General features: G+C 52.5%; 52 protein-coding genes (1 of these 52 only partly in view). 36 read left to right on the top strand and 16 right to left on the bottom strand.

The genetic code is table 11. The features are described from left to right. Nucleotides 1-12 precede the first annotated feature (12 nt). The 10 genes from CUZ56_RS09750 (at nucleotide 13) to CUZ56_RS09790 (ending at nucleotide 9,992) form a co-directional block, all read left to right on the top strand. On the top strand, nucleotides 13-417 hold the full coding sequence (locus tag CUZ56_RS09750) for a DUF350 domain-containing protein (protein WP_204250873.1): 405 nt from the start codon (nucleotides 13-15) through the stop codon (nucleotides 415-417). A 40-nt stretch (nucleotides 418-457) separates the two neighbouring features. Beyond that, nucleotides 458-1,498: an SPFH domain-containing protein gene (locus tag CUZ56_RS09755; protein ID WP_204250874.1), complete on the top strand. Its 1,041-nt coding sequence runs from the start codon at nucleotides 458-460 to the stop codon at nucleotides 1,496-1,498. A 37-nt stretch (nucleotides 1,499-1,535) separates the two neighbouring features. After that, entirely contained in the window at nucleotides 1,536-3,080 is a 1,545-nt protein-coding gene (locus tag CUZ56_RS09760) for a DUF4178 domain-containing protein (protein WP_126980204.1), read from the top strand. A gap of 21 nt (nucleotides 3,081-3,101) precedes the next feature. Next, nucleotides 3,102-3,245 carry a hypothetical protein gene (locus tag CUZ56_RS15780; protein ID WP_162615317.1) on the top strand — a complete coding sequence of 48 codons (144 nt, stop codon included), beginning with the start codon at nucleotides 3,102-3,104 and terminating at the stop codon, nucleotides 3,243-3,245. After that, nucleotides 3,245-3,616 (top strand): adenosylmethionine decarboxylase, encoded by a 372-nt coding sequence (gene speD / locus CUZ56_RS09765; protein ID WP_239442366.1) that lies wholly within the window; start codon nucleotides 3,245-3,247, stop codon nucleotides 3,614-3,616. Before CUZ56_RS15780 ends, speD begins: the two co-directional genes overlap by 1 nt. Nucleotides 3,617-3,806: 190 nt before the next feature. Further along, entirely contained in the window at nucleotides 3,807-4,934 is a 1,128-nt protein-coding gene (locus CUZ56_RS09770) for an MlaE family ABC transporter permease (RefSeq protein ID WP_404948034.1), read from the top strand. Next, entirely contained in the window at nucleotides 4,931-5,818 is an 888-nt protein-coding gene (locus CUZ56_RS09775; protein WP_126980206.1) for an ABC transporter ATP-binding protein, read from the top strand. Before CUZ56_RS09770 ends, CUZ56_RS09775 begins: the two co-directional genes overlap by 4 nt. Next, complete coding sequence (locus CUZ56_RS09780) at nucleotides 5,818-6,771, top strand: MlaD family protein (RefSeq protein ID WP_126980207.1); 954 nt, start codon at nucleotides 5,818-5,820, stop codon at nucleotides 6,769-6,771. Before CUZ56_RS09775 ends, CUZ56_RS09780 begins: the two co-directional genes overlap by 1 nt. Further along, complete coding sequence (locus tag CUZ56_RS09785) at nucleotides 6,768-7,397, top strand: ABC-type transport auxiliary lipoprotein family protein (protein WP_126980208.1); 630 nt, start codon at nucleotides 6,768-6,770, stop codon at nucleotides 7,395-7,397. Before CUZ56_RS09780 ends, CUZ56_RS09785 begins: the two co-directional genes overlap by 4 nt. 111 nt (nucleotides 7,398-7,508) lie before the next feature. Next, nucleotides 7,509-9,992, top strand: coding sequence for a CHASE2 domain-containing protein (locus tag CUZ56_RS09790; protein WP_126980209.1), 2,484 nt, complete (start codon nucleotides 7,509-7,511; stop codon nucleotides 9,990-9,992). 116 nt (nucleotides 9,993-10,108) lie between these two features. Here the strand turns inward: CUZ56_RS09790 and CUZ56_RS09795 are convergent, their stop codons facing one another. Continuing rightward, complete coding sequence (locus tag CUZ56_RS09795) at nucleotides 10,109-11,023, bottom strand: SapC family protein (RefSeq protein WP_126980210.1); 915 nt, start codon at nucleotides 11,021-11,023, stop codon at nucleotides 10,109-10,111. Between the two features lie 533 nt (nucleotides 11,024-11,556). Here CUZ56_RS09795 and CUZ56_RS09800 point away from each other — a divergent pair. The 3 genes from CUZ56_RS09800 to CUZ56_RS09810 all read left to right on the top strand — a co-directional run bounded on the left by CUZ56_RS09800 (nucleotide 11,557) and on the right by CUZ56_RS09810 (nucleotide 12,813). Beyond that, entirely contained in the window at nucleotides 11,557-11,859 is a 303-nt protein-coding gene (locus CUZ56_RS09800) for a DUF883 family protein (protein ID WP_126980211.1), read from the top strand. A gap of 87 nt (nucleotides 11,860-11,946) precedes the next feature. After that, on the top strand, nucleotides 11,947-12,354 hold the full coding sequence (locus CUZ56_RS09805) for a phage holin family protein (protein WP_126980212.1): 408 nt from the start codon (nucleotides 11,947-11,949) through the stop codon (nucleotides 12,352-12,354). A gap of 69 nt (nucleotides 12,355-12,423) precedes the next feature. After that, nucleotides 12,424-12,813, top strand: a complete 390-nt coding sequence (locus CUZ56_RS09810) for a hypothetical protein (protein ID WP_126980213.1) — start codon at nucleotides 12,424-12,426, stop codon at nucleotides 12,811-12,813. Between the two features lie 50 nt (nucleotides 12,814-12,863). Here the strand turns inward: CUZ56_RS09810 and moaC are convergent, their stop codons facing one another. Further along, on the bottom strand, nucleotides 12,864-13,394 hold the full coding sequence (gene moaC, locus CUZ56_RS09815; RefSeq protein WP_126980214.1) for a cyclic pyranopterin monophosphate synthase MoaC: 531 nt from the start codon (nucleotides 13,392-13,394) through the stop codon (nucleotides 12,864-12,866). Between the two features lie 122 nt (nucleotides 13,395-13,516). Between moaC and CUZ56_RS09820 the strand changes: the two genes are divergently transcribed. The 7 genes from CUZ56_RS09820 to CUZ56_RS09850 all read left to right on the top strand — a co-directional run bounded on the left by CUZ56_RS09820 (nucleotide 13,517) and on the right by CUZ56_RS09850 (nucleotide 19,821). Then, entirely contained in the window at nucleotides 13,517-15,058 is a 1,542-nt protein-coding gene (locus CUZ56_RS09820; protein WP_126980215.1) for a M48 family metalloprotease, read from the top strand. 391 nt (nucleotides 15,059-15,449) lie between these two features. Further along, the gene (locus CUZ56_RS09825) at nucleotides 15,450-16,313 is read left to right on the top strand and encodes an ABC transporter ATP-binding protein (RefSeq protein ID WP_126980216.1); all 864 of its coding nucleotides are present in this window, start codon (nucleotides 15,450-15,452) and stop codon (nucleotides 16,311-16,313) included. Beyond that, the gene (gene mlaE, locus CUZ56_RS09830) at nucleotides 16,310-17,116 is read left to right on the top strand and encodes a lipid asymmetry maintenance ABC transporter permease subunit MlaE (RefSeq protein WP_126980217.1); all 807 of its coding nucleotides are present in this window, start codon (nucleotides 16,310-16,312) and stop codon (nucleotides 17,114-17,116) included. The genes CUZ56_RS09825 and mlaE overlap by 4 nt, the downstream gene beginning before the upstream one ends. Nucleotides 17,117-17,144: 28 nt before the next feature. Beyond that, entirely contained in the window at nucleotides 17,145-18,050 is a 906-nt protein-coding gene (mlaD, locus tag CUZ56_RS15785) for an outer membrane lipid asymmetry maintenance protein MlaD (protein ID WP_162615318.1), read from the top strand. Nucleotides 18,051-18,071: 21 nt separating this feature from the next. Then, a complete protein-coding gene (locus CUZ56_RS09840; protein ID WP_126980218.1) occupies nucleotides 18,072-18,788 on the top strand; it encodes an MlaA family lipoprotein in 717 nt (238 codons plus the stop codon). Between the two features lie 57 nt (nucleotides 18,789-18,845). Further along, nucleotides 18,846-19,481 (top strand): MlaC/ttg2D family ABC transporter substrate-binding protein, encoded by a 636-nt coding sequence (locus tag CUZ56_RS09845; RefSeq protein WP_126980219.1) that lies wholly within the window; start codon nucleotides 18,846-18,848, stop codon nucleotides 19,479-19,481. 40 nt (nucleotides 19,482-19,521) lie between these two features. After that, the gene (locus CUZ56_RS09850; protein ID WP_126980220.1) at nucleotides 19,522-19,821 is read left to right on the top strand and encodes an STAS domain-containing protein; all 300 of its coding nucleotides are present in this window, start codon (nucleotides 19,522-19,524) and stop codon (nucleotides 19,819-19,821) included. 79 nt (nucleotides 19,822-19,900) lie between these two features. Here CUZ56_RS09850 and CUZ56_RS09855 read toward each other — a convergent pair whose 3' ends face one another. Together CUZ56_RS09855 and CUZ56_RS09860 are read right to left on the bottom strand one after the other, a co-directional pair. Continuing rightward, complete coding sequence (locus CUZ56_RS09855) at nucleotides 19,901-20,170, bottom strand: HPr family phosphocarrier protein (protein ID WP_126980221.1); 270 nt, start codon at nucleotides 20,168-20,170, stop codon at nucleotides 19,901-19,903. A gap of 42 nt (nucleotides 20,171-20,212) precedes the next feature. Beyond that, the gene (locus CUZ56_RS09860) at nucleotides 20,213-20,653 is read right to left on the bottom strand and encodes a PTS sugar transporter subunit IIA (protein WP_126980222.1); all 441 of its coding nucleotides are present in this window, start codon (nucleotides 20,651-20,653) and stop codon (nucleotides 20,213-20,215) included. Nucleotides 20,654-20,768: 115 nt separating this feature from the next. Between CUZ56_RS09860 and CUZ56_RS09865 the strand changes: the two genes are divergently transcribed. The 11 genes from CUZ56_RS09865 (at nucleotide 20,769) to CUZ56_RS09915 (ending at nucleotide 34,868) form a co-directional block, all read left to right on the top strand. Then, complete coding sequence (locus CUZ56_RS09865) at nucleotides 20,769-21,275, top strand: TlpA family protein disulfide reductase (protein WP_126980223.1); 507 nt, start codon at nucleotides 20,769-20,771, stop codon at nucleotides 21,273-21,275. Nucleotides 21,276-21,409: 134 nt separating this feature from the next. Further along, the gene (locus CUZ56_RS09870; protein ID WP_126980224.1) at nucleotides 21,410-21,922 is read left to right on the top strand and encodes a GNAT family N-acetyltransferase; all 513 of its coding nucleotides are present in this window, start codon (nucleotides 21,410-21,412) and stop codon (nucleotides 21,920-21,922) included. 256 nt (nucleotides 21,923-22,178) lie between these two features. Next, complete coding sequence (locus tag CUZ56_RS09875) at nucleotides 22,179-23,405, top strand: efflux RND transporter periplasmic adaptor subunit (protein WP_126980225.1); 1,227 nt, start codon at nucleotides 22,179-22,181, stop codon at nucleotides 23,403-23,405. Nucleotides 23,406-23,431: 26 nt separating this feature from the next. Then, entirely contained in the window at nucleotides 23,432-26,482 is a 3,051-nt protein-coding gene (locus CUZ56_RS09880) for an efflux RND transporter permease subunit (RefSeq protein WP_275427138.1), read from the top strand. Nucleotides 26,483-26,944: 462 nt separating this feature from the next. Then, nucleotides 26,945-28,555 (top strand): ABC transporter substrate-binding protein, encoded by a 1,611-nt coding sequence (locus CUZ56_RS09885; RefSeq protein ID WP_126980227.1) that lies wholly within the window; start codon nucleotides 26,945-26,947, stop codon nucleotides 28,553-28,555. 203 nt (nucleotides 28,556-28,758) lie between these two features. Beyond that, nucleotides 28,759-29,736: an ABC transporter permease gene (locus CUZ56_RS09890; protein WP_126980228.1), complete on the top strand. Its 978-nt coding sequence runs from the start codon at nucleotides 28,759-28,761 to the stop codon at nucleotides 29,734-29,736. Further along, nucleotides 29,733-30,668 carry an ABC transporter permease gene (locus CUZ56_RS09895; protein ID WP_126980229.1) on the top strand — a complete coding sequence of 312 codons (936 nt, stop codon included), beginning with the start codon at nucleotides 29,733-29,735 and terminating at the stop codon, nucleotides 30,666-30,668. Before CUZ56_RS09890 ends, CUZ56_RS09895 begins: the two co-directional genes overlap by 4 nt. Before the next feature lie 5 nt (nucleotides 30,669-30,673). Then, nucleotides 30,674-31,717, top strand: a complete 1,044-nt coding sequence (locus CUZ56_RS09900) for an ABC transporter ATP-binding protein (RefSeq protein WP_126980230.1) — start codon at nucleotides 30,674-30,676, stop codon at nucleotides 31,715-31,717. Further along, nucleotides 31,714-32,751, top strand: a complete 1,038-nt coding sequence (locus CUZ56_RS09905; RefSeq protein WP_126980231.1) for an ABC transporter ATP-binding protein — start codon at nucleotides 31,714-31,716, stop codon at nucleotides 32,749-32,751. Before CUZ56_RS09900 ends, CUZ56_RS09905 begins: the two co-directional genes overlap by 4 nt. Nucleotides 32,752-32,763: 12 nt before the next feature. Beyond that, nucleotides 32,764-33,651: an N-formylglutamate amidohydrolase gene (locus tag CUZ56_RS09910; RefSeq protein ID WP_126980232.1), complete on the top strand. Its 888-nt coding sequence runs from the start codon at nucleotides 32,764-32,766 to the stop codon at nucleotides 33,649-33,651. Further along, nucleotides 33,648-34,868: a M20 aminoacylase family protein gene (locus tag CUZ56_RS09915; protein WP_126980233.1), complete on the top strand. Its 1,221-nt coding sequence runs from the start codon at nucleotides 33,648-33,650 to the stop codon at nucleotides 34,866-34,868. Before CUZ56_RS09910 ends, CUZ56_RS09915 begins: the two co-directional genes overlap by 4 nt. Here the strand turns inward: CUZ56_RS09915 and CUZ56_RS09920 are convergent. The 10 genes from CUZ56_RS09920 to ruvB form a co-directional block, all read right to left on the bottom strand. Next, the gene (locus CUZ56_RS09920) at nucleotides 34,865-35,110 is read right to left on the bottom strand and encodes a hypothetical protein (protein ID WP_126980234.1); all 246 of its coding nucleotides are present in this window, start codon (nucleotides 35,108-35,110) and stop codon (nucleotides 34,865-34,867) included. The genes CUZ56_RS09915 and CUZ56_RS09920 overlap by 4 nt on opposite strands. Before the next feature lie 111 nt (nucleotides 35,111-35,221). Continuing rightward, complete coding sequence (locus CUZ56_RS09925) at nucleotides 35,222-37,075, bottom strand: amidohydrolase (protein ID WP_126980235.1); 1,854 nt, start codon at nucleotides 37,073-37,075, stop codon at nucleotides 35,222-35,224. A gap of 95 nt (nucleotides 37,076-37,170) precedes the next feature. After that, a complete protein-coding gene (locus CUZ56_RS09930) occupies nucleotides 37,171-38,781 on the bottom strand; it encodes an MFS transporter (protein ID WP_126980236.1) in 1,611 nt (536 codons plus the stop codon). Nucleotides 38,782-39,040: 259 nt separating this feature from the next. Beyond that, entirely contained in the window at nucleotides 39,041-39,727 is a 687-nt protein-coding gene (locus CUZ56_RS09935) for a hydrolase (protein ID WP_126980340.1), read from the bottom strand. A gap of 382 nt (nucleotides 39,728-40,109) precedes the next feature. Next, nucleotides 40,110-41,990: a potassium transporter Kup gene (locus tag CUZ56_RS09940; protein WP_126980237.1), complete on the bottom strand. Its 1,881-nt coding sequence runs from the start codon at nucleotides 41,988-41,990 to the stop codon at nucleotides 40,110-40,112. A gap of 350 nt (nucleotides 41,991-42,340) precedes the next feature. Continuing rightward, a complete protein-coding gene (gshA, locus tag CUZ56_RS09945; protein ID WP_126980238.1) occupies nucleotides 42,341-43,633 on the bottom strand; it encodes a glutamate--cysteine ligase in 1,293 nt (430 codons plus the stop codon). 125 nt (nucleotides 43,634-43,758) lie between these two features. Next, a complete protein-coding gene (locus CUZ56_RS09950; RefSeq protein ID WP_239442391.1) occupies nucleotides 43,759-45,192 on the bottom strand; it encodes a TrkH family potassium uptake protein in 1,434 nt (477 codons plus the stop codon). A gap of 40 nt (nucleotides 45,193-45,232) precedes the next feature. Continuing rightward, nucleotides 45,233-46,822: a Trk system potassium transporter TrkA gene (gene trkA, locus CUZ56_RS09955; RefSeq protein ID WP_126980240.1), complete on the bottom strand. Its 1,590-nt coding sequence runs from the start codon at nucleotides 46,820-46,822 to the stop codon at nucleotides 45,233-45,235. Nucleotides 46,823-46,865: 43 nt separating this feature from the next. Beyond that, complete coding sequence (locus tag CUZ56_RS09960) at nucleotides 46,866-48,149, bottom strand: glutamate-5-semialdehyde dehydrogenase (RefSeq protein WP_404948035.1); 1,284 nt, start codon at nucleotides 48,147-48,149, stop codon at nucleotides 46,866-46,868. Nucleotides 48,150-48,610: 461 nt separating this feature from the next. Continuing rightward, on the bottom strand, nucleotides 48,611-49,675 hold the full coding sequence (gene ruvB, locus CUZ56_RS09965) for a Holliday junction branch migration DNA helicase RuvB (protein ID WP_126980341.1): 1,065 nt from the start codon (nucleotides 49,673-49,675) through the stop codon (nucleotides 48,611-48,613). 138 nt (nucleotides 49,676-49,813) lie between these two features. Here ruvB and CUZ56_RS09970 point away from each other — a divergent pair, with 138 nt between their 5' ends. Both CUZ56_RS09970 and CUZ56_RS09975 read left to right on the top strand, forming a co-directional pair. Further along, nucleotides 49,814-50,119: a hypothetical protein gene (locus tag CUZ56_RS09970; RefSeq protein WP_204250875.1), complete on the top strand. Its 306-nt coding sequence runs from the start codon at nucleotides 49,814-49,816 to the stop codon at nucleotides 50,117-50,119. Nucleotides 50,120-50,178: 59 nt separating this feature from the next. Further along, on the top strand, nucleotides 50,179-50,520 hold the full coding sequence (locus CUZ56_RS09975; RefSeq protein WP_126980242.1) for an immunity 51 family protein: 342 nt from the start codon (nucleotides 50,179-50,181) through the stop codon (nucleotides 50,518-50,520). A gap of 12 nt (nucleotides 50,521-50,532) precedes the next feature. Here the strand turns inward: CUZ56_RS09975 and CUZ56_RS09980 are convergent, their stop codons facing one another. After that, complete coding sequence (locus CUZ56_RS09980; protein WP_126980243.1) at nucleotides 50,533-51,129, bottom strand: hypothetical protein; 597 nt, start codon at nucleotides 51,127-51,129, stop codon at nucleotides 50,533-50,535. Between the two features lie 611 nt (nucleotides 51,130-51,740). Between CUZ56_RS09980 and CUZ56_RS09985 the strand changes: the two genes are divergently transcribed. The 3 genes from CUZ56_RS09985 (at nucleotide 51,741) to CUZ56_RS09995 (ending at nucleotide 56,761) form a co-directional block, all read left to right on the top strand. Further along, nucleotides 51,741-54,608, top strand: a complete 2,868-nt coding sequence (locus CUZ56_RS09985; RefSeq protein WP_126980244.1) for a ribonucleoside-diphosphate reductase subunit alpha — start codon at nucleotides 51,741-51,743, stop codon at nucleotides 54,606-54,608. Nucleotides 54,609-54,805: 197 nt separating this feature from the next. Continuing rightward, a complete protein-coding gene (locus tag CUZ56_RS09990) occupies nucleotides 54,806-55,948 on the top strand; it encodes a ribonucleotide-diphosphate reductase subunit beta (protein WP_126980245.1) in 1,143 nt (380 codons plus the stop codon). Between the two features lie 153 nt (nucleotides 55,949-56,101). Next, nucleotides 56,102-56,761 (top strand): histone H1-like DNA-binding protein, encoded by a 660-nt coding sequence (locus CUZ56_RS09995; RefSeq protein WP_126980246.1) that lies wholly within the window; start codon nucleotides 56,102-56,104, stop codon nucleotides 56,759-56,761. Nucleotides 56,762-56,879: 118 nt separating this feature from the next. On the opposite strand, the gene CUZ56_RS10000 is transcribed toward CUZ56_RS09995, so the two are convergent. After that, nucleotides 56,880-57,671, bottom strand: partial view of a carbohydrate kinase family protein gene (locus tag CUZ56_RS10000; RefSeq protein ID WP_126980247.1) — the 3' portion only. The gene runs 126 nt beyond the window's last position; 792 of the gene's 918 nt are visible here — the last part of the coding sequence; the start codon falls outside the window, past its right edge; the stop codon is at nucleotides 56,880-56,882.

Here is a 57,671-nt window from a genome sequence, read left to right on the forward strand (position 1 = left end):
AAGAGAGAGTTTATGAGTATCACCATTACGCTTAGCCAGTTTTCGTTATATTTATCGTATATCGGTGCCGGTATTTTGATGATGGCGGTGTTTATCTTCATATATGTCCATATGACGCCGGTCAAGGAGTTGACGCTGATTAAAGAAGGCTGTGTTGCTGCGGCGCTCTCATTTGGCGGCGCGCTGGTCGGGTTCTCTCTGACGCTGGCCTCCAGCATCGCGCACGCAGACAACCTGCTGACGTTCATGGTCTGGGGGGCGTGTTCTGCGGTGGTGCAGTTGCTGGTGTTTTTTGTGATTGCACGCCTGATTCCCAATGCCAGGATGGAACTGGAAGATAACAATGTGGCCGTGGGTACGCTGTTTTGCGTGATATCGCTGGGTATTGGCATTATCAATGCCGCATGCCTGAGCTGAAACGACATTTTTAATTTGAGGATTTGAGAAGGAGTCTGGTATGGGACTGATGAGTTTTATCAAGAAGCAGTTTATTGATGTCATCCAGTGGCCTGATCCGCAGGATGAAATTCTGGTGTGGCGCTTTCCCATGCAGGATGAGGAAATTCAGACTGGCGCGCAACTGACAGTGCGTGAGTCGCAGATGGCGCTGTTTGTCGATGAAGGTAAGGTGGCTGATACATTTGGCCCGGGCATGTACAAGCTCAATACGCAGACGCTGCCGATTCTGACGTATCTGAAAAACTGGGACAAGTTTTTTGAATCACCGTTTAAATCGGATGTGTATTTCTTCAATACCAAACTGCAGCTTGGCCGTAAATGGGGCACACCCCAGCCGATCACCATCCGCGACAAGGAGTTTGGTATTGTCAGTGTGCGTGCTTTCGGCATGTACTCGTACCGCATTACCAACCCGGCCCATTTCTTCAAAGAGATCTCCGGGGTTTGCAGCGAGTACGATGGCAAAACCCTGGAAGGGCAACTGCGCAACCTGGTCATGACGACGCTGAGCAGCCTGTTTGGCGGCTCGGAGATTCCGTTCATTGATATGGCAGCCAACCAGATGGCGCTGTCGCAGAAAATGGCCGAAGCCATGGCACCGGCGTTTGAGTGCTACGGTCTGGAGCTGGATACGTTTGCGGTGGAAAGCATCACGCTGCCCGAAGCGCTGCAAAAAGCCATGGATGAGCGCATTTCCATGGGGATTATTGGCGACATGGGCAAGTACACGCAGTACCAGACCGCTTCCAGTATCCCGCTGGCGGCACAAAATGAAGGTGGCATTGCCGGTATCGGCGCCGGATTGGCTGCCGGTATGAATATGGGCCAGGTCATGTCTACCGCCATGGCGCAGAACATGGCCGCAGGCGCGCAGGCCGCACCGGCTGCCGCAAACCCGGCAGAGCCGGCCGTTGCTCCACGGCAGGAGTCGCCTGATGCCAAGCTGGCCAAGCTGAAAGAGATGCTGGACAAGGGGCTGATCACGCAGCAGGATTATGACGCGACCAAAACGGAAATTCTGAAAAAGCTGGTGGGATGATATCGAGAAAAAATATAAATTAGGCTGATTGGTTGGTATGGCTTTGAACGCGGTTTTTTCTTTAAGTTGCCCCAGTTGCGGTGCAACGGTTCCTGTGTATTCGGCAACATCTGCGCTGGTGGTCTGCGAGTATTGCCACAGTACGCTGATCCGTTCGGGCGATGGTGCGGTCGACTCTGGGAAAAAATCGGCGCTGATTGAGAACTTTTCTCCTCTGCAGCTTTATACCAGCGGTACATTTCAGGGCAAAGCGTTTACCATCATCGGGCAACTGCAGGTTCAGTACAGCCGCGGCTTCTGGAATGAGTGGTATGTGCTTTATGATGACAGCTCATATGGCTGGCTGGCTGATTTCAGTGGTCAGTATGTCATGACCCGCATTGCCAAGCCGCTGAATAAACCGCCGGCGTTCAAAGATATTGTGGCAGGCGTTACGCAGGTGCAGTATGCCCAGTATAGCTTTGTGGCTTCTGACGTGCGGAACGCCACCAGCGTCAAGGCCAATGCGCGGGGTGAGTTGCCGTTTGTACTCAAAGAAGACGAGCTTGTGCTGGGCGCGGATTTCCGGCACCGGCAACTGTTCATGACGCTGGATTACAGCCAGGACCCCAAAACACCTCTGGTATACCATGGCAAAGCGGTCACATTGGAAAACCTGCGCTGTCAGAATCTGCGCTCCAATGAGCAGATCCAGGAAACGGCCGGAAAACTCCGGGGGCAGCGCACGGCATTCAAATGCCCCAGTTGCGGCGCCTCTTTAGACTGGTATCCGGGGGTGGCGCAAAATATCATCTGCCCCAGTTGCCACAGCGACATCAACCTGGATGAGAACAAGGCGCAGGTGATGCAGACCTATGAAATGCGCCAGGCTCAAATTGCACAGGCCCCGCTGAAACTGGGCGAGGTGGCGCAGATCAACGGCGTCCAATGGACGCTGATCGGCATGACCAAAATTCAGGAGTTGCTGCCTGATGAAACCCTGGAATACATCCAGGGCCGGCGCAAACATGTACCGATTGAAAGTGCCGACTGGATGGAATATCTGCTTTACCATCCGCAAAAAGGGTTCCAGTGGCTGGTGCAAAGTGAGGGCAAATGGGACATATCCCATGCGCCGGATAGCTGGCCTGAGTTTAACGAGCGGTTAGAGCCGCTGTCAGCAGGAAAACGGCTGACCAAGCTGTACAATTACGGCGGTGAAGTAGCCTATGCGGCAGGTGCTTTCTACTGGCATATTCAGCCTGGTGACATTACTTATTACCAGGATTACCGCTATGACAAAGGCAAGCTGTGCGCGGAGCGGACCCGTGAAGAGTTGAACTGGAGTGTTTCACGGCCTGTCAGTGCAGCAGAGTTGGCGAAGTGGTTTGGCCGCCCGGACCTGGAGCAGGTAGCGCTGGCCCGCGGGGCTGGGGTTTCGGGTGGACATACTGCCAGTGTGATGATGATCATTTTCATCGTGTTGAACATACCGGCTTTTATGCGCAGCCTGAGTTCGGGCGGGCTGATTGGCGTCATCATGGTGACGGTTGTCGTGTATCTCTTGCTGGGGTCTCCTTTTTCAGAAGCGGAAGATGATTAACTGCAAAAAGATGGTGGCGATATGAAAGATTTTTTTATCTGGTATTGCATTACGGTGGTTTTGATTGGCACGGGTATCAACTACTGGGTATCCGGCCCGGATCGCAGTTGGACTTCGGGCAGCTCCTACAGCAGTGGCCGTAGCGGCAGCATCTGGCATAAATAATGATGGGAGCAACCTTTCCTGCTGTTGGTGAGCATGGGCTGCTCGACCTTTACGGTATTGATGCAGAGTTGGCTTGCGATGAGGGGCTGATCCGGCAGTATTTGCTGGAGGCGGCCCGTTTAGCAGGGGCGACGGTATTGCAGAGCAATTTTCACCATTTTGGACAAAACCTGGGGATCACGGGTGTGTTACTGCTCAGCGAGTCCCATATCAGTATCCATACCTGGCCTGAGCACCAGTTTGCTGCGATTGATATCTTTATGTGCGGTGCACACCAGATCCACTGTGCCGTGGATTATCTCAAGCAGGCTTTTGGACCGCAGAACTTTGTTTTTAATCTGCACCAAAGAGGCAAGCCACCGGTCGCATGATCGAATGCCGGACCCTATGGGGTGCAGAAACAGAAGGCTTTTTGTCATCAGGACGGAATGCTGCGAATCTGCGCCTTTCACGTGTTTTCAGCAGGTCATGTAAACTACAGCAGATAAAATGTATGCCCAAACCCGGCAGAAGAAATTGAACACTCCTCTGTAATTCTGACGTAACCCATTACAAATGACCTTGGCCTCTCATTCTTTGCAATTAAACCCGCCGTCTCTGAAGGTTGAGGGACAGGCCTGCGTGCTTGAGGGGGACTGGGTGGTTGCCGCGTTGCAAAACCGCAGGCAGGTCAACCAGTTACGGCAGCAGTTGCTGCAAAAAAAAGCGCCTCAAACCCAATGGGATTTGACCGGAATCCGGCTGGACCATATTGGTGCCCAGTTGTTATGGCAGTGCTGGAGCGGACAGTTGCCCGAGAAAATTCAACTGGAGCCGGGGCAGGCGGATTTGTTTAAGCGGCTGGAGGCTTTTACCGTATCCCAAAGCGATGAGCTGGCAGCACCTGCTCCGCGTAACGGCATACTGGCGAATCTGGGGTATGCATTCTTTCGGCTGATGGAGCACCTGCTGGTGTTTATGCAGTTGTTAGGCCAGTGGGTTCTGGATACCGGGCGGGTTATCAAAAATCCGGCCAAGGCGCCATGGAAGGATTTGTCCGCACAGGTTTTGCGCATGGGCGCGCAGGCGCTGCCGATTACAGGGCTGGTCGGTTTGCTGATTGGTGTGGTGTTTGTGTATTTGCTCTCAAACTTGTTGCGTACTTTTGGCGCCCAAGAATATATTGTGAATTTCATCGGGCTGACCGCTATGCGTGAAATCGGGCCGTTGCTGGCAGCCATTCTGGTGGCGGGGCGCTCCGGCTCTACCATCACAGCCCAGATCGGGGTGATGCGCCTGCGCGAAGAGCTGGATGCCATGCATGTGTTGGGGATTCCGGCGACATATCGTCTGGTTTGGCCCCGGGTTGTGGCATTGGCATTTTCGATGCCGCTGGTTTCGATGTGGACTTCGCTGATGATGATTTTTGGCGGGATGGTGGTTGCCGGAATGTCGATGGATATTTCATACCAGTATTTCCTGCAAAGCCTGCCTGAAGCGGTGTCCATGGGAAACATCTGGATGAATCTGGGCAAGAGCGTTGTGTTTGGCATACTAGTGGCGCTGATCGGCTGCCACTATGGGCTGCGGGTGAAATCAGATACCGAAAGTCTGGGCAATGGCACCACGGCCTCCGTGGTGACTTCCATCACCGCAGTGATTCTGGCGGATGCCGTGTTTGCGATTCTGTGCAGGAATGTGCCGATATGACAGAAGCCCAGCAAAACATCCATGCTGCAGCACCTGCATCATCCTCTTCAGGGCAGGATGATGATGTGGTGATTGAGGTGAAAGACCTGAAAACCCAGTTTGGCACCGCTGTGATTCACGAGCATGTGAATTTGATTGTCCGGCGCAAGCAGATCGTGGCGCTGGTGGGGGGCTCGGGTTCGGGGAAAACGACGCTGCTTAAACAAATGCTTGGGCTGTTGCACCCGAGCGCTGGAAGCGTGATGATTCAGGGCAACCCGCCGGATGCGCCGGAATTGCGGCGTGTGGCGGCAGCACGGATTGGCATGCTGTTTCAGCAGGGGGCGTTGTTTTCAACTTTTTCGGTGATTGAAAACATTGCATTTCCGCTGCTGGAGCATGGCGCGGTATCGCGTGAAGCGGCATTGCAAAGTGCGGCAGTCAAACTGCAGATGGTCGGGCTTAAAATGACGGATGCCTGGAAACGGCCTTCAGACCTGTCCGGGGGCATGATCAAGCGGGTGGCATTGGCCCGGGCGCTGATCATGGATCCGCCGCTGTTGCTGCTGGATGAGCCGACCGCCGGGCTGGACCCGGAAGCTTCTGAGGATTTTGTGGCGCTGCTGGCGTCAATGCACAGGGAAATGGCGTTGACCGTGGTCATGGTGACGCATGACCTGGATACTATTTTTGAAGTGGCAACACACGTGGCGGTGCTGGCAGAAAAAAAAGTATTGATTATGGATGCACCTGAAAAAGTGGTTCAGCTTAAGCATCCTTTTATTGACCACTTTTTTAATGGCGCACGTGGCAAACGTGCGCAGGGGGCACTGACAGATCGAAGTGATTTGTCCGTGCAGGCCCGGCAAGAGCCAGTGGCGAAGTCAGAACAAGGAGATTTTTAATGGAAAGCAAGGCGCATGCAACCATAGCTGGCGCGTTTGTGGTGATCATGATTGCCATGGTGATCTGTGTTGTGCTTTGGTTTTCAAAGGACAAGACGGTGCGTGTTCCGTATGACATCGTGACCACCAGTTCTGTCAACGGCATTGCACCACAGGCCAGTGTTCAGTTGCAGGGGATCAATGTCGGGGTGGTTGAGTCGGTTGAGTTTCTTGCGGACCAACCGGATAAAGTGCGTATTCGGATGCAGATTGATGAACAGGCGCCGATTACCCGCTCAACATATGCTGTATTCAATTACCGGGGGGTGACAGGGCTGGTATATATTGAGTTGATGAATGACTTGAAATCGCCAACGGATCAGCGCGGCCAGCCGCTTTATACAGATGAGACCTCCGGGGTGCCGCAGATTCCGCTGCAGGCCAATACACTGCAAAGTTTTGCGGAAACAGCACAGGGAGTGCTGACCCAGGCAGAAGACACATTAAAGAATCTGAACAGTTGGTTATCAAAAGACAATGAACAGACACTGTTCAGTGCGGTCGAGAGTATTGGGCAGGCGGCAGACCAGGTTTCACAATTGAGCCGGACGCTGGATACCAAGATGGACCGGGTGATGACCGACGCGAGCAGCACGCTGAGCGAGGTCAGAAGTCTGGCACATAATGCCGATAAAATGGTTTCCGGACTGGTGGCGCCAGGCGGGGCTATTGAAAACATTGTGGCTGGAACACAGGCGTTGGCAGGCGCGGCAGATCATTTGAATGCTGTGACATTGCCGCGCATTGACCAGGCGGCCCGCAGTGCTGACCGGATGTTTTCGTCTTTGAAGCGGTTTTTACAGCGGCTTGACGGACAGCCGCAGTCTTTGATTTTTGGCTATGGGCAGCCCCGGCCGGGCCCTGGAGAAGCAGGGTTTGAATCACCTTACTCATCACAAAGAGGAAATCCATGAGCCGTTATTTCTTGAATCTGTCTCGAGTGTTTTTCCTGCTGGCAATGGCTGCCATTGTGGGAGCGTGTGCACCCATTGGTCCCCGGGGGCCGGAGCCGGTTCAGTATGATCTGGGGGTGTGGACGCCTGCGTCTGTGGCGGCTACGCCTCCTTCTGCTCAGCAGGATGTGATTGTGATTCCGGAGATTGATGCCCGCGGCGTGATTGACGGGCAACGGATTGTGTATCGTTTTGCACAGGCGCAGTCGTATGAACCCAGGGTCTATAACGAGTCCCGGTGGGCACAGCCCCCGGCGGAAATGCTGCGGATCAGATTGCAGCAGCAGTTGGGGCTGCATTATCCGGTGGTTCTGTATGGAGAGTGGTCCGGTAAAGAAGGCTGGATACTGCTGCTGACGCTAGAGGATTTTTCACAGCACTTTACCAGTGAGCAGCATAGTGCCGGGGTGGTTCAGTTGCGTGCGACATTGCTGCGCAATGGGGAAGTTCTGGAGCAAAAGCTTTTTCATGTGGAGCAGGTTGCCGGCTCGGCAAATGCCGCCGGTGCGGTGCAGGCGCTGGCACAGGCCTCAGACGTTGTGGTGCAGCAGGTGTCACAATGGGTTGAAAGCCGGATTCGAAAATGAAGGTGACGTGTACGGAATCAGATCGGTACAGCGAAACCGGGTACTCTGCTCCTTTTTAAAGGAAAGTGTGTTTTGGCATACATCATGATGGCCTTAAAGGATTGATGCGGTATGTTGTGGCAGATGCAGCAGTACTGGCGCAGGCAGCGGGCTCGCCGTCATTGGATGATCTTTGTGGCTGGGCTGCTGGTGCTGACCATAGGTTTATCTTTGATGAACGGGCTGGGTCGGGTGGATCGCCTTTTAGCCGATCTGAGTGCGCGGCTGGATGGTCGCAGAGTGTCGTCCGATATTGTGATTGTTGCCATTGATGACGACAGCATTGCAGAATTTGCGAAATCTGCCGGATTGGGGTTTGGCCGCTGGCCGTGGCCAAGGCAAACACATGCGGTGTTGCTGAGCCGTTTGCATGAGGCTGGCGCCAAAGTTGTCGGGCTGGATATTTTTATGCCGGAAGAGGAGCGCATGGACCCTCTGGCAGATACCGTACTTGCGTCTTCCATCCGGCAAAATAATCCGGTTGTGCTGCCGATATCCACATACCAGCCTGCCGGAGGTGATGGCTGGATAGAGGTTTTGAAGCCTGCCGGAGAGTTGGCTGATAGTGCTGAGCAACTGGCGCATATTAACTTAATCCCGGACCCTGATGGCATTGCCCGCAGTATTAATCTGCGTGAAGGGCGGGATGGTGCTGCGGGTGGTATCTGGAACCATATGGCATTGGCGATGTGGGAACTGGGGCAGCAGAAAAAAGGTCAGCAATATCTGATTCCAGGTGTCAGGGCGTCGCGGAATGTTATTGATGCAATCAAAAAACTTGAAAGTGAAGGGCCTGACGGACATGTGATTGGCCGGGAGTGGCTGCAGGATTACCACATGCTGATTCCTTATGCAGGCCCTCCGGGCAGTTATCAGCGGTATTCGTATATTGATGTGTATGAGGGCAAAGTCGGGGCAGAACAGTTAAGTGGCAAATACGTTCTGGTGGGTGGAACGGCGCTGGGACTGGGGGATACATTTGCAACGCCCATGTCCAGCACCGATGCGCTGATGCCGGGGGTGGAGATCATTGCCAATGTGCTGGATGGTTTGTTGCAGAATGTGCACCGGTATCCGGCTCCGCTGTGGGGCAATATCATTTTTAATCTGATTCCTGTTTTGCTGGCAATCCCGTTGTTTTATCTGGGGCAGCCTCGCACGGTGCTGAGTGGTATCGTATTGCTGATGCTGCTGGACCTGATCTGCATGTGGTTGTTGCGGCGATTTGCTTCTGTTCAGGTGTTGCCCGCCGCCTCTCTGGTTTGTCTGATGTTGGCGTATCCGCTATGGAGCTGGCGCAGGCTGGAACTGGCGATGCAGCAGATCATGGCGGAATTTTCCCGTATGCGCAGGGAAAATGGATTTTTCCGCGATCCACAACATGTTTACGGAGACCGTCTGGAGAGGAATTTACAGGCTTTTGAAAGTGCGGCATGGCAACTGAGGGAGTTGCAGCAGATGGTTCGCCAAAGCCTGGATGAGCTGCCGTATGTCATGTTGGTTACCGATGCCAGCGGGCAGGTGATTTTGTCAAATACAGAAGCCCGCAGGCTGTTTCGAGTGAATCCGCCACTACCGACCATGGCGTTTGAGCCGGCATTGGGAGGAGAGGAGTTTTTTGGAGATACGGAGGTGCAGGCGCATCATTTATCGGCATTGTTGTCGTCTCATTTCCTCAGAAGCCTGTTGCAGCAGTATGAGCAAAGCGCATATGCAAAAGCGTTAATTGACTTTATGGCAGAGGATTCCTCTGTACTTCAGGCCGGATGGGTTGAGGTGAACGATGGCAAGACGGGAGCACCTTATCTGTTGAAAATAGTGCCCCGGGTGATGACCATTGAACGCTCGCAGGGATGGCTTGTGACGCTGGTGAACCTGTCTGGTGGACAGCGCTCTGAAATACAAAGGGATCAGGTGCTGCGCTACCTGCAGGAAAATGTGTGTGAGCAGTTAATTGGTTTAGAGAAAAATACGGAATCGCACCGTTGTGAAAAGTGGGTACGGCAGAGCCTTGCGGATTTGGTCATGCAGGTGCGGGGGTTTTTGGATTTTGAGTACGCCCAGACATCGATTTATATCAGCGAGAAACTGGATTTATCAGAGTTGCTGCTGCACGAGCTTGCCCGCGTTTGTGCGGAACAGGATCTGCCATGGGATCTGTCTCAAATACCGCTGACGGAAAGCCTGATGATGAAAGGGGACCCGCAGATTTTGAGCAAAGCGTTGCATACGGTTGTTTCATTGCTGGTTCGCATCAGCGGGGGCGGGAAAATGCCCGTGATCAAAGTCAAGCAGCGGCAGGATTTTGGGGCAGCGCAGAAAATGGTGCGGCATAAACAGGTCTATCTGATATTCCCAGTGACAGATATTTCCGCTTATGAGCAGAAAAAGCATATTTTTAAGCAGCCGGTACCACAAGAGACTTTACCTGCTGAAATTGAGCCCGAGACGCTGCAGTGGTGGGCGGTGAATGTGACCATGACGCGTCATGCCGGCACCGTCAGGGTGGAGCAAACGGAGCGCTCAATCGGGGTGATGATTGAGTTTATGGTCTGACCGTATTTGTGGTTCAGGGCCGATGACCGATGTAAACACCCAAGGCTGTGGCGGTGCTAGGCCCCATGTGCGCATGGGGTGAGAAACGGTACATGCATCACCACAGCAAAATGCGCTTAAATCTGCGTATCCGGTGATGTAAATGGCGGCATTGCGCCTCTTTTCTTGCGCAGTGCCCGCAGATCACGGGACATTCTTCTTTCATGCAATGCAATCAGCAGCCCCCATTTTTTCTGGGAGTTCCAGTGGTGTTCAATCAGGCTGAGGTAGCCCAGTTCTTTCCATCGCTCTATCACGGTAGGAGACAACTGGTTGAACTTGGTGCGACTGATGGTGCTGAATCCGCTCACGGTCAGCGTGGTGTTGTCATCAAAGTGGATTTTGATGGACTTTTCACTCAGCAGTTTATTGGCCCGCATGGCCGCTAAGAAGGAAGAGGTCGCCACCTGGTCGCGCTTCAGGGTAGACTGCAACGCGATAATTTGTGTGACAACCGGTGTTACCGAACCATCCTGCTCGAACAACGGGGTTGCATCCGGGTTGTTTTGCATCGGTACCAGCAAAGGTGTCGATGTGTCGATTGCCAACAGCGTTTTGTTATGAGACATAGAGTCCTGATCTTCCGGGATCGGGACGCTGTCAGAAAATACGCCTTCAGTCCGCTGTTCCTGTAACACGATCGAGCCAAACGGGTAAAGCCGGATGTAGTTGGGTTGATAAAGGCCGGTACGCCATACGTCTTTGTGGCTCAGCGCCAGATTGATGTGGGGCAGAAGGCCAAGCACAACATAAGGGTGCTGCTTGTCATCATCCATAAAAACAATCGGCAGATGAGCACTGATCTGGGCAAACTCTGATACGCCAATCGGAGCAGAATTCACATTGCGATAGAAGGCGTATTGTGTATCCGGTCGCAGCAGTCCATAACGCCAGTAACGGTCATAAGTTAAAGGCTCAAACTTCTGCAGCAGTCTGGTCGGGCCTAATCTGCTGGCGTTGCTCGCATCAGGTAAAGAGGACGTTGTGGCCATAATTTGCTGTCAGTAAATTATTGTAGTGATCGGTTCTATGGATAAAGTAAACTCATCCCTGAAATTTTTATTTAGACAACGTTACAGTGTAAATCAGAATCTCCGGGAAAATATATTCTGGACCCTTTATATATCCGCGAAAACAACATTTATCACAAAAACGTGAAAAAATTCCATTTTAAAATGGCTTAAAAACGGATATTTATAATGTATATCATAAATTGTATGTATAGGCAATAAAGGTGGAGTGCGGGACGTTTTATGTAAATAAACGCGGGCAATAGCCGATATTGGGCAGGATTGGGTAATTGACAGGCAGTCCCGGGAATATTGAAAGTGAAAATCAACGATTTTTAAATCCGTATCGTGAGCTGAATATTTCAGCATCCGATAAAACGTGTAGAAACTTTTGATACGCCCTGTTATCTAAAAAACTGCTAACGCGTTATGGGGTGTGTACATGGTCAATGCAAGTCCGGTACACTATGGTTGTTGACCGATGGGTCTATACAGAATTCAACAGGAGATAGGTAATGGGTACTGAAAATACGGCTAAAGTCGCTGAAGAGCTGCAGAACTTGGCGCAAGATTTAAAAGAAGTGCTGGAAGAAGAAGCACTGGCTGGCAATGCCAAAGTCAAGGTATTGCGTGCGCGTGTAGAAAACCAGTTGCATGATATTCGTGAATCTGCTGTTGATGCAGCCAGAGAAGCGGCATACCGTGCTAAACGTGCAGCACGTGCTGCCGATGAGTATGCACATGAAGAGCCCTGGCGCATTGTTGGTGCGGCTGTGGCTGTGGGGATGGCAATCGGATTTTTGCTCGGACGCCGTTAAAAACCTGAGCAGATGCATTGCAAAGGCAGTAGATGTGAATACTGACTTTGTGCTGCATCGCGGTTTGAGAAAGTAAAAGCACAAGCCATGAGTTTATTGTCTCTTTTGGGCGTTGACCGGTGGATCGATTCATGGTCTGAGCGTATGCGTGAGGCCATGGCGGAAGGCACCAGTGGGCTTGAGGCAAGGGCGTTGCTGGCCAAGCTGGAGTGGCAGGAGGAAAAGCGCCGGTTACAACAACTGACGATTTTGTTTTTGCTGTGTACCGGGCTGACTGTGGGTATATTAATGGGCATATCCATGGCCGTCATTGTGACCTTTTGGGATACGCCGTCCCGAGTGATGGTGGCCTGGGGGGTCGTGCTGTTTTGGATCGTTGTCTGGGTGGTTATGCTTGTTTTACTGCTGCAGGTCGCCCGAAAATCCCGTCAGGCATTCGAATTGACTCGAAAAGAGCTGTCGCAGGACTGGGAGGCATTGAAAGAGCGTCTTTGATAGGGCCAGAGGCGCTGCTTTCTGGTGCTGTACTGATCCGGTGAACGAGGCTTACGGCGAACTGAAATCATGGCAAAAAAGAAAGTAACTCAGCATCGAATGGTTCCTCCGGAATTTGTGCATGTGCCGCACGAAAAAACGGCGCTTGCCGCCCGGATTGCGGCCCAGCGTACGCGCCTGATGGCCAGTGCGCCACGGCAGCATGAAGATGCGGATACTTTGCCTGCACAGACATTGGCAGCGGAATCCCCCAATGTTTTTCCGCGAAGCAAAACCATGCGCGCCTTAATAAAGAATCCCTCTTTGGCTGCCTGTGCCGGGCTTGCCGTCTTGTTGTTGCCTTTGTTGTTACGCCGCGGCGGCTATAAGAGGGTATGGCGTTGGGCCGGTGTGATTTCTCCCCTGGTTTTAAACTGGCTGGAGAAAAAGCACCAGAAAAAACACCCTCCTGCACCGTAACGAATGATAAGTCCGTGGTTTGCGGTGCTGCCATAGCGCACTGTACGCGGCTATTTATTCGGTATTTCAGATGCAGGGGTCTGGTAGTGGCCGGACTTACCTCCCTTTTTTTCCAGTAAAGCCACATCGCACATGCTCATGGCGCGATCAATTGCTTTGCACATGTCGTAAATGGTCAGCAGCCCAACCTGTACGGCTGTGAGTGCTTCCATTTCAACACCGGTTTGCCCGATTGTTTCTGTGGTGGCGATGCAGCGCACTGCTGCATGCTGTGTACTGTTAAATTGGGCAAACGTTTCAAATTCAACCGTGACACGGGTCAGCGCAATGGGATGGCATAAAGGAATGAGGTCTGCTGTTTTTTTGGCTCCCATGATGGCGGCAATGCGCGCAATACCCAGAACATCTCCTTTACGCGCCTGGCCACTGAGAATGGTATCCAGCGTAGCCGGTTGCATCAGGATGTAGCCATGTGCCGTGGCGCTGCGGTGCGTGGGTTGTTTGGCACCCACGTCAACCATATGGGCCTGGCCCTGATGATCAAAATGGGTCAGTTGTTTTGGGGTATTGGAATGTGTCATAAGCCATATCGAAAAATGGAATTTCGGGTACGATAGAGACTCTAACGTATTTTCATTGTGCTTGAGCAACCAGGTTTTTGGGTTGTGCCAGTGCTTATTTTAATTGCATCATAGGTTTGTCTATGCGTTTTGCTGTATGGTTGACCGCGTTGTCATTTGCCTTCAGTGCTGTGAGTTATGCGCAGGTCCCTGATTTGGTTCCTGTCCCGATGAGCGGCTCAGGAGGTATGTTGCCTTCTTTAGGGGGGGCTGATACTGGGCTGAGTTGGGTGGAGGAGCGCCAAATCGGCGATGAGATTGCTTACCAGATTCAGCAAGACCCTGTATATGAACGCGACCCCTTGCTGCATGAATATGTCAATGATATCTGGCAGAGGCTGCTCAATGCATCGCTGCGCGATGGAGAGTTGAGTAAAGACCTGCATCAGCGTATGGCATGGAAGATGTTTCTGATACGGGACCCCACAGTCAATGCCTTTGCGTTGCCTGGAGCTTATATTGGCGTCAATCTTGGCTTGGTCTCCATTGTCAATACGCGCGATGAACTGGCTTCTGTGCTGGCGCACGAATCGGTGCATATTTTTCAGCGGCATATTGCGCGGCTGTATGCAGAAAGTAAAAACTTCTCTTTGATTTCCATTGCGTCATTGATCATTGGGGCTGCTGCCGCCAGTGCCAACCCTTCTGTGGGCAGTGCCATTCTGATGGGAGGGCAGGCCGCTGCAATACAGGGGCAGATCAACTTTACGCGCACAATGGAATATGAGGCTGACCGTATCGGGTATAAGGTTCTGGTGGATGCGGGCTTTCGTCCCCAGGGGATGGCAGAAATGTTTCAAAAACTGGCCGACGCAGCGCGGTACAGTGACACCACAAGCTATCCCTATCTGCGCACACACCCGTTAACCAACGAACGTATTGCCGAAGCGCAGGTACGTGCAGGTATTGACCTGCATACCGCTTCCAGGCCGATGGATTACCAGCAGGCGCTGATGGGCGCACGGGCCAAAGTATTGGCGCGCAGCCAGCCCGATGCGTTGCGCCAACTGTTGCAAACGGGTATGGGCGCGCCTATTGCCGGGCGTGAAGCGGATTCACGCGCCGGGGATTTATATGCAGGTGCACTTGCGGCTGTCAAGTTACGGCAGTTTGAGCAGGCAAACCAGTTGCAGCAGCAATTGGTGGACCAGGTTCAGGGGCAACCCGTGGCGGAACGGATTGCCCAGTTGCTGGGGGCGGAAATTGCATTGGCTGAAAATAATCCTGCGCAGGCCTTGCAATGGCTGGGAGACGAACCCACCACGGTTGCCGTGCTGGCGCGGCCGGAGCGGTTGCTGCGGGCACAAACAGCGCTGGCATCAGGGCAGCCGGTACAGGCCATTGACTCATTGCAGCCCTGGGTATTTAAGCAGACAGATGATGATGTGGCCTGGACGCTGTTGTCTACCGCATACAGCATGAACCGTCAGCCGACGTTGGCGTTGCGGGCTGAGGGCGAGTCGCGCATGGTGGTGGGTGATTTTGGCGGTGCCATAGACCGTTTTAAAGTCGCATTAAGCCAGGGGCGGCAGAACAATGCCACGATTTATGATCTGGAGTTGATTCAGGCCAGGTTAAGAGCGGCGGAACAGGCCCAGAAAGATCGTATGGAGCAGATGAGGTAATTCGCCGCATAGCCCGGTGGCGAGATTATTCTGCTGTTTGCGGATAATGCCTGCTCAGCGCCGGTCAATGGGCTGGGAATAGAAAAGGCTTTTTAAGCTGTAAACAGGCTGTTCCTGCTTTATGCTCATGGTTATTGATTTGCCGCCCTCTATAATTCCTGTGGAAATTCCGGTTTGACCAATGTATTGACAACGATCTGTGTGTAAACCAGGTCAGATGCAGTGTTATTCGTTGCGACTCAATGGGTATCTGCCATATGGGAAAACAAGGAATTCGGAATTTGTAGGATAATCGTCATTTACATACAGTCTTGTAGGTTTATCGAAAGACTGTCAGGAGAAGTGTTCTCTTTCAAAGCGTACAGATCATAAAGGTATTCAGTAATTTAAGATGACTCCACCAGGTGCACAGGAAATTTTTCGTCAGGAAAAAAACCAGCAAACAGAAAGTCCGGCCTTATTGGCGGAGTTTCGTGATGTTTGTTTTGGTTATGGTGGACAGCATCGGGTGCTTGATCACCTCAATTTTAAAATTCCCAAAGGCAAGGTCACGGCGCTGATGGGGGTTTCGGGCGGTGGCAAAACCACCGTACTGCGTTTGCTGACAGGCCAGTACCGCGCCAGCAGTGGCGAGGTGTTGTTTGACGGACAAAATGTCAGCGCGCTGAATATGGATGGTTTGTATGCCATCCGGCGCCGCATGGGCATGTTGTTCCAGTTCGGCGCCTTGTTCAGCGATCTGGATGTATTCGAGAATGTGGCGTTTCCGCTGCGCAAGCACACCAACCTGACCGAGCCGATGATCCGTGATCTGGTCCTGATGAAGCTCGATGCAGTAGGGCTGCGAGGTGCGCGTGATCTGATGACCAATGAAATCTCTGGCGGTATGGCCCGGCGTGTGGCATTGGCCAGAGCGATTGCGCTGGACCCGGACCTGGTGATGTATGATGAGCCGTTTGCCGGGCTGGACCCTATTTCGCTGGGTGTTTCTGCACGGCTGATCCGGGATTTGAACCGCGTGCTGGGGGTGACTAGCCTGGTGGTTTCGCATGATTTGGCGGAGACTTTTGACATTGCTGATCACGTTATCTTTTTGGCCAATGGCATTGCGATTGCCGAGGGCAGTCCACAGGAGCTCCGGGCGTCACAGGATCCAATGGTGAAACAATTTGTCAATGCTGAGGCTGACGGGCCGGTGCACTTTCATTATCCTGCCATGGATGCGGCGCAGGATTATTTGCAGGAGGCCGAATGAGCGATAAAAAGAACGCATCGCCGTGGCTGAGTCCCGGTGAACTGGGATACCGCGTGCGCCAGCTACTGGATGTATTCGGCACTTCCACCCGGCTTTTACTGCGTTTGCTGGTGCTGTTGGGGAGCATGTTCTCCCAGTTTCGTGCATTGGTGAAACAGTTGTTTATTTTGGGAAACCGGTCGCTGTCGATCATTGTGCTGTGCGGTCTGTTCGTCGGGTTTGTGCTGGCACTGCAGATGTATAACATCCTGCAGCAGTTTGGTGCAGCAGATGTAGTGGGCATGATCACAGGGTTCGCGTTGCTCAGGGAGCTAGGGCCTGCGCTGACCGCAATTCTGTTTGCCGGGCGTGCCGGAACTTCATTGACGGCGGAAATCGGATTGATGAAGTCAAATGATGAGTTAACAGCCATGGAAATGATGGCGGTCGATCCGGTGCGGGATGTGCTGGCGCCGCGTTTTTGGGCCGGGGTGATTGCTGTGCCTTTGCTGTCGGCGATTTTTATTGCCATCGGGATCATTGGTGCTTACCTGGTGTGTGTGCCGATGATCGGCCTGGATGGCGGCTCATTCTGGTCGCTGATGCAAAACAGCATTGATATTTTTCACGATATTGGTAATGGATTGTTGAAAAGTCTGATTTTTGGCGTGGCGGTCACCTTCATTGCATTGTGGCAGGGGTTTAACTGCCAGCCAACGCCTGAAGGCGTATCACGTGCAACAACCCGAACGGTTGTGGTCGCGTCATTTACAACACTGGCTTTGGATGTGGTGCTGACCATATTCATGTTCATGGCCTCGTAATAGAAAGTGGATCTCAGGATAAACAATTATGCAACGTTCAAAATACGACATCTGGGTAGGTCTGTTTGTCATGCTGGGCATTTTGTCCATCGTGTTTTTGGCGCTGAAGGTTGGCAATCTGGTCAATTTTTCGTTTGATAAAACGTACGCAGTCAACGCCCAGTTTTCCAATATTGGTGGTGTTAAATCAGGCTCTCCCGTTAAAAGTGCAGGGGTGGTTGTGGGCCGTGTCCGCAGTGTTGTTTATGACAATGAGATCGACCAGGCAGTTGCCAATATAGAGTTACAGTCCCGTTATGAATTTCCTGTTGACAGCACGTTGAGGATTCTGACCTCAGGGTTGCTCGGCGAAGAGTACATCAGCATTGTTCCCGGTATTGAAGAAACGACGCTTGAACATGCGACACAGCAGGCACAAAGCACTCAGGGCGGCGCGCCGCTGCTTGTGACGCGGACCCAGGCTTCTGTTTCATTGGGCGAGATGGTTTCGCAGATCATTCCGGGTGCGGATGGTAGCCAGCCGCTGACAGGTAAAATCTATACGATCAATGCGCGGTTTACGGATATTGGTTCGCTGAAGGCAGGAGCAACGGTCAAGAGCTCCGGGGTGATTGTCGGACACGTCCGCTCTATCCGCTTTGATGACCACATGTTCCAGGCGGTAGCCACATTGGATTTGCAGTCGCAGTATGCATTTCCAAGTGACAGCTCATTAAAAATCATGTCTTCCGGGCTGATTGGCAGCCAGTATGTAGCGGTTTCTCCAGGGATCGAGGATGAAACGCTTGAAGAGGCTACTGCTAAAGCGCAGGCACAGAACAATGGGCAGCCATTGATGGTGACGCAGACGCAGTCCGCCATTGTGCTGGAAGACCTGATTGGGCAGTTCCTTTACAATACAGCGGCAGACAAAGGTACTGCCAGCGCTGACTGATCCTTATAAAACGGTGATGGGATGAAAAAACAAATTGTCGTCTTAACGACTGTAGCTTTGAGTTTTTGGGCTGCCGGGTGTGCCAGCAGCGATCCGAAAGATCCGCTGGAGCCATGGAACCGGGCGGTCTATTCGTTTAATGACGGTGTGGACCAGGCTATTTTAAAACCGGTGGCAACCGGGTATAAGGCGGTCACGCCGGAATTTGCACGCCAGCATGTCAGTAATTTTTTCAATAACGCCTCAGATGCCTGGGGTACTCTGAATGCGGCCTTGCAGCTTAAGCCGGAAAAATTTCTGACCGGTGTGTTCCGTCTGGGGGTTAATACCATTTTTGGTTTTGGCGGCCTGGTTGATGTTGCAACAGGCATGGGGCTGGACAGTCCGCAGGAGGATTTCGGGCAGACCCTGGGGTACTGGGGGGTTGGTCCTGGCCCTTACATTGTGTGGCCGATTCTGGGTTCATCCAATGTGCGAGATTCCGTCGGGATGGTTGCGGACTGGTATGGCTCTCCCATCACCTATATTCAGGACGATGGAACACGCTATGGCGTGACGGCACTGCATGGCATTAACCTGCGCGCGGAGCTGATTGGTGCCGATGATGTGCTGGAAGGGGCCGCGCTGGATAAGTATCTGTTTGTCCGTGATGGTTACATGCAGCGGCGGCAAAACCTGATTTATGATGGTAATCCGCCCATGGATCTGGACTTTGATATTGATGATGACGATTTATAAATGTGTGTTGTGAAAACAATGGACACTTTTAACGGGATATTTATAAGGAATTTGCATATGAAATGGTTGAAATCCCTACTTGTTGCAACAGGGCTGATTTTCGCAGGCATGACAGTCGCTTTGGCACAGGGTGCAAATGCGGCTGAAGCACCCAATGTGCTGATTGAGCGTGTTTCCAACGAAGTGCTGGATCTGTTGAAAAAAGATCAGGCGCTGCGCTCTGGCAATATTGAGCGTGTTATGGAAGTGGTGGATGAAAAAGTCATGCCCCATGTGAATTTTGCGCGCATGACGGCGTTGGCCGTTGGGCCCGCATGGCGCGAAGCCACACCAGAGCAACGCCAGCAATTACAGGATGAGTTTGAGTTGCTGTTGGTACGGACTTATTCCGGGGCGTTGGATCAGGTCAGCCAGAACCAGTCAATTGCCATGCGGCCATACCGGGCTGCGGCCACGGATACCGACGTTACGGTCAATACCGAAGTTCGCGGGCAGGGTAACCCGGTGGAGTTGTCATACCGGATGCGGCTGGAGAATGACCAGTGGAAGGTGTACAACGTGAATGTGGCCGGTGTATGGATGGTGGAGAGCTACCGCAGCCAGTTCCAGCCCCAGCTCAGCTCTGGCGGTATTGATGGCCTGATCAAAGTGCTGCAAGAGCGCAATCGGCAAAATGCCGGTGGTGGCAAATAACAACGTATATCAACGTATATATATGGCAACATCGGGTTCAATGTCTGCACTGAAACTGCCGGAACGCATGGTGTTTGAGAATGCGGTGGAATGCAGCGCGTTGCTCAAAAAGGCAATCGCCGAGGTCTGTCAGGCGAATCGTGCCACGGGTAATACGGTGGCTGTGATTGATGCCAGCGCCGTGGGGTCTTTTGATTCTTCTGCGCTGGCAGTGCTGTTGCAGTGCCGGCGTGATGCCGATGCGTTAAAGTGCACCATTGCCATTCAAAACATGCCCTCTCAACTGAGGGAGCTCACCCACCTGTATGGTGTGGCTGAGCTTCTGCCGGATGCCGCCTGATCATTGGTTTCTCTGAATAAATAACAGGAATACACAGGGCTGAAAGACAGATGCCAGCGTGCCAATGGCATGCCAGGCTTTATTCGCCCTCACCGAACTTGTCATTGATCAGGTCGACAAGCGCCTGCATGGCCTGTGCCTCGTCCGGCCCGTCCGTTTCGAGCAGAACTTCGCTGCCAATACCCGCAGCCAGCATCATGACGCCCATGATGCTTTTGCCGTTGACACGGCGGCTGTTGCGCGTCAACCAGACATCACTTTGAAACTGCCCGGCAGCTTTTGTCAATTTGGCTGATGCACGCGCATGTAGCCCCAGTTTATTGGAAATGGTAATGGTTTGTTCGAGCATGTAGGGGCAGGGAATCGTTATTGTTTAATTAGTTTGAAGAGATCATGGTAACTGGGGCGACACATGAATGATACCGCGCGCGCCTCCTGTGACGACCAGATCGGTCAGTTTTTCCAGTTGTTCATGGCGATAAGTCAGTGCGCGCATCAGCATGGGGACATTGGTACCGCAAACCAGTCTGATGGCTTTGGAAAAACCTTGCGTATGTGCCAGCGTGTCCATCAGCCTTTTCCCGATATTAAAAGGGGTTGCGCCAACAATATCGGTCAGAACCAGGATCTGGTTGGTATGCAGGCGGCGTGCCAGTTTGAGGCCATGTGTGAGGCCGCTTTCCAGAGATGTTTCAGGCGTAACATCGTAAGCCTGGATCAATGGCTCGCATTCGGGAAAGACATGCAGGGCACAGGTTTTCAGTGCGGAGGCCAAGGGCGCATGCGCAATCAGCAAAATACCCGTATGAAAAGGACTCGTTTCTGGCGCCATAGGTCAAGGAGTATGCGAGCAAAAATAAAAATTGATTTGTTATTATAAATTGGATTACATGAAAAATTTGGTGATAATAATGTCAATGCTTGGCAAATGATTGAAAAATAAAGATATGGCTGCTCAACGTACAACCCTTGGCTTTACCCGCATTTTGCTGGTGGTTGCGGCGTTATTCATTGCTTTCTGGGCTTACCGGATGCTTACTGACAAGCCTGCATCTCAGACAACGTTTCGCCTGGTGGATGGCAGTTCGGTCAATCTGAACCATTTTTCGGGGCAGGTGGTGGTGCTTAATTTCTGGGCGACCAGTTGTGGCCCCTGTTTGCGGGAAATGCCGCATCTGGCCAGAACCTATGAGCGATACAGCCCGCGCGGGCTGGAGATGATTGCGGTTGCCGTATATGGGGACTCGCCTCAGAAAGTGGTGAACTATGCTCGTTCCCAGGCATTGCCGTTCAAGGTGGCCTACGACTCTACCGGCAGTGTTGCCAAGGACTGGGGCGGTATCCGGTATACGCCCACCACAATTGTGATTGACCGGCAGGGCCGTGTGGTTGAGCGCTTTACCAGTACGGTGGACATGGCTCAATTTAACCGCCTGATTGAAGGGCTGCTATAAAGCAGAAAACAAGATGGGCTGAAAAGCCCCGTTTTGCACAAAAATACCTTGAAATTCCCTTCTTTTGAGATTTGACGGTACGCTGTTAAACTGTACATTCTTCAATATATTGTCTGGATAGTCACAAAACGGATATGGATTCAGAGTCGTTACCTGCGTCATTACCTGATATTGTTCTTCGTCCCTTGTCTACGGAGCGGGATATCAGTTTAGCGCGGGAAATTTTCCAAGAGTACGCACTGTCGCTTGGGTTTGACCTCAGCTTTCAGGATTTTGAAAACGAACTTGCCACATTGCCGGGAGATTATGCCGAGCCTGATGGTCTGGTTTTACTGGCCTTTGTGGATGAGCATCTGGCCGGGTGTGGTGCCTTTCGCCCGCAGAGGGATTGCGATTATGCCAATGCCTGTGAAATGAAGCGGCTGTATGTCCGCCCGTCTTTTCGTGGTTTTGGCGTTGGACGCCAGTTAACGGAAGCCTTGCTGGAGTGCGCGAAAAACACCGGTTATACGACGATGTTGCTTGATACCATGGACCAGATGGATCTGGCACGTGAACTGTACAGGTCTTTGGGATTCGAGGAAATCCCCCCTTATTACTTTAACCCCATGCCCGGGACTCACTATCTGAAAGCCGAGCTGGTTTAGTTTTTTCTCGGCAGAATTAAACAGATTTATCTGATGCCTGTCATAAAGGGTTTGTGCATGGGAAGCTTTTTTGGTTGATAATCATGCCAAGAAGCCATAGGCGTTATATTCAGGGCATTATCCTTTTGCCCGGGGCTTAACAGGCATATGGCAAATGAGAATCATGTGCCTGATGATGTATCAAAAATGGAGTATGCTGTTTTCAGTATCTTTTCGGGCGCTGTGGCCTGATAGGACTTGATCAGCCGGAAAAGCTATGGCTACCTCCAAACTGTTTATCCCTGCTTTCATCGCATTGGCAGCAGTCGCTGCCGGTGCCTATTTCGGGTTCAAATCGTCCTCTTCTTCAGATTCGACGCCTCCCGCTCCCACCGTTCCGGTGACAACGGCATACGCCAGGCAGGATAATATGCCGGTGCGGGTGCGCTCCATCGGTTCGGTCGTATCCCTGCACAGTGTGGAAGTGCGCACGCAGGTGGACGGAATTTTGATTGCGCAGGACGTGAAGGAGGGGCAGACGGTTAAGCAGGGCGATCTGGTTGCCCGCATTGATGACCGCAGCATCCGGGCGGTACTGGTGCAGCAGCGTGCAGAGCTGGCCAACCGGCAGGCGCAACTGGATGTGGCGCTGCTGGATTTGAAGCGCTATGAAGAACTGCAGGCACAAAAAGCCATTTCAGGCCAGATACTGGATCAGCAGAAGGCGCTGGTGCAGCAGTTGCGTCAGGCCTTGCAAACACAAAAAGCCGTTATTGACGAACAGGAGGTCATGCTCTCCTACACGCGAATTCAATCGCCAATTACCGGCATGGTGGGTATCTTAAATACCCATCAGGGGAATTATGTGCGCGCAGGCGATACGCAGAGCCTGTTTTCCATTGTGCAGATTGATCCGATAGGCGTCGAAATTGCCTTACCGCAAAATCTGCTTTCGCAGCTTCTGCCTTTGACCCGAACCAATTCACTCACCAGCATTCCGGTTACAGCGTATGACAGTACGGGGCAGCAGTTACTGGCCCAGGGGCATTTGTCTTTGATTGATAACCGTGTTGCTACTGCAACCGGGACGATTAGGGTCAGGGCAGAGTTTGAAAACGGTAACCGTGCGTTATGGCCTGGCCAGACGGTGCTGACCTCTATCCAGCTCAGACAGATTGAAAATGCCATTGTGATTCCCCAAACGGCGATTCGGCAGGGCAACCGGTATACCTATGTCTGGCAGATTCGCGATGATCATGCTGCGCCGGTAACGGTTGAAGTTGTACATACAGATGAAAACCTGGTTGCAGTGACCGGGCTGGAAGTGGGGGCTGAAGTGGTGACCGACGGCGCGTCAAGGTTGCAAGAGGGGGCGCTGGTCCGGCGCACCAATGCAGAAGAGCCGGCGGTGGTTCCTGACAATGAGCCACCCCCGGTATCTGCTGACCCCGATCCTGTTGCTGAATCTTTACCTCCTGTGCAGGCCGAACCTGACCGCCTATGAAACAGCGTAGCGTTTACCTCTGGTGCATGACTCATCCCATTGGCACCGTGCTGCTGACGGCTGCGCTGGTGTTGCTGGGGGTGCTGGGGTATTTGCAACTGCCTGTGGCGTCCTTGCCGGAAACGGATTTCCCTACCATTCGCATCAGCGCCAGCCTGCCCGGTGCATCGCCTGAAACCATGGCCTCTTCGGTTGCCACGCCGCTGGAGGTTCAGCTCAGCAATGTGCCGGGCGTCACGGAAATGATTTCTACCAGCTCAACAGGCTCGGTCTCGCTGACGCTGCAGTTCACGCTTGATAAAGACATTAACGTTGCTGTGCAGGAAGTGCAGGCGGCCATCAATACCGCCTCGCGCCGGCTTCCGGATGATATGCCCAGCGCGCCGACATGGCGCAAAATCAACCCGGCCGATGCGCCGGTACTGATGTTGAGCGTGACATCGGACAGCATGTCCATCACGGAACTGAGCGATCTGACAGAGACGATTTTGTCGCGGCAGTTAACCCAGATTGATGGTGTGGGAGAGGTGGCCATATGGGGCCTGCGGCGCCCGGCGATACGCATTCAGGCGCGCCCTGAGGTATTGGCTGCCGCAGGGGTGACTTTGGCTGATATCCGCGCTGTGGTGCAACAGGCCAGCGTGAATCAACCAAAGGGTACCATCTACGGGAGCACGCAGTCCTCTTTGCTGGAAATCAATGACCAGTTGTTAAAGCCGCAGGATTACGAAAATCTGATCATCACGTGGAAGAACAATGCGCCGATTTATCTGAAAGATCTGGCGACGGTCAGCATCGGGCCGGAAAATGAATTCACCGCTTCGTGGCCGGACGGGGTGCCGGGTGTTGGGGTGGTGATCCGCCGGCAACCGGGGGCCAATATCATTGATACGGTGAACCGCATTCAGGAGGCGCTGCCGCAGTTGCAGGCCATGCTGCCTTCGTCAATGAAAGTGAGCGTGCTCAATGACCGCACCCGCACCATCCGTGCTTCATTGCACGAGGTACAACTGACGCTTGCGGTGACCATTGCCCTGGTGATTGGCGTGATGGCGCTGTTTTTGCGGCAGATGGCTGCAACAGTGATTGTTACCATTGTGCTGTGCGTCACACTGATTGCCACGTGTGCTGTGATGTATATCTGTGGCTTTACTTTGAACAACCTGACGCTGGTGGCGATTGTGATTTCTGTCGGGTTTATTGTGGACGATGCCATTATTGTCATTGAAAATATCCACCGCTATCTTGAAGCCGGCAACAGCAAATTTGATGCGGCACTGAAAGGCATCAAAGAAATCGGATTCACCGTGTTTTCCATCAGCATTTCGCTGGCGGCCGCATTTATTCCGCTGCTGTTTATGGGCGGAATCGTCGGTAAACTGTTCCGCGAGTTTGCCGTGACGGCAACGGCGGCTATTCTGATCTCTGTTCTGGTCTGCCTGACGCTGGCACCGACGCTGGGCAGCCTGTTCATGAAAAAGCTGGATGAGCAACATCACAAGCAACAGGAGCGCGGATTTTTCAGCCGGCTGATTGGCGTTTACGACCACGGCTTGAATTGGGTGCTGGAGCATCAGCGCACAACACTGGTTGTTTTCTTTCTGACTTTATTCATCAGTGTGCTGGGGTTTGTTTTCATTCCCAAGGGGTTTTTTCCTCTGCAGGATACCGGGTTCATGTTCGGCTCGACCCGGGCCGCTTCCGATATTTCGTATGAAGACATGGTGGCTAAGCACCGGCAGATAGAAAACATCTTAAAAGCCGACCCGGATATTGCCGGCTTTAATAACACGGTGGGCAGTAACTCTTCCGTGGGCAGCGGAAGTTTGATGATTGTGCTGAAGGACCAGGACGAGCGCAAAGCCTCCATCCACGAGGTGATTGACCGTCTGCGAAGTGAGTTTGTAAAGATACCGGGAATTGAGGTGTTCTTGCGCGCATCGCAGGATATCAATGTGGGTGCAGGAACAAGGCGGGCACAGTACCTGTATACCATCCGTACGCAAAACAGCGCCGATCTGGCCTATTGGGCGCAGGCGCTGACCGACCGCTTGAAGCAGGACCCCATGTTTTTGGATATCTCCAATGACCTGGAGTGGGATGCACACGTGATCAACATGACCATTGACCGCGAAATGGCTGCGCAGTATGGCTTTTCTGCGCAGGATATTGATAATGCGTTATACGATGCATTCGGACAGCGCCAGATCAATGAAATTCAGACCCAGACCAATCAATATCAGGTGGTGCTGGAGCTGGATGCCGAGCGGCGTGGCAGTGCTGAAAGTCTGGCTTATTTTTATCTGCGCTCGCCCTTGACGGGTGAGATGGTGCCGCTGCGTACATTTGTGAACATGGGGCAGCCTTCTTTGGGGCCGGTGTCCATCAGCCATTTAAGCATGCAGCCCGCAGCCAATATCTCATTCAATCTGCCGCAGGGAACGCCGCTGGGCGTAGCGGTTACCCGCCTGCAAGGCATTGCAAACGAATTGAATATGCCTGCCAATGTGCTGGGGTCGTTCCAGGGTACTGCGCAGGTGTTTCAGGATTCGCTGGCCTCACAACCGCTGCTGATCCTGGCGGCCATTCTGGCGGTGTATATTATTCTGGGGGTGCTGTATGAAAGCTTTGTTCACCCGCTGACGATTCTTTCTACCCTGCCGTCGGCCGGGATTGGTGCGGTGCTGTTCTTGTGGTTATGGAAGCTGGACTTTTCCATCATGGCGCTGATCGGTGTGATTCTGCTGATCGGTATTGTCAAAAAGAACGGGATTTTGCTGATTGACTTTGCTTTGCATGCCATGCGGGAGCAGGGGCTTTCTGCAAAGGATGCGATTCATAAAGCGTGTCTGATTCGCTTCCGGCCGATCATGATGACAACCATTGCTGCGATGCTGGGTGCAATACCTTTGATCTTGGCTTTTGGCGCAGGTTCAGAACTGCGTCAGCCATTGGGGATTGCGATTGCAGGCGGGTTGCTGATCAGCCAGATGCTGACGCTGTTTACAACGCCTATCGTTTTCCTGGCTCTGGACCGCCTGTTCAACCACCATCACAAACCGCAGGCAACACATTGATCCGTATATTTTTTGGGGTCATCGGGCGGTAGAAAACACTTCGCCTGCGCTGTGTTCTGTAGCGGCATTTCCCCAAATAAATGCATTTACCAGAACTGTTCTGGTGCATGAATTGTCCATAATGGCCTGCTGGATTTGTCAATGCACCAAATTTGCGTGTGATAACATGACCGTTCCAGTACGCATTGGATGCATGTACTTGCTTAAGTATGTTGCTGCAAAACAATTCCAACTTGCATGATGCGACTGGCCGCTGTTGTAAGAATTTCATGCCGTTGTGTGATGGTTCGGGGGTATCACCCGGCCTTACCGGTTTTGTGTATTGGGCCGGTACAGTTTCACGCTGAGGGACAAAGAGCAGAAAAATCAGTTTGTCTGCTTTGAAGGTATTTGTCTGGGCGCAAAAATTGCATACACACGAATTATCTTCATTCAAACGAACGCACGATGAGGAGTTTATTCATGAATTTCAGTTTGACAACAGACAGGCAGGGCCTGCAAAGGCTGCTGTGTGCCGGTGTTTTTTCTTTGCTGCTGCTGGCCGGCAGCATGGCGGCGTCAGCGCGGGATCTGGTGATTGCGATACGCTCTGAGCCGACCTCCATGGACCCGCAGTACCATGCACTGACATCCAATATCCAGTTTTCTCAGACCCTGTTTGAGCCGCTGATTTGCAATGACAATGACCTGCAGTTGAAACCCTGCCTGGCCGAGTCCTGGACATCGGATGGCAATGTCTGGACCATCAAGCTGCGCCCGGATGTCAAATTCTCTGATGGCTCTCCATTAACGGCAGACGATGTGGTGTTTACATTCAAGCGTGTGCCCTTGGTGCCTAACAGCCCATCATCTTATGTGATTTATACGCAGCAGATCACCAGTGTTGAAGCCGTTGATCCGCTGACGGTGCGCATTACAACAGAAAAGCCGTATCCGCTGCTGCCCAACAATCTGGCGAGCCTGCAGATCATGTCGGCCAAGGCTGCATCAGGAGCCGCACCTGAAGGTAAAACGACAACACAGTTAAATGCAGGTGAAGGGTTGGTGGGTACAGGGCCGTATCGCTTTGTATCCTGGCGTCGCGGCTCTGAAATTGTGTTTGAGCGCAATCCACATTATTGGGGCACACCACCGGCATGGGACAAGGTGACATACCGGTTCATTACCAATCCGGCATCGCGTATTGCGGCTTTGCTGTCAGGGGATGTGGATTTGATTGAAGATCCGCCCACAGAAGACTTGCCCCGCCTGAGAAACAATGCGGGTATCCGGGTGGTGACCAAGGCATCAAACCGGGTGATTTATGCGGCGCTGGATCAGCATGGCGAGCAAACGCCGGGTATTTCGGGCACTGGCAACAAGAATCCGCTGCTGGATCACCGTGTGCGTGAAGCCATGTCATTGGCGCTGGATCGCAAAGCCATTGTGGAGCGTGTGATGGGCGGCATTGCAACGCCTGCCGCACAACTGCTGCCTTACCCGATGTTTGGCACCAGCCAGAAACTGACGCAGATTCCCGCTGCCGATCTGGAGCGTGCCAAGGAACTGCTGGCACAGGCCGGTTATGCACAGGGGTTTACGCTGATTCTGGGGACGCCGAACGGGCGCTATATCAACGACAGCAAAGTAGCGCAGACACTGGCGGCCATGTGGAGCCGGATCGGTATCAAAACCACTGTGGATGCTGTTGCACCGCCGGTATTTTTTAAAAAACGTGATGGTCACGAGTACAGTGCTTATTTAGCCGGGTGGTCGACCACAACCGGCGAAATGTCCAATACGCTCAATGCGCTGCTGGTTACGCCCAACATTGAAAAAGGTGTGGGGACAACCAATCGCAGCCGTTACTCTAATCCGGAAATGGACAAACTGGTTGAATCCGCAGCGACCGAAATGGATGACGCCCGGCGTGCTGATCTGCTCAGGCAGGCCAATGAAATGGCGATGGCCGATTTTGCGATGTTGCCGCTTCATTTTGAACAGTCGGTGTGGGCGATGAAAAATGATATCGATTACCCCGGACGTGTTGACCAGATGACGCTGGCGCAGGAGGTTGTTCCTGTCGGCAAATGATCTGATAGGTGTCAGAAGGAGGCTGCTTGCAGCCTCCTCTGGCTTTGCTGCATTTCCTGCAGCAAAGCGGTTAATGGGATAGTGAATGGGACATCAGCGTATTTTAATTGCCGTGCGCGGGTGGTGATTTGTCAAAACCTGTGCATAATGGGGCAGGACATCGTGCATAATTTGTTTTCCACGCTGAAATAAATATTTAGAACATGCTTGCTTACATCATTCGTCGTATTTTGCAGGCCATGTTGGTCATGCTGGTCATGTCAGCTTTGGTTTTCTGCGGTCTTTATATGGTGGGCGACCCGGTGGCCATGATGGCCAGCCCGGAGGCGACAGAGCTTGAGCGTGCAGCGATCCGGCAGAACCTGGGGCTGGATCAGCCGCTGGTGGTGCAGTATCTTCATTTTCTGGGGCAGGCACTGCAACTGAATTTTGGCAACAGTTTTCATGACGGTGAACCGGCCATGAAACTGATTTTGCAGCGTATGCCGGCAACGCTTGAACTGGCAACGGTTGCAATGCTGATTTCTCTGCTGATAGGAATTCCGCTGGGTATTTGGGCCGGGCTCAAGCCGAATGCGCTGAGTTCGCGCGGCATCATGTCGGTTTCGACACTGGGCTTCTCGCTGCCCAATTTCTGGATTGGGCTGATGTTCATTATCCTGTTTGCCGTGTACCTGAAATGGCTGCCGTCCGGCGGCAGAGGGCCGGTTGTGTCCATTGGCCCGATCGATCTGAGCATTCTGACGCTGGAGGGGTGGAAGTATATTTTGCTGCCGGCATTTACCATTGCATGTGCCAAGGCGGCGCTGATCATTCGGGTGACACGTGCCGCCACGCGTGAAGCACTGCCGATGGAATACATCAAGTTTGCGCGTGCCAAAGGGGTGCCGCGCGGCAAAATTCTGCGCACACACCTGCTGAAAAATATCCTGATTCCCATTATCACGATTGCCGGGCTGGAGTATGGCCAGGTGATTGCTTTTGCGGTGGTGACGGAGACGATTTTCTCGTGGCCGGGCATGGGACAGTATCTGATCCAGTCGATTCAGAATCTGGACCGGCCGATTGTGGTGGCCTATCTGATTCTGATTGTGTTTTTATTGGTGATGCTGAATCTGATTGTGGATGTGCTGTATTCCGTTTTGGATCCGCGGGTGCGGGTGCAAGGAGCCAAATCATGAATGACACAACTTCCGTTGCACTTTCTGCTGAAGACACGGCCATTGCATTGCCGCCGCCGGAAACCCCCTGGCAGCGCTTTCGGCGTGAATACTGCTCGAGCAAAATTGCCATCATTGCACTGGTGCTTTTTCTGCTGACCTTGTTTGTTGCGGTGTTTGCACCTTGGGTGTCACCGCAGGACCCTTATGACCTGGCGGCCCTGGAGATTTTTGATTCCAAGCTGCCTCCTGGCAGTGTCAGCGAATTTTCCGGCATGACATATTGGCTGGGCACTGACGGGCAGGGGCGTGACATGCTCTCGGCTATTTTTTATGGCCTGCGTACCAGTCTGATGGTCGGGTTTGTTTCCGTGGCAGTGGCGCTGGTTGTTGGCTGTCTGGTCGGCCTGGCGGCCGCATACTTTGGCGGCTGGGTCGACTCGGTGCTGATGCGCATTGTGGATATTCAACTGTCGTTTCCCTCTATTTTGATTGCGCTGATTTTATTGGCGGTGCTGGGGCAGGGAGTTGACAAGGTGGTGTATGCGCTGATCATTGCGCAGTGGGCTTATTTTGCCCGTGCGGCGCGCGGCTCGGCACTGGTGGAGCGCTCCAAGGAATATATTGAAGCGGCACAATGCATGTCGCTGCGGCCAATGCGCATCTTGATCAAGCACCTGTTGCCCAACTGCCTGCCGCCGTTGATCGTGATTGCCACGATCAACATTGCACACGCAATTATTCTGGAGTCCACGCTTTCATTTCTGGGGGTGGGCGTACCGGTAACGGAGCCTTCATTGGGAATGCTGATTAAAAACGGGTTTGACTATATTCAGTCGGGCGAATACTGGATTTGCTTTTACCCGGGAATTGCGCTGGCGATTGCCATCATCAGTATCAATCTGGTGGGCGACCAGTTGCGCGATGTCCTCAACCCGCATAATTCAAACTGAACCACATGAATACAGAAACAGAACAACAGACATCCGTGATGCCGCTAACAGCGTCAGCCGTTCCGGTGCTGGAGGTGCGGGGGCTTAAGACGCATTTTTTCACGCATGATGGTGCGGTGAAAGCCGTGGACGGTGTGGATTTGACGATCCGGCAGGGTGAGATTCTGGGGCTGGTTGGAGAATCGGGCTCCGGCAAAAGCATTACCGGGTTTTCCATCATGGGGCTGATTGATGCGCCAGGACGTGTTGTGGATGGCAGCATCAAGTTCATGGGGCAGGAGCTGGTCGGTATTGGCGAAGAGCGGATGCAAAAGCTGCGGGGCAAAGATATCGCAATGATTTTCCAGGACCCGATGATGACGCTCAACCCGGTGCTGCGCATTGATACGCAAATGGTTGAGGCGATTCTGGTACACGACAAGGGCGTCAGCCGTGAGGCGGCGCTCAAGCGTTCGGAAGAAGCTTTGGCAATGGTTGGGATTCCGGCGCCGAAAGAACGCCTGAAGACATATCCGCATGAACTTTCTGGTGGTATGCGGCAGCGTGTGGCAATTGCCATTGCGTTGCTGAACCATCCGAAGCTGATCATTGCCGATGAGCCGACAACAGCGTTGGACGTGACGATTCAGGCACAGATTCTGTATGAAGTGCAGAAGCTGTGTGAAGAAACCGGTACTGCCCTGATCTGGATTACACATGACCTGGCGATTGTTTCGCGGCTGGCCGATGAAATATCGGTGATGTATGCCGGGCGCATTGTCGAAAGCGGGCCGGTTGAATCGGTGATCAAACATCCGGCGCATCCTTATACGCTGGGGCTGATGAACTCCATTCCTGCACGCACCACCAACGGGCAGATGCTGCGGCAGATTCGGGGCATGACGCCTTCTTTGCTGCATCTGCCGCGTGGCTGTGCATTTCGCCCGCGGTGCGACTATGCAACCGATGCCTGTCTGCAGGACCCGCAGCCGGCGGCTGTCACATCCACCCAGACGGTTCGCTGCTGGAACGCACTGACCCATACCGATAATGGATTTAAAGCAACATGATTGAGACAGCAGCCACATCGTCAAGCGAACCTTTGCTGAAGCTCAGAGGGATAGAAAAGCGTTTTGTCCAGTCAATTGACCTGGCCGACAGAATCGCTAACCTGCTGGGAGCCAAAAACAAACCGTCTGTTGTGCATGCCGTGGATGGTGTGGACCTGGACGTTTACCCGGGGGAGGTTATTGGTATTGTGGGCGAGTCAGGGTGCGGCAAATCGACCCTGGGGCGCATCATTGCCGGTATCAATCCCCCGACGGCAGGTGAAATCTCCTATATGGGCAAAAAGATCAGTGCCATGGAGACAGCTGAACGCCGTGCGTACGAGCTCAGTGTACAGATGATTTTTCAAAACCCGATGGCGTCGCTGAACCCGCGCATGCGCGTGCTGGATATCATCGGTGAAGCGCCTGTGGTACATGGCATTGTTTCAAAGGCGCAAAAGAAAGAATATGTGGCCAGCCTGATGGAGCAGGTTGGCCTGGACCCTGATTATGCGCAACGCTACCCGCACCAGTTTTCCGGCGGGCAGCGCCAGCGCATTGGCATTGCCCGGGCACTGGCGCTTAAGCCCAAAGTCATTGTGTGTGATGAAGCGGTGGCGGCACTGGACGTTTCCATTCAGGCGCAGGTGCTGAACCTGTTCATGGAGCTGCGCGAAACGCTGAACCTGACCTACCTTTTCATCAGCCATAACCTGGGTGTGGTGGGGCATATTTCGGACCGCGTGCTGATCATGTATCTGGGGCGTCTGGTTGAAATTGCGCCGACCGAAACGGTATTCAACAACCCGAACCACCCTTATACACAGGCGCTTTTATCGGAGCTGCCAACACTGGATACCGTGAAGCGCGCATTTCAGCCGATCAAAGGCGAACTGCCTTCACCGCTGGCGCCTCCGCCAGGGTGCACCTTTCATCCACGCTGCCCCAATGCAATGGAGCGCTGTAAAAAAGAAATGCCTTTGCACCAGGTTATTGAGGCAGGGCACATCAGCGCCTGCCACCTGAACGATCTGACCAAGCTTTCACCCTATTGAAGGAACTGCGTTATGACAGAAGCTGTTACCCCCAGCACCCCGACACCGTTTCCCCCTTTTGTCCTGGCTTTGCCCAAGGCGGATGCCATTCCGTTGGTTTGCGACTCTCCGCACAGCGGGGTACGTTACCCGGCGGACTTCGGGTTTTCGGTGCCGTTTGATATTTTGCGCTCAGGCGAGGATACCGATGTGCATGCATTGTGGCAGGGGCTGCCCGATGTGGGCGGCGTGCTGCTGGCCGCAGAGTTTCCGCGCAGCTATATTGACCCCAACCGCGATGCCGACGATATTGATGTGACCATGCTGTCTGATGCATGGCCGGGAGAAGCGTGCCCTACAGAAAAGTCCCGCCTGGGTATTGGGCTGATCTGGAAAGTTGCGGGCAATGACGGAAGGCACCCCATTTATGACCGTTTGCTGACCTCCAAAGAGGTGCAGGCCAGAATTGAAACGTATTATCAGCCTTACCATGCGGCATTGCGCAACCATATTGAGCGTGCCTATTCCCAGTTTGGTGCGGTATGGCATTTGAACCTGCATTCCATGCCTGCCAACGCATATGAAGGGCTGGAAATGAGCGGGAATTACACACTGGCTGATTTTGTGCTGGGTAATCGCGACGGCACCACGTGCTCTGAGGAATTTACCCAACTGGTGGCGCAGTCTTTGCGTGCCAAAGGGTACACGGTAGCGATCAATGATCCGTACAAGGGGGTTGCGCTGATTGCACGTTTGGGGCGTCCGGCGGAAAACCGGCACAGCCTGCAAATTGAAATTCACCGTGGCTTGTATATGGATGAGCAAACGCGGGAGCGCAGTGCTGGTTTCAGCACATTGCAGGCCAATCTGACAGCGCTTTCTACGGAAATTGCTGCTTATATCAAGGAGCAGGTTAAATGAGCAGTCTGATCACGGAAATACAGACCGAACATCCCAGGCTGGTTGAAATCCGGCGGGATATCCATGCGCACCCTGAAACGGCGTTTGAAGAACAGCGAACTTCTGATCTGGTCGCCGCTTTGCTGGAAAAATGGGGCATTGAGGTGCACCGCGGGATAGGTCAGACCGGCCTGGTGGGCGTGTTGCGGGGCAGCCAGGGCGCGGGGTCTCGCACCCTGGGGTTGCGTGCAGATATGGATGCATTGCCGATGCCCGAATACAACCGTTTTGCACACAAATCGCTGATACAGGGGCGCATGCATGGCTGCGGTCATGACGGGCACACCACCATGCTGCTGGGTGCTGCGCATTATCTAGCCGGGCACCGTGATTTTGCCGGCACCATCCATTTTATTTTCCAGCCAGCCGAAGAAGGCGGGAATGCCGGCGCGCGTTATATGATTGAGGATGGTCTGCTGGAGCGTTTTGCCTGTGATGAGATTTACGGTATGCACAATATGCCGGGGCTTGCTGCGGGTACTCTGAATTTTCGCAAAGGTGCCATGATGGCTTCAAGCAACCGCTTTACCATCACCATCAAAGGCGTTGGCGGGCATGCCGCCATGCCGCATAAAACCGTGGACCCCATTGTCATAGCGGCAGAAATGGTCGGTGCACTGCAAACGGTAATTTCACGGCATAAAAACCCGGATGCCAGTGCGGTGCTGTCTGTGACGCAGATTCATGCCGGCGATGCGTTCAATGTGATACCTGATGAAGCGGTGATTAAAGGCACGGTGCGCACATTTGATACACCAACACTAGACCTGATTGAAAACAAAATGCGTCAGGTGGTTCAAACACTGCCGCAGGTACATGGTGGTACAGGGGCGTTGGATTTTGTACGGGCTTATCCGGTACTGGTGAACTGGGATGAGCAGACCGACTTTGCGGCTTCTGTCGCAGAGCAGGTGTTTGGCAAAGATCGGGTGGACCGTGATACGCCGCGCTTAAGCGGAGCGGAGGACTTTTCGTTCTTTTTGGAAAAAGTGCCCGGTTGCTACCTGTTCATTGGCAATGGCGGTGGTGAGCACCGTGAAGCTGCCTATGAAGGCATGGGGCCATGTGAACTGCACAACCCCAATTATGATTTTAACGATGCATTGCTGCCTATTGGTGCCACCTACTGGGTGCGTCTGGCGCAAGCGTTTTTTCAAAAGGGCAACGGGAGAGGCTAGTTTCGGTTTTTGGCGTTTTTCCTGTCAATGTACTTGCCAGCCAGTCCGCCGGTAACTAAGGCGGCGCCTACTAGCCCATAGCATAAAGCTGCGCCGCCGATCTCTTCTGGGAAAATAGAAGCCAGCCAACGCCATCTGCCGGATGAAAAGCTCAGGTCTCCTGTATAAAGACACTGCAGACACAACGTAAAAAATACAAATCCCAGCCCTATCAAGAAATGATGTTTATCATTATTGGTCATAAAATCATGCCTATCTCATAAATGAGATGGAAAAAGTGGCTTGTTGATAAGTCTCTATCATGATTTTAAATTAAAAAGCTGCCTGGTCAGCAGCTTTTTTACACACTTGCTTTATACCCAGCAACTGCAACCAAATGCGCCCCAGAATCCTTTCTGGTTATCGGCAGAAACCGCTTCGCTGTAAGCGCTTGCATGAGCGTGCCCATGCAGGTTGCATTGCCGTGCACAGCCGCACAGCGATGAAAACACTTTGTTCTGCATGGCTGTGTTGGCACGCTGATAGCCGCCAAACTCGCGTACAGGCGACCAGTCCGGCATGGCGGCCGGCAGGGGTGGCGCCAGTGATTCAAAGTGGTCTGTACCGTAGACGATTTTGCCACCGACCACTGTAAGAACAGATTCAATCTGCTTGATCTCATTTTCGGGCAGTTTGAAGTAATCATCCGAGAGTACGGCAAGATCGGCATACTGGCCTTTTTTGATCTGCCCTTTTTTGCCTTCTTCACCCGAAAACCAGGCATTGGCCTTTGTCCATAGGCGCAGCGCCTGTTCGCGGTCAACGCAGTTACGCCGTGGATACAGGTTCAGGCCTCCCAGTGTCTGACCAGTCACCAGCCATGAGAGGGCAACCCAGGGGTTGTAAGAAGCGACCCGGGTGGCGTCGGTGCCGGCACCGACCGGCACGCCGGCTTCCAGCATTTTGACAATCGGCGGCGTTTCTTCAGCCGCTTTGGCGCCATAGCGCTCGACAAAATACTCGCCCTGATAAGCCATGCGGTGCTGAATGGCTATGCCACCACCCAGTGCAGCAATACGGTCAATGTTGCGCTGGCTGATGGTTTCGGCATGGTCAAAGAACCAGTGCAGGCCGTCAAAAGGTATATCCTTGTTGACTTTTTCGTAAACGTCCAGAGCACGTGAGATGGTTTCATCATAAGTAGCGTGCAAGCGCCATGGCCAGCGATTTTCCGCCAGTACACGGATCACGGGCTCAAGCTCCTGCTCCATGTTCTGCGGCATTTCAGGGCGGGGGACGCGGAAGTCTTCAAAATCAGCGGCAGAATAAACCAGCATTTCACCAGCCCCGTTGTGGCGGTAATAGCTGTCGCCATCACCTGGTGTTACGGACTGGACCCAGCCTTTAAAGTCGTCCAGTTCTGCGCCCGGGTGTTGTGTGAACAGGTTGTAGGCAATGCGTACTGTGAGCTCGCCATTGGCGGCAAGTTTTTCGATGACTTCATAGTCATCAGGATAGTTCTGCGAGCCACCGCCGGCATCGATCACCCCGGTAATGCCCAGACGGTTCAGCTCGCGCATAAAGTGTCTGGTCGAATTCAACTGGTATTCGAGCGGCAGTTTCGGGCCTTTGGCCAGCGTGGCATAAAGGATGGTGGCATTGGGCTGCGCCAATAGCAGCCCGGTCGGGTTGCCGTTGACATCGCGCTGTATTTCCCCTCCGGGAGGGTTGGGCGTGTCTTTGGTGTACCCGGCAACGCGCAACGCGGCGCGGTTCAGAATGGCACGGTCGTACAGGTGCAGAATAAAAACCGGTGTGTCTGGTGCAATGGCATTCAGCTCATCGATGGTTGGCAGGCGTTTTTCGGCAAACTGGTGTTCGGTAAAACCGCCCACCACACGCACCCATTGCGGCGCTGGCGTATGCTCGACCTGCCGTTTCAGCATGGACATGGCATCTGCTAAAGAGGTGACGCCATCCCAGCGCAGCTCCATATTGTAGTTAAGCCCGCCACGGATAAGATGCTGGTGACTGTCGATCAGTCCGGGAATGACGCGCCGCCCGCCGAGGTCGATGACCCGCGTATGTTCGCCTTTGAATTCCAGCACCTCCTGCTCTGTGCCTACGGCAAAAAAGACGTTATCCTTAATGGCAACGGCCTGTGCAGCCGGATTGCTGCGGTCCAGTGTCGTGAATTGGCCATTTACAAGAATAAGATCTGGTTTCATGTCTTCCTCTCAGGTATCCGTATCAGCGTTATTTATTACACACACATTCATTTTCGGGGTGAATCATACATGGTTGTACGAAATTTTGGAATGCGTTAAGAGCCCGGTGCAAGAAAATGAGAAACCACAGGGGGCTGTTCCCCGGTGTGAAAGGCGAGTGCTTCTTCCTGAATGTCGCGATCATATTCGGTGACACGTTCGTGCTGGCGCAGATGTTCCAGCCAGGAGGCCACAATGAAATATTCTAAATAACGCCCAGGTTGAGCCACGTCTTCAAAAATTCCCCATGCATATGCGCCATCACGGCGTCGTTCTTTGTGCAGCCTGTCCATTGCAGAAACAAATGCGGCAGCCTTTTCAGGGTCAATTTTATATTCAATTGTAATCAAAACGGGGCCCCGGTCATGATTGGCAGATAAATTCACCAAGGGGGCCGGCCAGTGCATGGATGGTGCAAGGTTGATGTCATCATTCTGCGGTAGCCGGTACGGCCATGTTACAAACATCGCAACGACTGCACCTGCAGAGGCAATCAGCAGTGCTGCCGGAATGCTAGTATGAGAGGCTACCTGCCCCCAGATGATGCTGCCTAAGGTCTGCGAGCCGAAAAATACCATGACAAAAACCGACAGGCCGCGGGCGCGTACCCATTCGGGTAAAGCGATCTGCACCGCGCTGTTCAACGATGTCAGGACCATGATCCATGAGGCGCCTGCAATGAGACAGACTGCACCGGTAATGTATGTCTGCTTAACCAGGGCAAAAACACACATGGTGATAACTGTACCTATGGTGCCTGCCATCACCAGTTGGTTGGCATTCAAATGTTTACGTAGCGTGGGCAGTAAAAAAGCGCCTGCAACAGCACCCACACCGATACACCCCAATAAAATGCCATACAGATTCACGCCGCCTTGCAGAACCTGCCGTGCAATCAATGGCAGCAGTGCCCAGTATGCGCTGGCAAACAGAAAAAAACCGGCCGCTTTAACCAGGGGTGCTTTGAGCAGGTCACTGTGCAGTGCGTAACGCAAACCGGCCTGTACCGCACCCGGAAGATGCTCGGCAGGAAGGTGATGGCTTCCTGTTGCGGCAGGGCGCCACCAGAGCAATGCAATAACGACGATGACATAACTTAAGGCATTTACAAAAAAAGGAGCGGCCAGTCCGATAGCGCCGATGATGATGGCGGCCAGCACGGGCCCAATGGCGCGGCTGATATTGACGCCAACACTGTTAATGGCCACTGCCTGTTGCAGGGCCGGACGAGGCACCAGGCTAGGGACAATGGCCTGCCATACAGGCGACGTCATGGCTGCGCCAATGCCCATGAGAAATGTGAACATCAGCAGCAGCAAAGGGGTGGTGATACCCAGTACCACCGTGATGCCTAACCCAGCAGCCACAAAGATGAGTACAGACTGAACCGCCAGCAGCATGTATTTCCGGTTCAGAATATCGGCCAGTGCGCCTGCAGGAAGCGCCAGCAGAAAAACCGGCAAAGCGGTCGCTGCCTGGGTGAGCGAAACCCAGGTCGGGGATGAGTCGGACAGGGTGGTCATCAACCAGCCGGCCCCTACATCGTGCATCCAGGTACCGATATTCGACAAAACGGTTGCTACCCACAGTACAGCAAATGCTTTATAAGCAAATGGGTTTTTAGAGGGCTGCCCTGTTTGGGAAGAGGTGTGTTTGGGGTCGTTCATGAGATACTCTTTTCATTATGGAATAGCATACGATGAACAGACACAAACTGACGTGTTGTTGAAGACATCGTAACATAACGATGCATTTTCATGCGATTGCTTGTGATGGGTGTAGGCTGCCAATGTGAGAAACGCAATTGAGAGATGAAATGTGTTGGCGTAGCGGTATCGCAAGGATGGAGTTTTTCAGGCTTTTTGCCATGGCAGACAAGATAAGAAGACCGCCATGGCAAGCGCCAATACAGATAAATTCAGCGTATTATTTTGCGGGAACAGGTGCCAAAACTTCATGTTTGCTGCTGGTACGTTGAGCCGCCTTATGCACCATGGTATAAGCGTAATCAACGCCCATGCCATAGGCGCCGGAGTGCTCTTTGACCAGATTCATCACCGCGTCATAGGTTTCTTTGTGAGCCCAGTCACGTTGCCATTCGAGCACAACCTGCTGCCATGTGACAGGAACAACCCCGGCCTGAATCATGCGCTGCATGGCATAGTCATGTGCTTCTTTGGTGGTGCCGCCGGAAGCATCGGCAACCATGTAGATTTCGTATCCACCTTCGAGCATGGCGCACAGCGCAAAGCTGTTATTACACACTTCTGTCCATAAGCCTGAAACAACTACTTTTTTGCGTTTGTTTGCGGCCAGTGCATCGCGTACCTTCTGGTCATCCCAGGAGTTCATGGATGTGCGTTCCAGCAACTTTTGTTTGGGAAATACATCCAGCAGCTCAGGGTAGGTAAAGCCGGAAAAGCTTTCAGACTCAACGGTCGTGATGATGGTCGGGATATTAAAAATTTTAGCGCCCTTGGCCAAGCCAACGGTATTGTTTTTCAAAACCTGGCGATCCATGGACTGCACGCCAAAAGCCATTTGCGGCTGCTGGTCAATAAAAATAACTTGGCAGTTTTTAGGAGTTAACAACTGAAGTTTTTCATTACTCATCATAAGTTCCTTTTCAGTGAGCACGGTTTAGCTGATGTTTTTAGCCTGCATCCTGCACAGCAGGCTCAGATGTCAGGTCAGATGGGTGTGGTGTATTAATACTTGTTCATCACAGCGCATGTAACCTGTCAAAAAATTACAGCAGCAGAGAAATACTTTCATTAAAAGCAAACATTTTGAAAACCCAAATCCCATTGCGGGATCGGATTATTTCATTCTAGTGCGCAAAATAAGGCGTTTGTAGTTTTGAGTAATAGACCATTCTGGGAGCACAGTTGAAGCGGCCCGGCGGAGTCTGTCCATTTTGAAAATGATTTGAGGCAACCATATGTGCAGACTCGCAGAAAGCCTCAAAGTGAGGGGCTGGCCCTACACTTTATTTTTAAATCTCAACCTTGCTGCCCAGTTCAATGACCCGATTGGCCGGAATGTTGTAAAAGTCCGCAGCGCCTTCAGCATTGCGGTACAACGTGGCAAACAGCTTTTTCCGCCAAGGCATCATGTGGCAGAGGCCTCCGAGTGCGGATACGATGTTCTCACGCGAGAAAAAGTAAGATGTTTGCAGCGGGTCAAGATCAATGCCCCGACCTGACAGCAGTTTCAGGGCCTCAGGAATATCAACTTCGTTTTTAAAGCCGTAATTCAGCGTGACCTGCCAGCAATCATGACCCAGCGGTTTTAACTCGATACGGTCATTGAATCCGACCCAGGGGATTTCGTGCAGATCAACATAAACAAACAGGTTGGTGGCATGAATGACTTTATTATGCTTGAGGTTATGCAACAGCGATAACGGTACCGTACCAAGGTCGTTGTTCATAAAGACCGCAGTACCTTCCACGCGGGAGGGCGGGTTGGCAAAAATAGCGTCCAGAAAGGGGGGTAACTGGATGGCATTGAGAAGGCGGGCCCGATTCAGAGATTGTTTTCCGTGCATCCAGGTCAGCATGATCATGCTGACCAGTGATGCCACAAGGATAGGCAGCCAGCCACCATCGGTAAATTTCAGGATATTGGAGCTGAAGTACAGCAGGTCGATACTGATGAAAAATATTGTGGCAGCAAGACAGAGCCATAAAGGATAGCGGCGACCATAACGGATGACAAAAAACGACATCAGCGTGGTGATCAGCATTTGCAGCGTGACGGCAATACCGTAGGCGGCAGCCAGATTACCCGATGATTTGAAGAACAGGACAACGACCACAATGCCGGCAAACAATGACCAGTTGACAACGGGGATATAGATCTGCCCGGTCTGATAAATGGATGTATGCATAATGCGCATCCGTGGCAGAAACCCCAGTTGGATGGCCTGGCGTATGCATGAGAATGCCCCTGTGATCAGCGCCTGGGACGCAATGATGGTGGCGACTGTGGCCAGGCAGACCAGTGGAACCAGTGCCCAGGAGGGGGCGATCTGGAAAAATGGGGTACCGACCTGGTCCGGTTTTGTCGACATCAAATAAGCGCCTTGCCCAAAATAGTTCAAAAGCAGGCCAGGCATGGCGCAGCCATACCAGGCAATGCGGATGGGGGTTCGGCCAAAATGCCCCAAATCGGCGTACAGGGCTTCCGCTCCGGTGACGCAGAGCACAACGGCACCCAGTGCCAGAAAACCAAGTGTCGTATATGTTGTGAAAAATTCAAGGGCATAAAGGGGATTGAGCGCCCGCAGTACCTGCGGGGCGTGGATGATTTGTGATATCCCTAAGATGCCCAGAACCACAAACCACAGCAACATGACCGGGCCGAAAAAACGGGCAATGCCTGCTGTGCCTTTGCGTTGTGCCGCAAACAGCGCTAACAGAATGACCAGCGTAATTGGAATGATATAGCGGTGAAAATGGGGGGAAATCAGCTCCAGCCCTTCCACGGCAGACAGAACCGATACGGCAGGCGTAATGATGCCGTCACCACAGAACAATGCGGTGCCGAACAGGCCCAGCAGTAACAGGACATGCCGGATACGCGGCTTGTCATGAACGGCCTGGGTGGCCAGCGTCATCATGGCGATCAGCCCGCCTTCCCCGCGGTTGTCATTGTTCAGGATCAGGTAAACATATTTCAGGGAAACAACGATCGTCAGTGTCCAGAAAACCAGCGACAGCACACCCAGAATACTATGCTCAGTCAGAGGAATGTGCGCATGCACAAACACCTCTTTCAATGCATACAGCGGGCTGGTACCGATGTCGCCATAAACAATGCCTAAAGCACCCAAAGACAGCGCCATGCGATTGCGGGAAGAAGGTTGTGCCATAAAGGTGGGGTGTCCATTAAATGCAGGCGCGATACGGCTGCCAGATATGCCTTGGGTACAAGGGTAGGCGTTTATGAGCCGGTGCTGCTGGTTGTATGTCTACTGTAGTTTGATTGAAGCCAGTGCTGCTGCATGGTTGACAGGGCAATATGGCATATGGTTGGGAGAGCCTCTGAGAAAAACAGTTATATTTGTCTAGAATACCACGTTCATTAAAATACCGCTGCCCGATCAGTTTTGCATTGCCGCGCTGAGATGGCGCGGTTGTATTTCAGGTTTGTGGTATGGCCGCTTAAAAACAAAAGGAGATGCTGAGCATCTCCTTTTGTTTGCACAGCAAAATAGCCGTGTCAGTACACTTCGGCTTCCGGATCGGTCGCTTCCAGTTCGTAACTGGCGGCAAGCATGGCCAAGCGCCCAATGACCCCGTACATGTAAAAGCGGTTGGGGGAACTGGCACCAGGCTTCATGCCCGGCTGTGGCAGATGGGGCGATTCGGCAAACGCCAGCGGCACAAAGCCGGCGCCTGGCGCATTCAGGTTTTCATCGGTACCCCGGCTGGAGTGCACCCGGTAAAACCCGCCGACAACGTATCTGTCAATCATATATACCACAGGCTCGGCAACGGCTTCGTTAACCTGTTCATAGGTCAGCACACCTTCCTGTATCAATACCTCCGAGACAGTTTGGCCATCCTTGATGGTGCTCATTTTGTTGCGTGTGCGGCGGTTCAGGGAGTCTAGTTCTCTGACGTCGCGTACCGTCATGATGCCCATGCCGTAAGTGCCGGCATCGGCCTTGACGACGACAAAAGGTTTTTCCTGAATGCCGTATTCTTTGTATTTACGGCGGATTTTCGACAGCAGCATGTCCACATTGGAGCGCAGGCATTCCAGCCCTTCTTCTGCCTGGAAATCCACTTCACCGCAATAAGAATACAGCGGGTTGATCAGCCAGGGGTCAATGCCCAGCAGTTTGGAGAATTTTTTAGCCACTTCTTCATACGCCCGGAAATGGTTGTGTTTGCGCCGGATGGCCCATCCTGCGTGCAGTGGCGGCAGCAAAAACTGCTCGTGCAGATTTTCCAATACGGCCGGAATGCCGGCGGACAGGTCATTGTTGAGGACGATGGTGCAGGGATCAAAGTTCTTCAAACCCAAACGGCGCTGCGAACGCTCCAGCGGCTCCAGCGTCAGGGTTTCACCGGTTGGCAGGGTCAGGGTGGTGGGTTCCTTGATATTTTCATCGAGGGAACCCAGACGGACATTCAGTCCGGCAGAGCGGAAAATCCGCATTAAACACAGAACGTTCTGTAAGTAAAAAACGTTGCGGGTATGGTTTTCCGGAATCAGCAGCAGGTTTTTGGCTTCCGGACAGATTTTTTCCACTGCGGCCATGGCTGCCTGTGCTGCCAGCGGCATCATTTCGTTGGTCAGGTTATTAAACCCGCCAGGGAACAGGTTGGTGTCAACCGGGGCCAGTTTAAAACCGGCATTGCGCAAGTCTACCGAAGTGTAAAACGGCGGGGTGTGCTCCATCCACTCCAGACGGAACCAGCGTTCAATGGCTGGCATGGAGTCCAGAATGCGTTGTTCCAGCTCGTTGATTGGACCGGTAAGGGCGGTGACAAGATGAGGTACCATAACGATTTGCCTGTTTTAACCTAAAGTAATGCGATTGCTGTCGTAATTGTAAGGAATGTGTCAATAAAAAAGGGCAATTTTTTACTCACTTGAGGGACAAAATGCGTTTTTCAAGGGTAAAAGCATCATCTGCGCCAGAAAGATGGCATCAGAACTGCTAAAAAACACAGCATTTCCAAGCGTCCCAGCAGCATCGCCAGAGAGCAGATCCAGATCTGGAAATTGCTTAAATGGCCAAAACTGCCAGCAGGCCCTACTTCACCAAAGCCAACGCCCATACAGTGTACGCTGGCAAGTATCGCACTGAAAGCGCTGACCATGTCCATATCCGTCAGCAGCAGTACCATGCTCAGAGCAATAACGGTCATGCCATATACCAGCATGAATGCCAGCACAGCAAAAATGACGGGCTGGCTGATGACCTGCCCGGCAATGGTAACAGGTTGTACCGCACGCGGGTGCACCATGCGCCGAATTTCCCGTTGCGTTTGTTTAATCAGAATCAGCAAGCGGATCATTTTGACGCCACCCCCGGTGGAGCCCGCACCGGTTGCAACACCGGAAAGCAGCAGCATCAGAACGGGGATGAACACCGGCCATTGCGTGTAATCGGTGGACATAAAGCCGGTGGTCGTAGCCACGGAGATCACATTGAACATGCCTTGCCGCAGGGCTTCCATCAGCGGATAGGTGTCCTTGATCCATAACCAGAATGATGCAAACAGGCCGCTGCCCAACAAAACGGTGAGCGTAGCGCGTGCTTCCGGGTCCTGCCACAGCCGTTTGAGTGAGCGGCGGCGGATGCAGACGAAATACAGGGTAAAACTGCAACTGCCTAACAGCATGAATATGATGGCAATGCACTCGATAAGCGGGCTGTTGAAGTAGGCAAAACTCTTGTCGTGCGAAGTCAGCCCGCCCAGGCTGACGGTGCTGAACATGTGCATGATGGCGTCCGGGAAGGTCATGCCCGCTGCCCAGTATGCCAAAGCGCACAGGACCGAGAGCAGAACGTAGATGCCCCACAGCGCTTTTGCCGTTGTGGAAATGCGTGGCGTGAGTTTATTTTCCTTGAGCGGGCCGGCCATTTCTGTACGAAATAGCTGTGTGGCGCCTACTCCCAATAATGGCAGAATCGCCACCGCTAAAATGATGATGCCTAAGCCGCCAAGCCATTGAAGGAATGTTCGCCAGAAATTCAATGAAATAGGCAGTGTGTCCAGACCCGTTAAGATGGTGCTGCCGGTAGTGGTCAGGCCGGAAACGGCTTCAAAGTAAGCATGTGAAAAATCAATCGGGCGGCCAATATGATAGAGTGAAATCATTATGGGGAAGCTGGCAAACAATGGCAGCCATGACCAGGTCAGCGGTACCAGCAGGACACCGTCGCGTGGAATCAGGTCGCGCTGGTGTTTGCGCATGGTGAGCCACAGGCACAGCCCGGTGACAATGGTGAACACAGCGCAGCCGAAAAAAATATAGGCCACGCCATCATGGCGCGTGCTCCAGCCCGTCAATGCAGGCAAAAGCATCAGTATCCCGAAAAAAGCCTGTACCATTCCCAATACCCTGAGAACAGGAAACAGGCTTTGCCAGGAGTCAGAGGAAGGTCGCACCCACCTTGAAGAGTTTTTCCACATCGCGTATCAGCCGTTTACTGGGAAGGAAGAGGACTATATGGTCATTGTTTTCAATGACGGTATGACTGCTGGGAATGATGACCTGTGCATTGGGCAGTTGAACCAGTGTTTGCGCCGTCTGCTGCGGATTATCCTGTATTTGGGTGGAGTCGGCAAAGCCGGACTCGGTTGCCAGCGTAGAGTCCGGTGTGACGGTGCCATCTGAAAGCCCCCGGATGATCAGCCCGACCTGAACCCCCGCCGGAAGTTTCAGGTCGCCCAATTGGCGCCCGATCACGCGGGATGTCTTACGGGTGCCGCGCGCCACGATTTCCAGCGCTTCGGCAACGCCCCGGCGCAGGCTGTGCACGGCAATGACCTCGCCTTTACGCACGTGCGCCAGCAATTCGCCCAGCATGGTTTGTGCTGGCGAGAGTGCAATGTCAATTTGGGTGCTGTGCATTAACTCTGCGTAACTGCGCCGGTTGATCAGTGCCAGCACACGCCGGGCGCCCATGCGCTTGGCAAGCAGTGCCGACATGATGTTGTCTTCGTCGTCATGAGTGACAGATAAAAACAGGTCAATGTTGGCGACATTTTCCGATTCCAGCAGGTCTTCATCGGTGGCATTGCCCTGCAAAACCAGTACCGATTCTTTCAGTTTAGATGCCAGCGTGATGCAGCGGTCCGGGTTTTTTTCAATGACTTTGAGATTGTGGTTGATTGGGCTGGCGGCCAGGTACATGGCCAGCCGTTCGCCAACGCGCCCGCCTCCGGCGATCATGATGCGCTGCGGGCGTACGCTGGAGGCCGGAGCCAGTGGAGCCGTTTCTTCCGTTGCCGTTGTTGTTTCTGCGGGCGCAGCAGTTCCGGGGAGCTGGTGCAGCCCGTTCAGTATGGCTGGAATCTGGTCTTTGGCGGCCAGCACGAATACTTCGTCATCCGGTTCGATCCGGGTGCTGCCGTCGGTCATGATCAACTGGTCTGGCCCGTCCCACAGCCGGCGGTATATCGCGACAATCCGCATTGCGATATTGGGCATGATCTGGGTGACTTCGCTGATGCTGTGGCGCACCAGCGGAGAGCCCGCACGCGCGCGTACCGAAACCAGGCAGGCCAGCCCTTCGGCAAAATTGCGGACCTGCAAAGCCTGCGGATATTCAACCAGTTTGGCAATATAGCGGCTCAGGGATTCTTCCGGGCAGATCAGCGTGTCAACGGCAAAGCCGTCTTTGGACAGCAATGTGTCCTGATGATCCAGGTGTGACGACCTGACACGGGCAATGCGTGTAGGAATGTTAAACACCATTTGCGCAATTTTGCAGGCAACCAGGTTGGTTTCCTCCAGCGAAGCGCAGGAGATCAGCAGTTCGGCGTCTCTGGCGCCGGCTTCGATCAAAACGTCAATTTCAGTGCCATTGCCTTGCACGCCGCGCAGGTCAAAACGTTCCTGCAGGCTGCGCAGGCGCTCACTGTCATTGTCAATGACAGTGATTTCATTATCTTCCGATAACAGGTTTTCAGCCACACTTTCACCGACGCGCCCAGCGCCGATAATGATGATGTTCACGGTTGTGGCTCTCCTTTGTTATTGTTGCAGCAATAAGCCGGAATCAGGTCCGGACTTCGCCATGCCCCATGACAACCCACTTGAGTGAGGTCAGCCCTTCAAGCCCAACCGGACCACGGGCATGAAATTTATCGGTGGAAATACCAATTTCAGCACCCAGCCCATATTCAAAACCATCTGCAAAACGGGTACTGGTATTGACCATGACGCTTGAAGAGTCTACTTCCCTGACAAATTTCATGGCATGGTCGTGGTTGCTGGTCAATATGGCATCGGTATGGTGCGAGCTGAAGCGGTTAATGTGCGCGATGGCTTCATCCACCCCTTTGACCAGTTTGATGCGGATGATGGGTGCGAGGTACTCTGCCGTCCATTCATCTTCGGCCACCGGAACCAGTTTTGCTCCAGGGGTATTCATCAGCAACTGGTGAACTTCAGGTGTGATGCGCATTTCAACGCCTTTGGCGACAAAAATCTGCACAATGCGGGGCAAAAATTCGGGGGCAATGCTGCGTGCAATCAGCAGACCTTCTGTTGCATTGCAGGGGCTGTATTTTTGTGTTTTGGCATTGTCAACAACCCGCAAAGCCATTTCAATGTCGACCGGATCATCCACATAGGTATGGCAATTGCCATCCAGGTGCTTGATCACGGGCATTTTGGCCTCTTTGCTGACGCGTTCAATCAGGCTGCGCCCGCCGCGTGGAATCAGCACATCGATATATTGTGGCATGGTCAGCATATAACCAACCGCTTCGCGGTCCGTGGTCGGCACCAGTTGCACGCCATGTTCAGGCAGGTTGGCCTGTTGAAGTGCCTGATGAACCAAGGCCATTAAGGCCTGGTTGGAGGCCATGGCTTCCGAGCCGCCTCGTAGAATGGCCGAATTGCCGCTTTTAATGGAAAGGCTTGCCGCTTCAATGGTGACATTGGGGCGGCTCTCATAAATCATGCCGAATACGCCCAGGGGAACCCGCATCTGCCCGACAGAAATACCGCTGGGTTGCTGGTGGACATTGAGCATCTGTCCAATGGGGTCTGGCATTTTGGCCAGTTGTTCACAGCCTGTGGCCAGGGTTTCAATGATTTCCGGTGTCAGGCGCAGACGGTCGACCATGGGAGGCGCCAGATGCGCAGCTTGCGCCTGTTGGATATCGGGCTGGTTGGCATGGATTAGATGATCAACCTGCTCTCGCAGCAGTGTTGCCAGAGTCAGCAAAACCTGGTTGCGCTGTTCGATACTGGCTATGGCCATTTGGGTTGAGGCGGCTCTGGCCTGAACCCCCAGCGTTTGCATGAGTGATTCAATTTGATTCATGGCAGTCAAGGCTTTACGATACGGATGTCAAAACTAAAAAACTAAGTATGGCAGCATCATTGCATGTGGCGGGGTTGGTGATGCGTTTTGTTTTTCATTCAATGACACCGGTTAATTGAATGAAATTCATGCCATGCACCCTTAAATTGAAATTCTAATCGGTTTCCTGGTTTGTGTGGACATTTGGTCCTTTTATGTGAGAAAAATCAATCACTGCCGGATAAATATCAAAGTTGGGATCAAGCGCAGGCGCTTTGGTATGTAAAACAGGATGGCTGATCAGGTTTAATATCTGTATCAAGATGTATCACTGGAACAAAAGCAACTTTGAATCTTGGCGTGAAATTGCAGAGCTTTTGCGACAAACCCCCGAACTGGAAAAAAGCCGGCAGCTTATTGTGGGCTAAGGGAGTAGAGTCCGACCCTGCGTTTTCTGGCTCGGCATTGTGGTTAACAGTGTTTTGCCAACCTTAGAATAGCCCGGGGTTGTGCTGCGGTGGCGCCACGCCCAGATGTTTGAACGCGGCCAGCGTTGCTGCCCGGCCCCGCGGCGTGCGTTGCAGATAACCCTGCTGAATCAGGTAGGGCTCGATCACGTCTTCAATGGTGCCGGATTCTTCGCCAATGGCAGCCGCCAGATTGTCCAGCCCCACAGGGCCACCGTCGAACTTGAACACAATGGCTTCCAGCAGCTTGCGGTCCATCAGGTCAAAACCCAGCGGGTCAACGTCCAGCATGGCCAATGCTTTTTGCGCAATATCCTCATTGATCCGGCCATGGCTTTTGACATCGGCATAGTCGCGTACGCGGCGCAGCAGCCGGTTGGCAATACGTGGTGTGCCGCGTGAGCGGCGGGCAATTTCGCCGGCTCCCTTGTCGTCAATGGGTGAGCCCAGCAAGTCAGCGCTGCGCAGCACAATGCGCTTAAGTTCTTCGCTGTTGTAAAACTCCAGCCGCGCCACAATGCCAAACCGGTCGCGCAGCGGGTTGGTGAGCATGCCGGCACGGGTGGTGGCTCCCACCAGTGTAAACGGTTGCAGGTCCAGTTTGATCGAGCGTGCAGCCGGGCCGTCGCCGATCATGATGTCGATCTTGAAGTCCTCCAGCGCCGGGTACAAAATTTCTTCAACAACGGGTGAAAGGCGATGGATTTCATCAATGAACAGCACATCGTTGGCTTCCAGGTTGGTCAGCAGTGCTGCCAGGTCCTTGGGTTTTTCCAGCACCGGGCCGCTGGTTTGACGCAGGTTCACGCCCAGCTCATACGCAATGATGTGAGACAGCGTCGTTTTGCCCAGCCCAGGCGGGCCAAACAGCAGGACATGGTCCAGTGCTTCCTGTCTTTTTTTGGCTGCACCGATGAATATTTCAAGCTGCTCGCGGATTTTGGGCTGTCCCACGTATTCGGCCATGCCCTTGGGGCGTAGCGCACGCTCAATGGCTTCTTCCTGCGGTGATGCAGGCTGCATGGATACCGCGCGGGTTTTGTCCGGGTCAGCCGGAGCCATTGAAAAGTCGTCGGTGCGGATGGTCATAACAGAGGAGGCAGGGAATATAAACGAAGGCAACCAACTGGTCATTATATGTCTGCTTGCGGTGTCTGGGGAGGTGACATTGAAAAGCGGTATGCCTATCATTGCGCAAGTATGGCTGGCGCTATGTTTAGTGATTAAATGGCGAAATATGACAGGGATGATATGGCTGTGGCGAACTGCAAGCGACCGCCAGCGCTGATTGATGGCGCCCGCGTTTTGGCGTGGGCATGGTCAGATAAGCCTTTTGGGTTTGTAAAAAAGGGGTATGAGAAACCGGGGGTAGCTATTTATGGCCTGGCGATTGTGCAGTATCATGCGGATGCAAAGGTGTACCGCCTGAGCTGTGACATGCATTGGGAATGTGTTGCTGACTTTGATTACGACAGTGTGGAGCAGGCTCAGATGGAGCTGCCGCAGCAATACGCTTGTGCAGAGGTTCAATAGCACCTGTGGGAATAGGTGCCGTGGCGATGTTGTTTTAAATAGTGATAAAGAGGTGTTCTATGTCAGTGAATGCGCAAATTGCACCCTTTCGGATGGTGAGTTTTGAAGGAACTCATTCTCTGTTGCTGGACGTGGGTGAGTACAAGGCGGATATTTTCTCTGCACGCGAAGAGGATGGATTTGAGGGCAATGGCTATGATTGGGCATCTTTGGCACGTGTCTTTTTGCAGGAAAAGATGCCGGAGTTGCAGGATATCATTGGTTTTGATCCTGAGGGCAGCATGTTTTGTGCATACGCCAGCGATAAAGAGGCGTTGCAAAAGTTTGCATTGGGCTTTCATGCCGCATGTGAAGACGATGCATTGATCCGCGACCTTTTTTCCCGTGCCGAGCTGGATTAACCAAACGCCATGTCAGCGACCGTATAGCTGAACCTGCTGGGAAAGTTGCTCGTAAACCTTTTTCAGGAGTTGATAAGCTTCTGATTTGTTGGCGTCCAGATGAATTTCCAGCAGGTCGTTGATGACCCGGGTTGCCAGTTCAATTTTGGTTCTGTCTGCCAGCAGATGGTGCCAAGTCATGTAAATAATGAAATAAGTGATGGCAAACGAGAGGGCCGAAATCACCAGGGTCTGGTTGGTATTGGTTCTCAAACAAGCGGCAATGAGCACGGTTTGGGCCAGAAAAACCGCAACATAAGGGCCATATTTGATCAGTGCCGTATTGCGGTAAATATAGTTAGCTGTCTCCAGCATACGAAATGGGCTGTCAATGCCTTTGACGTGATGAAACAGCATGATCTCTGCAATCACAACCAGCAGGAAAATAGTGCTTTGGATGGCAAATGCTTTATAAGGCGCAAATTTGCGCGCAACCACCAAAGCAAGAGCAAAGACGCACAAAAAAGCAATGCCGATACAGGTCATCTGCAGCAGCGTGAATGTCAACCCGAAGTAAAACAGGCTGAGGCCAAATGCAACGGCTAAAAAGATAAGAGGCACGATGAACATAAGCGGCTCAGGTCACTGAAATAAAGAGAATGCAGATTAGCCATAAGCGCACATGAATTATTCGCGTAAATATTTCATGTGTGTCAATTGTTACTCATTTTGCATGATATTGCCCTGATAATCGACATAAATAGTATGTTCTTGCCTGGTTTGTGTTTGTAGGCAATTGTTGTGCTGTTCTGCTGCGAAAAGGCAGAGTATTGCCAACAGTGATCAAACAAAATCCCTTCCTGGAGTGTCGACATTGTTTTTGCGGCTTAATGCTCCAAGACCGCGTAGTTAAGCGGTTTTTCCATTTGTTGTAAATTAACGCTTGACGCTATAGATAGTGCTTGAAATAATAGACAAACACTAAATGTAGGGTTGCTGACCTTTTCACTACATGGCATTGCCGGGCAAATACTTAAGGGTATGCCCGGCAGAATTGTGACATTTCGATTGTAAAAATTAGCAAATTATTTGTTGCTTCGGCGGTGATGGCTTGAAGTGAGTATGGGCGGGTTACTTTAAGAGGATGACCTTTCCATAGTTGATTTTGCCCCCAATTTATTCAAGGACGATTAATAATGCAGTCAGTTATTTCTGATCCCACGGTTTCTTCAGGAGCGTCCATGCATGGATATGCAGCTTCTGAGCACAATGTTGAGCAGCCATTGGCTGATAGTGCTTACAGTAACTATCAGATCATCCGGCGTAACGGAGCTGTTGTGCAGTTTGAGCCCAGCAAAATTGCCGTGGCGATGATGAAAGCCTTTTTGGCTGTACATGGCACGCAGGGGGCGGCATCGGCCAGCGTGCGTGAAATGGTGGATGAACTGACGCAGACGGTGGTGCGCGGGTTGCTGCGCTCACGTCCGGCAGGCGGGACTTTTCATATTGAAGATGTGCAGGACCATGTGGAACTGGCGCTGATGCGCGGTGGTCATCATGAAGTCGCCCGTGCTTATGTGCTGTATCGTGAACGCCGGGCGCAGGAACGTGCTCAGCAAAAACAGCAGGAAAAAGCAGCACACCCTGAACTGCATGTGGTGGATGGCAATGAGCGCCGGCCGCTGGATGTGGAAATGCTGCGCAGGCTGGTTGAATCTGCCTGTGCCGGGTTGGGTGAGGATGTGAAGCCGGAACCGGTGGTGACTGAAACCCTGCGCAATCTTTATGACGGCGTGCCGCTGATCGAAGTGTTTAAGGCATCGATTCTGGCTGCCCGTACCCGTATTGAGCATGATCCGGGCTATAACCAGGTGACTGCCAGACTGTTGCTGCATACGATCCGCAAGGAAGTCCTGAATGAAAATGTGGACCAGGATGCGATGCAGGGCCGTTATGCCGAGTATTTTGCAGATTACATCCAAAAAGGGATTGAAGCGGACTTGCTGGATGAGCGGCTGGGCCAGTTTGACCTGGCACGGCTGGGTGCTGCGCTGAAGGCAGAGCGTGATCTGCAGTTTGATTACCTGGGCCTGCAGACTTTGTATGACCGGTACTTTCTGCATATCCGGAAAAAACGGATTGAACTGCCTCAGGCGTTTTTCATGCGCGTGGCGATGGGGTTGGCGCTCAATGAAATTGACCGTGAGGCGCGTGCCATTGAGTTTTATGAAGTGCTGTCCAAATTTGATTTCATGTCCAGCACGCCAACGCTGTTCAATTCCGGCACATTGCGTTCCCAGCTTTCCAGCTGCTACCTGACAACGGTGCCTGATGACTTGGATGGCATTTACGAAGCGATCAAAGAAAATGCGTTGTTATCTAAATATGCCGGCGGGCTTGGCAACGACTGGACACGTGTTCGTGCGCTGGGCAGCCACATCAAAGGTACCAATGGCGAGTCACAGGGAGTCGTGCCGTTTCTGAAGGTGGTGAATGATACCGCTGTGGCGGTGAACCAGGGTGGCAAGCGCAAGGGGGCGGTCTGTGCGTACCTGGAGTCATGGCACCTGGATATTGAGGAGTTTCAGGAACTGCGCAAAAACACCGGCGATGACCGCCGCCGTACCCATGACATGAATACGGCCAACTGGATTCCGGACCTGTTCATGAAACGGGTGATGGAAGACGGGCAGTGGACTTTATTCTCTCCAAGCGATTGCCCCGATTTGCACGACCTGCATGGCGATGCGTTTGAAAAAGCCTATACCCGCTATGAGCAAATGGCTGATGAAGGGCAGATTTCGCTGTTCCGGCGGATGCGTGCAGTTGATTTGTGGCGCAAGATGCTTTCCATGCTGTTTGAAACTGGCCATCCCTGGATTACCTTTAAAGACCCGTGCAATGTGCGTTCACCGCAGCAGCATATGGGGGTGGTGCATTCCAGCAATCTGTGTACAGAAATTACGCTGAACACCAACGACAAGGAAATCGCGGTGTGCAACCTGGGTTCTGTGAACCTGGCGCAGCACATCAAAAAAGGTACCAATGGCAATGAGCTCGACATGGACAAGCTGCGTCAGACCATACGCATTGCCATGCGCATGCTGGATAACGTGATCGATATCAACTACTACGCGGTGGCAAAAGCCAGAAACTCAAACATGCGGCATCGTCCGGTAGGGCTTGGGCTGATGGGCTTCCAGGACGCTTTATATCAAATGCGTTTGCCATATGGTTCAGAAAAAGCGGTCGAATTTGCTGACCAGTCCATGGAAGCCATTTGCTATTTTGCGTATGAGGCATCCAGCGATCTGGCTACCGAGCGCGGCTGCTATGCATCGTATGAAGGGTCTTTGTGGAGCAAAGGCATTCTGCCGCTGGATTCATTGGATATGCTGGCACAGGCACGAGGCGGCTATCTGGACGTTGATCGCACCCAGCGTCTGGATTGGGACGGATTGCGTGCCAGAATCAAACAGCAGGGCATGCGCAACTCCAACTGCGTGGCGATTGCACCCACGGCGACCATTTCCAACATTGTGGGGGTGGACCAGTCGATTGAGCCGAACTTTGGCAACCTGGCGGTGAAGTCCAACCTGTCTGGAGAGTTTACGATCATTAACCAATATCTGGTGCGTGATCTGAAAGAACTGGGCTTGTGGGATGATGTGATGGTGATGGATCTCAAGCATTTTGAGGGATCGCTGGATCGCATCGACCGCGTGCCTGATGATCTGAAAAATCTGTATGCCACCGCGTTTGAAATTGATCCGACATGGCTGGTTTTAGCCGCTTCACGTCGGCAAAAATGGATTGATCAGGCCCAGTCGCTCAATATTTATATGGCCAATGCATCCGGGCGCAAGCTGGATGAAACATACAAGCTGGCATGGACATCGGGTCTGAAAACCACTTATTACCTGCGCTCTTCCAGCGCGGCTCATGCAGAAAAAGCAACCGTGCGCGCGGGCTCACACAACGCAGTGCCGGCATCTATGCCGACGGCAGCAGCAGCTCCTGTTGCCAAACCGGCGGCGCCTGCGGCAGTTCCTGCAACAGACATTAAATTCTGTTCTTTGGATGATCCGGGATGTGAAGCGTGTCAGTAAAAAAGTAGAAAGTTTTTGAAAATTTTTGATCACACGCATGCTGCCTGATGGCATGCGTTGTTGATGATAGATGGCGACGAAACAAGTAATTCGATGTTTGTTTGCAACATTTATGCATGATTCATCATGAAAATTGCAGTGAACACTTGGCGTTTTTCATCAGGTAATCTCATAATCGCAATGAATAGGAAACATAGATGCTTACTTGGGATAACGAAGTTAAAACATCATCGCAAAATCAGACTGCATCAAATCCAACCGGAAATGGTGCGGCGGCTTCTCCAACTGCAAAAAATCCGGCATTAAGAGGCAGTGATTCCAAGCGTCGTGTCTCAGCCGCTGATAAATTTGTTATCAACGGACATAGCGACGTTAATCAACTGGTTCCTTTTAAATACAAATGGGCTTGGGAAAAATACCTGGCCACCTGCGCCAACCACTGGATGCCGCAGGAAGTCAACATGACACGCGATATCGCGCTGTGGAAAGACCCTAACGGCTTAACAGAAGACGAGCGCTTGATTGTTAAACGCAACCTTGGCTTTTTCACGACAGCGGATTCTCTGGCTGCCAATAACATTGTTTTAGGCACCTATCGCCATATCACGGCGCCCGAATGCCGCCAGTTTTTATTGCGTCAGGCTTTTGAAGAAGCCATTCATACGCATGCGTATCAGTACATCGTCGAATCCATTGGTTTAGATGAAGGTGAAATTTTTAACGCTTATCATGAAATCGATTCGATCCGCAATAAAGATGAATTCCTGATTCCGTTCATCGATACGATTACCGACCCTTCTTTCCAGACCGGAACGCCGGAAAACGACCAGAAGCTGTTGCGTTCCCTGATCGTGTTTGCCTGCCTGATGGAAGGGCTGTTCTTCTATGTCGGGTTCACCCAGATTCTGTCGCTGGGGCGGCAGAACAAGATGGTTGGTGCTGCCGAGCAGTATCAGTACATCATGCGTGATGAATCCATGCATACCAATTTCGGTATTGACATGATCAACCAGATCAAGCTGGAAAATCCAGATTTGTGGACACCTGAGTTCCGCGAAGAGATTACGGGCCTGTTTATGCAGGCTGTCGATCTGGAATATCAATACGCTGAAGATACGATGCCGCGAGGCGTACTGGGTTTAAACGCATCCATGTTCAAGGGCTATTTGCGATTTATTGCCAACAGGCGAGCAACGCAAATTGGTCTGCCGGAACTTTTCCCTAATGAGGAAAATCCATTCCCATGGATGAGTGAAATGATTGATCTCAAGAAGGAGCGCAATTTCTTTGAAACGCGCGTGATTGACTATCAAAGTGGAGGTGCTCTTTCCTGGGATTGATTAGCTGACTGTGATAGGCGTCCAAGCTGCATGGTGTGTCCTGTACGCACCACGTAGCTGGTTTGGCAGACCGCATATATTTTGCGGATTGGGTCAATCGATCTATAACAGAGCAGCATAGGTTTTGTAACTAGATCGAGGAGAAGGTAAATCATGGCAACTGCAAAAAAACCAGTAGCTAAAAAACCGGCAGCTAAAAAAGTTGCTGCCAAGAAACCCGTAGCTAAAAAAGTTGTAGCTAAGAAACCCGTAGCTAAGAAGGCGGTTGCTGCCAAAAAACCAGCAGCCAAAAAAGTTGCGGCTAAAAAACCCGTAGCCAAAAAAGCTGTAGCGGCTAAAAAACCGGCAGCTAAAAAAGTTGCGGCCAAAAAGCCCGTAGCTAAAAAAGCTGTAGCGGCTAAAAAACCGGCAGCCAAAAAAGTTGCGGCTAAAAAGCCCGTAGCTAAAAAAGCTGCTGCGGCTAAAAAACCGGCAGCCAAAAAAGTTGCGGCCAAAAAGCCCGTAGCTAAAAAAGCTGCTGCGGCTAAAAAGCCTGCTGCTAAAAAAGCTGCGGCCAAAAAGCCTGCCGCTAAAAAACCGGCAGCCAAGAAGCCTGCCGCTAAGAAACCTGCTGCGAAAAAGCCCGCTGCCAAAAAACCTGCTGCCAAAAAACCTGCTGCCGCTGCTAAAAGAACTGTAGCCAGCAAGGTCACAGCAACTAAGCCTGTTGAAGTTAAATCAGCAGCTCCTAGTCCTGCAGCAAGCACTCCAGAGGTATCAACCCAGTTGAGTCCTCGGGCAGCATGGCCTTTCCCGACATCATCTAAGCCTTAAACAGGCTGGATTTGTCTGCAGGCTGAAGCAAAACACGTTACGCGTTTTGCATCACAGATCCAGGGTTGGTGTTCCAACCTTGGATTTTTTCGTCTGAAAATGGCGCTGCTATCAGGGACTATGCGGGAGCAAACTGTCGCGGCAGATCTGCACTGATCTGGTGGTTTTGGGCACCCGGTGATGCGGCTTTGATGGCGCCCAACTGGTTGCCGAGCCTGGCACAGTGGGTGGCTGGCCAGTGACGCTCGAGCCCATACAATAAAGCGCTGCGGTATGCATCGCCACAGCCGGTGGGGTCAGCAAGCCTTTCAGGGCGGAATGGGCTGATGTGTGTTTTCTGCCCATGTTGCCACACATCGCTTCCCTGAGCACCCAACGTGACGAACAGTGCGCCACAAAGTTGTTCAGAGATTTCTGCTAAAGACAAACTGGTTTTTTCACAAAGAAGCTGTCCTTCAAATTGGTTGACGGCGATCCAGTCTGCCTGTGACATGATGTCATTGAGCGCGTCGGTCTCAAACTGGGGTAAAGACTGCCCTGGATCAAAAATAAAGGGAATGTGGGCCTGCTTCATTTGCTGCGCGTGGAGCAGCATGGCCTGACACTCGTTAGGCGCTAGAATGCCGATTTTGATGTGCGGTAATTGCGGAATGGGAAAGCGATGTGCCTGCCGCATCACTCCCGGATAAAACGCGCTGATTTGGCGGCCGTCGCCATCAATCATGACAATGCACTGTGCCGTATGGGTGTTGGACAGTGCAGCGATGTATGCTGTGTCTATACCCAAAGATTGAAGATGGTGCAGATAATCCTTACCATCGGAGCCGACAAGCGCCAGAACGATAGGCTCGCCTCCTAATGCCCGAAGTGAGTAAGCGATATTGCCTGCACAACCCCCATATTCACGGTG

Origin of the sequence: Saezia sanguinis (assembly GCF_003991585.1) — a bacterium.
In the GTDB taxonomy this organism is placed as follows: domain Bacteria; phylum Pseudomonadota; class Gammaproteobacteria; order Burkholderiales; family Burkholderiaceae_C; genus Saezia; species Saezia sanguinis.

What these genes read in the sequence shown, in the direction of transcription:
- CUZ56_RS09750 (WP_204250873.1), top strand. Translation starts at nt 13, where the DNA reads ATGAGTATCACCATTACGCTTAGCCAGTTTTCGTTATATTTATCGTAT.
- CUZ56_RS09755 (WP_204250874.1), top strand. Translation starts at nt 458, where the DNA reads ATGGGACTGATGAGTTTTATCAAGAAGCAGTTTATTGATGTCATCCAG.
- CUZ56_RS09760 (WP_126980204.1), top strand. Translation starts at nt 1,536, where the DNA reads ATGGCTTTGAACGCGGTTTTTTCTTTAAGTTGCCCCAGTTGCGGTGCA.
- CUZ56_RS15780 (WP_162615317.1), top strand. Translation starts at nt 3,102, where the DNA reads ATGAAAGATTTTTTTATCTGGTATTGCATTACGGTGGTTTTGATTGGC.
- speD (WP_239442366.1), top strand. Translation starts at nt 3,245, where the DNA reads ATGATGGGAGCAACCTTTCCTGCTGTTGGTGAGCATGGGCTGCTCGAC.
- CUZ56_RS09775 (WP_126980206.1), top strand. Translation starts at nt 4,931, where the DNA reads ATGACAGAAGCCCAGCAAAACATCCATGCTGCAGCACCTGCATCATCC.
- CUZ56_RS09780 (WP_126980207.1), top strand. Translation starts at nt 5,818, where the DNA reads ATGGAAAGCAAGGCGCATGCAACCATAGCTGGCGCGTTTGTGGTGATC.
- CUZ56_RS09785 (WP_126980208.1), top strand. Translation starts at nt 6,768, where the DNA reads ATGAGCCGTTATTTCTTGAATCTGTCTCGAGTGTTTTTCCTGCTGGCA.
- CUZ56_RS09790 (WP_126980209.1), top strand. Translation starts at nt 7,509, where the DNA reads ATGTTGTGGCAGATGCAGCAGTACTGGCGCAGGCAGCGGGCTCGCCGT.
- CUZ56_RS09795 (WP_126980210.1), bottom strand. Translation starts at nt 11,023, where the DNA reads ATGGCCACAACGTCCTCTTTACCTGATGCGAGCAACGCCAGCAGATTA.
- CUZ56_RS09800 (WP_126980211.1), top strand. Translation starts at nt 11,557, where the DNA reads ATGGGTACTGAAAATACGGCTAAAGTCGCTGAAGAGCTGCAGAACTTG.
- CUZ56_RS09805 (WP_126980212.1), top strand. Translation starts at nt 11,947, where the DNA reads ATGAGTTTATTGTCTCTTTTGGGCGTTGACCGGTGGATCGATTCATGG.
- CUZ56_RS09810 (WP_126980213.1), top strand. Translation starts at nt 12,424, where the DNA reads ATGGCAAAAAAGAAAGTAACTCAGCATCGAATGGTTCCTCCGGAATTT.
- moaC (WP_126980214.1), bottom strand. Translation starts at nt 13,394, where the DNA reads ATGACACATTCCAATACCCCAAAACAACTGACCCATTTTGATCATCAG.
- CUZ56_RS09820 (WP_126980215.1), top strand. Translation starts at nt 13,517, where the DNA reads ATGCGTTTTGCTGTATGGTTGACCGCGTTGTCATTTGCCTTCAGTGCT.
- CUZ56_RS09825 (WP_126980216.1), top strand. Translation starts at nt 15,450, where the DNA reads ATGACTCCACCAGGTGCACAGGAAATTTTTCGTCAGGAAAAAAACCAG.
- mlaE (WP_126980217.1), top strand. Translation starts at nt 16,310, where the DNA reads ATGAGCGATAAAAAGAACGCATCGCCGTGGCTGAGTCCCGGTGAACTG.
- mlaD (WP_162615318.1), top strand. Translation starts at nt 17,145, where the DNA reads ATGCAACGTTCAAAATACGACATCTGGGTAGGTCTGTTTGTCATGCTG.
- CUZ56_RS09840 (WP_126980218.1), top strand. Translation starts at nt 18,072, where the DNA reads ATGAAAAAACAAATTGTCGTCTTAACGACTGTAGCTTTGAGTTTTTGG.
- CUZ56_RS09845 (WP_126980219.1), top strand. Translation starts at nt 18,846, where the DNA reads ATGAAATGGTTGAAATCCCTACTTGTTGCAACAGGGCTGATTTTCGCA.
- CUZ56_RS09850 (WP_126980220.1), top strand. Translation starts at nt 19,522, where the DNA reads ATGTCTGCACTGAAACTGCCGGAACGCATGGTGTTTGAGAATGCGGTG.
- CUZ56_RS09855 (WP_126980221.1), bottom strand. Translation starts at nt 20,170, where the DNA reads ATGCTCGAACAAACCATTACCATTTCCAATAAACTGGGGCTACATGCG.
- CUZ56_RS09860 (WP_126980222.1), bottom strand. Translation starts at nt 20,653, where the DNA reads ATGGCGCCAGAAACGAGTCCTTTTCATACGGGTATTTTGCTGATTGCG.
- CUZ56_RS09865 (WP_126980223.1), top strand. Translation starts at nt 20,769, where the DNA reads ATGGCTGCTCAACGTACAACCCTTGGCTTTACCCGCATTTTGCTGGTG.
- CUZ56_RS09870 (WP_126980224.1), top strand. Translation starts at nt 21,410, where the DNA reads ATGGATTCAGAGTCGTTACCTGCGTCATTACCTGATATTGTTCTTCGT.
- CUZ56_RS09875 (WP_126980225.1), top strand. Translation starts at nt 22,179, where the DNA reads ATGGCTACCTCCAAACTGTTTATCCCTGCTTTCATCGCATTGGCAGCA.
- CUZ56_RS09880 (WP_275427138.1), top strand. Translation starts at nt 23,432, where the DNA reads ATGACTCATCCCATTGGCACCGTGCTGCTGACGGCTGCGCTGGTGTTG.
- CUZ56_RS09885 (WP_126980227.1), top strand. Translation starts at nt 26,945, where the DNA reads ATGAATTTCAGTTTGACAACAGACAGGCAGGGCCTGCAAAGGCTGCTG.
- CUZ56_RS09890 (WP_126980228.1), top strand. Translation starts at nt 28,759, where the DNA reads ATGCTTGCTTACATCATTCGTCGTATTTTGCAGGCCATGTTGGTCATG.
- CUZ56_RS09895 (WP_126980229.1), top strand. Translation starts at nt 29,733, where the DNA reads ATGAATGACACAACTTCCGTTGCACTTTCTGCTGAAGACACGGCCATT.
- CUZ56_RS09900 (WP_126980230.1), top strand. Translation starts at nt 30,674, where the DNA reads ATGAATACAGAAACAGAACAACAGACATCCGTGATGCCGCTAACAGCG.
- CUZ56_RS09905 (WP_126980231.1), top strand. Translation starts at nt 31,714, where the DNA reads ATGATTGAGACAGCAGCCACATCGTCAAGCGAACCTTTGCTGAAGCTC.
- CUZ56_RS09910 (WP_126980232.1), top strand. Translation starts at nt 32,764, where the DNA reads ATGACAGAAGCTGTTACCCCCAGCACCCCGACACCGTTTCCCCCTTTT.
- CUZ56_RS09915 (WP_126980233.1), top strand. Translation starts at nt 33,648, where the DNA reads ATGAGCAGTCTGATCACGGAAATACAGACCGAACATCCCAGGCTGGTT.
- CUZ56_RS09920 (WP_126980234.1), bottom strand. Translation starts at nt 35,110, where the DNA reads ATGACCAATAATGATAAACATCATTTCTTGATAGGGCTGGGATTTGTA.
- CUZ56_RS09925 (WP_126980235.1), bottom strand. Translation starts at nt 37,075, where the DNA reads ATGAAACCAGATCTTATTCTTGTAAATGGCCAATTCACGACACTGGAC.
- CUZ56_RS09930 (WP_126980236.1), bottom strand. Translation starts at nt 38,781, where the DNA reads ATGAACGACCCCAAACACACCTCTTCCCAAACAGGGCAGCCCTCTAAA.
- CUZ56_RS09935 (WP_126980340.1), bottom strand. Translation starts at nt 39,727, where the DNA reads ATGAGTAATGAAAAACTTCAGTTGTTAACTCCTAAAAACTGCCAAGTT.
- CUZ56_RS09940 (WP_126980237.1), bottom strand. Translation starts at nt 41,990, where the DNA reads ATGGCACAACCTTCTTCCCGCAATCGCATGGCGCTGTCTTTGGGTGCT.
- gshA (WP_126980238.1), bottom strand. Translation starts at nt 43,633, where the DNA reads ATGGTACCTCATCTTGTCACCGCCCTTACCGGTCCAATCAACGAGCTG.
- CUZ56_RS09950 (WP_239442391.1), bottom strand. Translation starts at nt 45,192, where the DNA reads ATGGTACAGGCTTTTTTCGGGATACTGATGCTTTTGCCTGCATTGACG.
- ruvB (WP_126980341.1), bottom strand. Translation starts at nt 49,675, where the DNA reads ATGACCATCCGCACCGACGACTTTTCAATGGCTCCGGCTGACCCGGAC.
- CUZ56_RS09970 (WP_204250875.1), top strand. Translation starts at nt 49,814, where the DNA reads ATGGCGAAATATGACAGGGATGATATGGCTGTGGCGAACTGCAAGCGA.
- CUZ56_RS09975 (WP_126980242.1), top strand. Translation starts at nt 50,179, where the DNA reads ATGTCAGTGAATGCGCAAATTGCACCCTTTCGGATGGTGAGTTTTGAA.
- CUZ56_RS09980 (WP_126980243.1), bottom strand. Translation starts at nt 51,129, where the DNA reads ATGTTCATCGTGCCTCTTATCTTTTTAGCCGTTGCATTTGGCCTCAGC.
- CUZ56_RS09985 (WP_126980244.1), top strand. Translation starts at nt 51,741, where the DNA reads ATGCATGGATATGCAGCTTCTGAGCACAATGTTGAGCAGCCATTGGCT.
- CUZ56_RS09990 (WP_126980245.1), top strand. Translation starts at nt 54,806, where the DNA reads ATGCTTACTTGGGATAACGAAGTTAAAACATCATCGCAAAATCAGACT.
- CUZ56_RS09995 (WP_126980246.1), top strand. Translation starts at nt 56,102, where the DNA reads ATGGCAACTGCAAAAAAACCAGTAGCTAAAAAACCGGCAGCTAAAAAA.